The 44,674-nt window shown below is 73.5% G+C and carries 37 protein-coding genes; 14 read left to right on the top strand and 23 right to left on the bottom strand.

The genetic code is table 11. From position 1 onward, the window contains the following. Positions 1 to 308: 308 nt before the first annotated feature. The 4 genes from GV126_RS21485 to GV126_RS21470 form a co-directional block, all read right to left on the bottom strand. Complete coding sequence (locus GV126_RS21485; RefSeq protein WP_159669320.1) at positions 309 to 632, bottom strand: putative WhiB-interacting protein; 324 nt, start codon at positions 630 to 632, stop codon at positions 309 to 311. Then, on the bottom strand, positions 629 to 997 hold the full coding sequence (locus tag GV126_RS21480) for a WhiB family transcriptional regulator (RefSeq protein ID WP_028420407.1): 369 nt from the start codon (positions 995 to 997) through the stop codon (positions 629 to 631). The genes GV126_RS21485 and GV126_RS21480 overlap by 4 nt, the downstream gene beginning before the upstream one ends. Before the next feature lie 173 nt (positions 998 to 1,170). Further along, on the bottom strand, positions 1,171 to 1,491 hold the full coding sequence (locus GV126_RS21475; RefSeq protein ID WP_185948000.1) for a hypothetical protein: 321 nt from the start codon (positions 1,489 to 1,491) through the stop codon (positions 1,171 to 1,173). 166 nt (positions 1,492 to 1,657) lie between these two features. Next, a complete protein-coding gene (locus tag GV126_RS21470; protein ID WP_159673955.1) occupies positions 1,658 to 3,988 on the bottom strand; it encodes an ATP-dependent DNA helicase UvrD2 in 2,331 nt (776 codons plus the stop codon). Between the two features lie 109 nt (positions 3,989 to 4,097). Here GV126_RS21470 and GV126_RS21465 point away from each other — a divergent pair, with 109 nt between their 5' ends. After that, positions 4,098 to 4,340, top strand: coding sequence for a mycoredoxin (locus GV126_RS21465; protein WP_028420410.1), 243 nt, complete (start codon positions 4,098 to 4,100; stop codon positions 4,338 to 4,340). 81 nt (positions 4,341 to 4,421) lie between these two features. On the opposite strand, the gene nudC is transcribed toward GV126_RS21465, so the two are convergent. The 5 genes from nudC to GV126_RS21435 all read right to left on the bottom strand — a co-directional run bounded on the left by nudC (position 4,422) and on the right by GV126_RS21435 (position 14,989). Then, on the bottom strand, positions 4,422 to 5,366 hold the full coding sequence (gene nudC, locus GV126_RS21460; protein ID WP_159669315.1) for an NAD(+) diphosphatase: 945 nt from the start codon (positions 5,364 to 5,366) through the stop codon (positions 4,422 to 4,424). 152 nt (positions 5,367 to 5,518) lie between these two features. Next, the gene (locus tag GV126_RS21455; protein ID WP_159669313.1) at positions 5,519 to 6,922 is read right to left on the bottom strand and encodes a dipeptidase; all 1,404 of its coding nucleotides are present in this window, start codon (positions 6,920 to 6,922) and stop codon (positions 5,519 to 5,521) included. A 10-nt stretch (positions 6,923 to 6,932) separates the two neighbouring features. Then, entirely contained in the window at positions 6,933 to 10,415 is a 3,483-nt protein-coding gene (locus GV126_RS21450; protein WP_201299860.1) for an ATP-dependent helicase, read from the bottom strand. A 162-nt stretch (positions 10,416 to 10,577) separates the two neighbouring features. Further along, entirely contained in the window at positions 10,578 to 14,240 is a 3,663-nt protein-coding gene (locus GV126_RS21445) for an ATP-dependent helicase (RefSeq protein ID WP_236570061.1), read from the bottom strand. A 356-nt stretch (positions 14,241 to 14,596) separates the two neighbouring features. After that, a complete protein-coding gene (locus tag GV126_RS21435; protein WP_185948004.1) occupies positions 14,597 to 14,989 on the bottom strand; it encodes an MGMT family protein in 393 nt (130 codons plus the stop codon). Between the two features lie 185 nt (positions 14,990 to 15,174). Here GV126_RS21435 and GV126_RS21430 point away from each other — a divergent pair, with 185 nt between their 5' ends. Both GV126_RS21430 and GV126_RS21425 read left to right on the top strand, forming a co-directional pair. Next, entirely contained in the window at positions 15,175 to 18,183 is a 3,009-nt protein-coding gene (locus GV126_RS21430; protein ID WP_159669305.1) for a lysylphosphatidylglycerol synthase domain-containing protein, read from the top strand. 119 nt (positions 18,184 to 18,302) lie between these two features. Beyond that, complete coding sequence (locus tag GV126_RS21425; RefSeq protein WP_159669302.1) at positions 18,303 to 19,883, top strand: alpha/beta hydrolase; 1,581 nt, start codon at positions 18,303 to 18,305, stop codon at positions 19,881 to 19,883. A 70-nt stretch (positions 19,884 to 19,953) separates the two neighbouring features. On the opposite strand, the gene GV126_RS21420 is transcribed toward GV126_RS21425, so the two are convergent. The 7 genes from GV126_RS21420 to GV126_RS21390 all read right to left on the bottom strand — a co-directional run bounded on the left by GV126_RS21420 (position 19,954) and on the right by GV126_RS21390 (position 28,319). Beyond that, on the bottom strand, positions 19,954 to 20,154 hold the full coding sequence (locus GV126_RS21420; protein WP_159669300.1) for a hypothetical protein: 201 nt from the start codon (positions 20,152 to 20,154) through the stop codon (positions 19,954 to 19,956). Between the two features lie 191 nt (positions 20,155 to 20,345). Further along, positions 20,346 to 21,524, bottom strand: coding sequence for an adenylyltransferase/sulfurtransferase MoeZ (gene moeZ, locus GV126_RS21415; RefSeq protein WP_159669297.1), 1,179 nt, complete (start codon positions 21,522 to 21,524; stop codon positions 20,346 to 20,348). A gap of 63 nt (positions 21,525 to 21,587) precedes the next feature. Then, positions 21,588 to 22,349: a spherulation-specific family 4 protein gene (locus tag GV126_RS21410; RefSeq protein WP_159673949.1), complete on the bottom strand. Its 762-nt coding sequence runs from the start codon at positions 22,347 to 22,349 to the stop codon at positions 21,588 to 21,590. Positions 22,350 to 22,387: 38 nt separating this feature from the next. Next, complete coding sequence (locus GV126_RS21405) at positions 22,388 to 23,350, bottom strand: NAD-dependent epimerase/dehydratase family protein (RefSeq protein WP_159669295.1); 963 nt, start codon at positions 23,348 to 23,350, stop codon at positions 22,388 to 22,390. A 102-nt stretch (positions 23,351 to 23,452) separates the two neighbouring features. Beyond that, positions 23,453 to 25,246 carry a DUF3492 domain-containing protein gene (locus GV126_RS21400; RefSeq protein WP_159669292.1) on the bottom strand — a complete coding sequence of 598 codons (1,794 nt, stop codon included), beginning with the start codon at positions 25,244 to 25,246 and terminating at the stop codon, positions 23,453 to 23,455. Between the two features lie 281 nt (positions 25,247 to 25,527). After that, on the bottom strand, positions 25,528 to 26,604 hold the full coding sequence (locus GV126_RS37335) for a DUF3152 domain-containing protein (protein WP_328707345.1): 1,077 nt from the start codon (positions 26,602 to 26,604) through the stop codon (positions 25,528 to 25,530). A 716-nt stretch (positions 26,605 to 27,320) separates the two neighbouring features. Then, on the bottom strand, positions 27,321 to 28,319 hold the full coding sequence (locus tag GV126_RS21390; RefSeq protein WP_159669287.1) for an alpha/beta fold hydrolase: 999 nt from the start codon (positions 28,317 to 28,319) through the stop codon (positions 27,321 to 27,323). A 185-nt stretch (positions 28,320 to 28,504) separates the two neighbouring features. Between GV126_RS21390 and GV126_RS21385 the strand changes: the two genes are divergently transcribed. The 5 genes from GV126_RS21385 (at position 28,505) to GV126_RS21370 (ending at position 30,488) form a co-directional block, all read left to right on the top strand. Next, positions 28,505 to 28,735: an Rv3202a family protein gene (locus GV126_RS21385; protein ID WP_159669284.1), complete on the top strand. Its 231-nt coding sequence runs from the start codon at positions 28,505 to 28,507 to the stop codon at positions 28,733 to 28,735. 45 nt (positions 28,736 to 28,780) lie between these two features. Then, complete coding sequence (locus tag GV126_RS35870) at positions 28,781 to 28,936, top strand: hypothetical protein (RefSeq protein ID WP_185948007.1); 156 nt, start codon at positions 28,781 to 28,783, stop codon at positions 28,934 to 28,936. Continuing rightward, positions 28,933 to 29,580, top strand: a complete 648-nt coding sequence (locus tag GV126_RS21380) for a TetR/AcrR family transcriptional regulator (RefSeq protein ID WP_028420425.1) — start codon at positions 28,933 to 28,935, stop codon at positions 29,578 to 29,580. The genes GV126_RS35870 and GV126_RS21380 overlap by 4 nt, the downstream gene beginning before the upstream one ends. A gap of 158 nt (positions 29,581 to 29,738) precedes the next feature. Beyond that, positions 29,739 to 29,966: a DUF3107 domain-containing protein gene (locus tag GV126_RS21375; protein ID WP_028420426.1), complete on the top strand. Its 228-nt coding sequence runs from the start codon at positions 29,739 to 29,741 to the stop codon at positions 29,964 to 29,966. A 252-nt stretch (positions 29,967 to 30,218) separates the two neighbouring features. Next, positions 30,219 to 30,488 (top strand): hypothetical protein, encoded by a 270-nt coding sequence (locus GV126_RS21370; protein ID WP_159669279.1) that lies wholly within the window; start codon positions 30,219 to 30,221, stop codon positions 30,486 to 30,488. Between the two features lie 160 nt (positions 30,489 to 30,648). Here GV126_RS21370 and GV126_RS21365 read toward each other — a convergent pair whose 3' ends face one another. Continuing rightward, positions 30,649 to 31,395, bottom strand: coding sequence for a ferritin-like fold-containing protein (locus GV126_RS21365; RefSeq protein WP_159669277.1), 747 nt, complete (start codon positions 31,393 to 31,395; stop codon positions 30,649 to 30,651). Between the two features lie 395 nt (positions 31,396 to 31,790). On the opposite strand from GV126_RS21365, the gene GV126_RS21360 reads away from it, so the two are divergent. Next, a complete protein-coding gene (locus tag GV126_RS21360) occupies positions 31,791 to 34,133 on the top strand; it encodes a DEAD/DEAH box helicase (RefSeq protein WP_159669274.1) in 2,343 nt (780 codons plus the stop codon). Between the two features lie 131 nt (positions 34,134 to 34,264). Beyond that, positions 34,265 to 35,200, top strand: a complete 936-nt coding sequence (locus GV126_RS21355; RefSeq protein WP_159669272.1) for an alpha/beta fold hydrolase — start codon at positions 34,265 to 34,267, stop codon at positions 35,198 to 35,200. Between the two features lie 42 nt (positions 35,201 to 35,242). Here GV126_RS21355 and GV126_RS21350 read toward each other — a convergent pair whose 3' ends face one another. Then, positions 35,243 to 36,151, bottom strand: coding sequence for an NYN domain-containing protein (locus GV126_RS21350; RefSeq protein ID WP_419796075.1), 909 nt, complete (start codon positions 36,149 to 36,151; stop codon positions 35,243 to 35,245). A gap of 226 nt (positions 36,152 to 36,377) precedes the next feature. Between GV126_RS21350 and GV126_RS35865 the strand changes: the two genes are divergently transcribed. Beyond that, positions 36,378 to 36,530, top strand: coding sequence for a DUF8834 family protein (locus GV126_RS35865; protein ID WP_185948010.1), 153 nt, complete (start codon positions 36,378 to 36,380; stop codon positions 36,528 to 36,530). Between the two features lie 131 nt (positions 36,531 to 36,661). Here GV126_RS35865 and GV126_RS21345 read toward each other — a convergent pair whose 3' ends face one another. The 3 genes from GV126_RS21345 to GV126_RS21335 form a co-directional block, all read right to left on the bottom strand. Further along, positions 36,662 to 37,267, bottom strand: a complete 606-nt coding sequence (locus GV126_RS21345) for a MarC family protein (RefSeq protein ID WP_028420431.1) — start codon at positions 37,265 to 37,267, stop codon at positions 36,662 to 36,664. A gap of 224 nt (positions 37,268 to 37,491) precedes the next feature. Then, the gene (locus GV126_RS21340) at positions 37,492 to 38,349 is read right to left on the bottom strand and encodes a PHP domain-containing protein (RefSeq protein WP_159669269.1); all 858 of its coding nucleotides are present in this window, start codon (positions 38,347 to 38,349) and stop codon (positions 37,492 to 37,494) included. Between the two features lie 138 nt (positions 38,350 to 38,487). After that, on the bottom strand, positions 38,488 to 39,129 hold the full coding sequence (locus GV126_RS21335) for a DUF6758 family protein (protein ID WP_159669266.1): 642 nt from the start codon (positions 39,127 to 39,129) through the stop codon (positions 38,488 to 38,490). A 180-nt stretch (positions 39,130 to 39,309) separates the two neighbouring features. Between GV126_RS21335 and GV126_RS21330 the strand changes: the two genes are divergently transcribed. After that, a complete protein-coding gene (locus GV126_RS21330) occupies positions 39,310 to 40,539 on the top strand; it encodes an MFS transporter (RefSeq protein WP_159669264.1) in 1,230 nt (409 codons plus the stop codon). Positions 40,540 to 40,704: 165 nt separating this feature from the next. Here GV126_RS21330 and GV126_RS21325 read toward each other — a convergent pair whose 3' ends face one another. Beyond that, a complete protein-coding gene (locus tag GV126_RS21325) occupies positions 40,705 to 41,301 on the bottom strand; it encodes a suppressor of fused domain protein (protein ID WP_037752965.1) in 597 nt (198 codons plus the stop codon). 576 nt (positions 41,302 to 41,877) lie between these two features. On the opposite strand from GV126_RS21325, the gene GV126_RS21320 reads away from it, so the two are divergent. Together GV126_RS21320 and GV126_RS21315 are read left to right on the top strand one after the other, a co-directional pair. Beyond that, on the top strand, positions 41,878 to 42,993 hold the full coding sequence (locus GV126_RS21320; RefSeq protein WP_159669261.1) for a magnesium and cobalt transport protein CorA: 1,116 nt from the start codon (positions 41,878 to 41,880) through the stop codon (positions 42,991 to 42,993). 22 nt (positions 42,994 to 43,015) lie between these two features. Next, complete coding sequence (locus GV126_RS21315) at positions 43,016 to 43,531, top strand: hypothetical protein (protein ID WP_159669259.1); 516 nt, start codon at positions 43,016 to 43,018, stop codon at positions 43,529 to 43,531. A 107-nt stretch (positions 43,532 to 43,638) separates the two neighbouring features. Here GV126_RS21315 and GV126_RS21310 read toward each other — a convergent pair whose 3' ends face one another. Next, complete coding sequence (locus GV126_RS21310; protein WP_159669256.1) at positions 43,639 to 44,397, bottom strand: hypothetical protein; 759 nt, start codon at positions 44,395 to 44,397, stop codon at positions 43,639 to 43,641. Positions 44,398 to 44,674: the final 277 nt, after the last annotated feature.

The raw sequence follows: 44,674 nt of genomic DNA, 5'->3' as shown, positions 1-44,674 counted from the left end.
GTGGTGTCGCGGGCGGGGGCGCTCGGGGCATGGTCGCCGGAAAGACTCGTCACTCGCCGACGGTACCTCCGCCCCGCGCGCCCCGCCCGGTGCCACGCATCGCCGGGGGCCGTCCGTGAGGCGCCCGGGAATCGGGTGTGTGCCGCGCCGGCGGATCGGGGCATGCCGCGCCGAGGAAGCGGGGCCAGGACACGCCGAGGACTGGGCCGTGACGTGCCGCGGGGGCCGGTCCGTGCGGACGGACCGGCCCCCGCCGGAAGAGGTCGCCGGCCTCCCGTCGGGAGGCGGGCGTCGTGCGGTGCGGGCGGTTACTGCATGACCGCCATGGCGAGCGCCCGGCGGGCGCGCCGCGAGGCGCGCTCGGCCCGGCGCTGCATCCGGCGGGCGGTCGCCAGGCGCACGGCCGGGCGTTCCCGCTCCGCCTCCCGCAGTCGCTCGTGCATATGCGCACGAGCCATGGCCTCTGGGATGAGTTGCATCTCTCGGGTCCTGTTCTGGCGCGAGGCGTTCGCACCGGTGGTGATGACGTCTTCGGTCGCGGAGCCTGCGGGCTCACGGGTGGACGGCTTCATCGGGGCCTGCTTCTGGGGGTCGTGCGTGTGGGGGCGGTCGATCGTTCCGATGGTGTTCATGCTGTGACCGGGTTCTTGCGCGGGCGACCACGGGGCCGCTTCCGGGCGACGACGACACCCTGGACGAACAGCTCGCCACCCCAGACACCCCAGGGCTCGCGCCGCTCCTTGGCGCCGGCGAGGCAGGCCTCGATCAGCGGGCAGGTGCGGCAGAGGGACTTGGCGTACTCCACGTCCGCCGGCGACTCGGCGAAGAAGACCTCCGGGTCGTAGGAGCGGCAGGGGACGGGCACGCCGAGGTTCTCGATGGCGTCGTCGAGCGCGGTGAGCGCGGTGAGGGGGGTCAAGGCGGGGTCCTCCGTGAGACCGGGCTTGGGGATCGTGTCGGAAGGCGGTACGGACGGGGCGTGCGCTTCGAGTTGCACGGGTGTCTTCCTCGTCTGGTCGGTCCGGCCGGTCGGCCGGGTGTCGGCTGGGTACCGGGTTCTTTTGTTGTCCCGAGGCCCCTTCGCTCCGTCGTCCCGCTTGAGGGAAAACAGAAGGGCCGCGGATCCCGGATGGGGTTCCGCGGCCCTGAAGGCGCCGGCCTGATCGGCGATCAGGCTGGATCACTCCAGGGTTTTGGCCCACGGAAGGCCCACATCAGGTGGTGCTGCGTCGTCTGCTTCCGGATGCCGGCACCGGTCGCCGTAAAGGCATAGGCCTGCGCCTGTGCCGCTACCGCTTCCAGTGCCTCGGTCGGTCGCTCATTGCCCTCGCGGACGGTCAGGCCCGCGATGGGCAGGGTGGACTCCGGACGCATGCCACGCATGACGGACAGACCGGTGCCCTGGTCCGAGGCGCCGAGCATGCACAGGGAGACGACCGCGCGATCGGTCACTTTGGCGGTGCTGACGAAGCTGCTCTTGATGCTGATCACTGCAATCGCCTCCTCTCGGCGTCTTGGGGGACCGGGGTGATCCAGTCCGCGACGGATACGCAAGTACAGCACGGAATCAGGGCCTCAGGAAGGCCGCTGTCTCCGTGACCAAGAACCTATGGGGCTTCCCGGGGCGTGCGCAAACTATTTTTTCGACGAGTTGGCATCAGTCGGCCGCGCCGTCGCCACCGGGCTCGCGGCCTGCGCAGATGGCGAGAACGTCGGCGCCGTGGCGGCGCAGCTTGCGCATCGTGACCCCCGGGATGCGGGCCAGCTCCCGCTCGTCGTCCGGGACCGCCTCGGCGATCGCCATCAGGGTCCTGTCGGTGAAGACGCAGAACGCGGGCTGCCCGCTGCGCCGCGCCTGTTCCTGCCGCCACGCGCGCAGCCGCTCGTACAGGCCCTCGTCCATGTCGGAGGGGCAGTCGTCGCAGCGCATCAGCTTCATCTCGCCCGCGTCGGTCAGCGTGCGCCCGCACACCCGGCACCGGGCCGGGACGCGCCGGGTGCGCCGCGGCACGGCGTGCGGACCCGTGGCCGCTCCCCCGGTGCCCGCCACGGAGCCGTGTCCCCGCTCGACGCCGCCGGAGGCGCCCGCCGTGCCGCGGGCGGCGACGGCGGGCGAGCCGGGGCGCAGCCCGTCGAGGAAGCGGCTGGGGCGGCGGTTCGGCCGTCCGCCGGGCGAGCGGCACAGCGACCAGGAGACGTACAGCCGCTCGCGGGCACGGGTGACCCCGACGTACAGCAGGCGGCGCTCCTCCTCGATCTGTTCGTCCGTCCGGGCGTAGCTGATCGGGATCATGCCCTCGGCCACGCCGACCAGGAAGACCACGTCCCACTCCAGGCCCTTGGCCGAGTGCAGGGAGGCGAGGGTGACGCCCTGGACGGTGGGGGCGTGCTGGGCGCCGGCCCGCTCGTCCAGCTCGGCCACCAGGTCGCCGAGGGTGGCGCCCGGGTGGGCGGCGGCGAAGTCTTGCGCGAGGTTCACCAGCGCGGCCAGCGACTCCCAGCGTTCGCGCACGGCGCCCGAGCCGGCCGGGGGCTGCGGGGTCCAGCCCTTGCCGGAGAGCACGGCTCGCACCTGGGAGGGCAGGTCGGGGGCGTCGTCCAGGAGGGAGTCGTTGCCGCCGAAGCGGGCGGCGCCGCGCAGGGCGATCCCCGCCTCGCGCACCTCGGGGCGGTCGAAGAACCGCTCGGCGCCGCGCAGCTGGTAGGGCACGCCCGCGTCCGCGAGGGCCTGCTCGTAGGTCTCGGACTGGGAGTTGGTCCGGAACAGCACGGCGATCTCGCTCGCCGGGACGCCGGAGGCGATGAGGTCGTGGATGCGGCGGGCGGCGTCCTCGGCCTCGGCGACCTCGTCGGTGTGTTCGGTGAAGACGGGCTCCGGTCCGGCGGGGCGCTGGGAGACCAGTTCCAGCCGGTGGTCGGCGGCACGGCCGCGGGCCTGGGCGAGCAGGGCGTTGGCGAGGTGGACGACCTGCGGGGTGGAGCGGTAGTCGCGGACCAGCTTGACGACGGTGGCGCCGGGATGGCGGACACGGAAGTCGAGGAGGTGGTCGGGGGTTGCGCCCGTGAACGAGTAGATGGTCTGGCTGGCGTCGCCGACCACGCACAGGTTGTCCCGCTCGCCCAGCCACAGCTCCAGCAGGCGCTGCTGCAGCGGGCTGACGTCCTGGTACTCGTCGACCACGAAGTGCTGGTACTGGGCGCGGACCTGTTCGGCGATGTCACGGCGGTCCTGCAGGATGCCGACGGTCAGCAGCAGCACGTCCTCGAAGTCGATGACGGCCCGCTCCCGCTTGAGGTCCTCGTAGAGGGAGTAGACCTGGGCGACCTCGGCCGGGTCGCGCGGGGCCTCGCGGCCGGCCTTCGCGGCTGCGAGGGCGTAGTCGGCCGGGACGGTCTGGGTGACCTTGGCCCACTCGATCTCCGCGGTGACGTCCCGCAGCTCGCCCCGGTCCAGACGGATGCGGCAGGCGGCGGCCGCGTCCGCGACCAGCTGGATCTTGCGGTCGACCAGCCGGGGCATGGCACCGCCGATGGCTTTCGGCCAGAAGTACTGCAGCTGGCGCAGGGCGGCGGAGTGGAAGGTGCGGGCCTGCACGCCGTGCGCGCCGAGCTGGCGCAGCCGGCCGCGCATCTCCCCGGCGGCGCGGTTGGTGAAGGTGACGGCGAGCACGCTGGAGGGCTGCAGGATGCCGGCGCGCACCCCGTAGGCGATCCGGTGGGTGATCGCGCGGGTCTTGCCCGTGCCGGCGCCCGCCAGCACGCACACCGGACCGTGCAGCGCGGTCGCCACCTCGCGCTGCTCGGGGTCGAGCCCTTCGAGCACCGCGTCGGCAGAGTCCGGTACCTGCGGGAAGAGGGTGGAGTGCGTTGCTGCTGTCACACGGCCATGCTGCCAGGTCGCCGGAGACGGATGAGCCGGTTGTCCACAGGCGACCCCTTGCGGTCGTACTAATGCGACCGGCATCACGCCCCCTGGTGCGACAGGCATCACGCCCACCGGTGGCCGGCCGGTACCCCCCGCGGGAATGCCGCGCCGGTGTCGTGCGTTCACCCACTGCGACCATGACGTCCCGACCCGCCGAAGGAGCGCGAGAGACATGCCGGGCACTGTGACGATGTACAGCACCACGTGGTGCGGCTACTGCCGTCGGCTGAAGAGCCAGATGGACCGTGAGGGCATCGCGTACACCGAGATCAACATCGAGCAGGACCCGGAGTCCGCGGCCTTCGTCGAGAAGGCGAACGGCGGGAACCAGACCGTGCCGACCGTGCTGTTCGAGGACGGCACGACGCTGACGAACCCGTCGCTGGCGCAGGTCAAGCAGAAGATCGGCGCCTGACGCCGTCGAAGCGCTGAGCACGAGGGCGGCCCCCGAGGACATCTCGGGGGCCGCCCTCGTGTGCTGCCCGGAGCGCGTCGCTCACACGACGCTGCGCGTCGGCAGGGGCTTGCCGTACCAGAGCTCGATGAGCCGGGCCGCGATGGAGATGCCGTACGGCGGCAGCACCTCGCCGGAGTCGAAGGCGGCGCGCAGCTCGTCCCGGGAGAACCAGCGGGCGTCCTGGATCTCGTCGCCGTCGACATGGATGTCGGTGGTGGTGGCGCGGGCCATGAAGCCCAGCATGAGGCTGGAGGGGAACGGCCAGGGCTGGCTGGCGACGTACTCGACCTCGCCGATGGCGATGCCGACCTCCTCGTGCACCTCGCGGCGCACCGACTGCTCGATGGACTCGCCCGGCTCGACGAACCCGGCCAGCGTGGAGAAGCGGCCCTCGGGCCAGTGCACCTGACGGCCCAGGAGGATGCGGTCCTCCTCGTCGGTGACCGCCATGATCACCGCCGGGTCGGTGCGCGGGTAGTGCTCGGCGCCGCAGGCCGGGCAGCGGCGGATGTGGCCGGCCGCGGCGATCACGGTGCGCTCGCCGCAGCGGGAGCAGAAGCGGTGCAGCCGCTGCCAGTTCTCCAGGGCGACCGCGTGCACCATCAGGCCCGCGTCGCGGTCCGACAGCAGCAGTCCGGCCTCGCGCAGCCCCGCCGGGCGCGCGGACTGGTCCATGCGGCCGGGCAGGGAGTCCTTCTGCAGCGCGAAGTAGCTGACGCCGTCGGCGTCGGTGCCGAGGAAGTAGCGGTGCGCCTCGGTCAGCGGCGCCTCGAACGACGGGGTCATGACCAGCTCGGTGCGGCCGTCGGGTGTCTCGTCGATGAGCGCCTGCCCGCCGGAGACCACGAAGCAGCGGGTCGTGGGGTGGCTCCAGGCCGCGGCGAGCCAGGCCTCGTCGAGGCGGTGGTGGGCGGCACGGTCGATGCCGCTGGGCGCGGTGAGCGAGATGGGTCGGTCGGCGGTGTGGTCGGTCCAGGTGGTCACGTGTGCTTCCAACTCCCCCGGTGCAGGCGGTGATATCGGCGGCGGGTCAGCGGGGCGTACGGCGGGGGGCGGCCGGGTCCGGCGGGGCCTTGAGGTGCGGGGCGGTCCCTCCAGTGTGCCCCGGGCGCGACGGCGGCCCGGACGGGCGCGGGTCAGGGCGCATCGCGCCAGTGCCCGGCGAGGTCGTCCCACAGGTACGCGCTGGTCTCGACGCCTTTGAGGAGGAGGTCCAGCTCGACCTTCTCGTTCGGGGCGTGCCAGCCGTCGGAGGGGACGGAGATACCGAGGAAGAGGACGGGGGCGCCGAGGACCTCCTGCAGGTCGGCGGCCGGTCCGGAGCCGCCCTCGCGGGTGAAGCGGACCGGGGTGCCGAAGGCACGGCTCATGGAGCGGGCCAGGGACTGCAGCGCCGGGTGGTCCAGCGGGGTCAGGCAGGGGCGGGTGGCCGCGCCGAAGACGATCTCGTGCCGGATGCCGGCGGGCAGTTGATCGGCGGCCCAGGCCCGGACGGCCTTCTCCAGGTGGGCGGGGTCCTGCCCGGCGACCAGGCGGAAGGAGAGCTTCACCATCGCCGTGGACGGGATGATCGTCTTGCTGCCGGGGCCCTGGTAGCCGCCGCCGATGCCGTTGACCTCGGCGGTGGGGCGGGCCCAGATGCGCTCCAGGGTGGTGTAGCCGGCCTCGCCGTGCAGGGCGTGGGAGCGGGCGGTGCGCAGCCACTGCCGCTCGTCGAAGGGCAGCTCGGCGAAGAGTTCCCGCTCGCGGTCGGTGAGTTCCACGATCCCGTCGTAGAAGCCGGGGATCGCCACGCGCGCGTGCTCGTCGTGCAGCGCGGCCACCAGGCGGGCGGCGGCGGTCGCCGGGTTGGGGACGGCGCCGCCGAAGGAGCCGGAGTGGATGTCCTGGTCGGGGCCGTACAGCCGGATCTCGCACTCGGCCAGGCCGCGCATGCCGGTGCACACCGTGGGGGTGTCCTCCGACCACATGCCGGTGTCGGAGACGATCACCGCGTCGGCGGCGAGCCGGTCCGCGTGGTCCTCCACCAGCTGCCGGAAGTGCGGGGAGCCGGACTCCTCCTCGCCCTCGATCAGCAGCTTGAGGTGGACCGCGGGGCTGGTGCGGCCGGTGGCGGCGAGGTGGGCGCGCACGCCGAGGGTGTGGAAGAACACCTGGCCCTTGTCGTCGGCGGCCCCGCGCGCGTACAGCCGGCCGTCGCGGACGACCGGCTCGAAGGGCTCGCTGTCCCAGCCGTCCTCGCGGGCGGCGGGCTGCACGTCGTGGTGGCCGTAGACCAGGACCGTGGGGGCGTCGGGGTCGTCGCCGGGCCACTCGGCGAAGACGGCCGGGGCGCCCGGGGTCGGCCAGACCTCGGCGGTGGGGAAGCCGGTCTCCTTCAGCTTGGCGGCGAGCCAGTCGGCGCTGCGGCGTACGTCGGGCGCGTGGTCGGGCTGGGCCGACACGGAGGGGATGCGCAGCCACTCGGCGAGGTCGTCGAGGAAGGCGGTGCGGTGCTGCTCGATGTACGTACGGACGGCGCTGTCCGGGGTCTGGCTCATGCTTCCGAGCCTATCGGCCCGCGACGGCATCCCGTTCGGGCGGTTCGTCACACTGCGGCTCGCCGGGCGCCTCGCCGAGCAGCAGCCGCTCCAGCGCCGCCCGGTCGGGAAGGCCGCCGGGCCGTACGACCTCGCCGGTGCGCACGTACACGAACGCGGCCCGCACCCGCTCCAGGGGTATGCCGTGCTGTTCCGCCCAGGCCAGCCGGTAGACGGCGAGCTGGAGCGGGTCGGCATCGGGCGAGCGGTTGGTCTTCCAGTCCACGATCTCGTACGTCGCCTCGTCGCCGTCGCCGTCCTTGTAGACGGCGTCGATCCGGCCGCGGACGACCCGGCCGGCGATCTCCGTCTGGAACGGCGCCTCGACGCGGTGCGGCGTGCGGTGCGCGTACTCGGTGCGCTCGAACGCCTCTTTGAGCGCCTCCAGGTCGCGTTCGTCGGCGATCTCCGCGTCCGAGCCGGGCAGCTCCTCGGGTTCCAGCAGGGGCAGCGGCAGCTCCTCGAAGCGGCTCTCGATCCAGGCGTGGAAGCGGGTGCCACGGCGTGCGGCGGGTTGCGGGGGGCGCGGCATGGGGCGCGCGAGTTCCCGCGCGAACCCGTCCGGGTCGGCGGCCAGGTGCAGCAGCTGGGACGCGGTGAGGGTGGTCGGCAGGGGTACGTCGGTGACGCTCTGCCGGGCGCGGCGCAGCTCTCCGGTGAGCGCGTCGAGGTCGCGGTCCCAGGAGGCGACGAGGCGGGCCTCCTCGGAGGTGAGGGGGGCGGGCGTGTGCTCCTGCGGCGCCACCGTCTGGTGCGGGATCCGGGGACGCTCGGTGCTCCAGGAGTCCCAGTCGCCCGGATCGGCGGGATCACCGCCGTCACCGGGATCACCGGAAACGTCGTACGGTGGCTCGTCGTCCTCCGGTGGCGGGGGCCAGTCGGGGTCGTCGTAGGGGTCCGGGCCCAGGGCGGGCTCCGCCCGGTCGTCCGTGCGGCCGGTGAGGTCGTCCAGGTGGGCGCGGACGGTCGCGGCGGCCGCGCGGCGGCGGGCCAGGGCGGCCTCGTCCAGGGGCAGGGGCCAGACCTGGTCGGCGGCGGCCCGGTGCAGGGCCGGGTTCTCCTCGTCCTCGGCGGGTGGGTCGGCCCAGACCTCGATCTCCCCGTGTCCGGCGGCGCAGTGGTCGTGCAGGGCGAGCAGGAAGTCGGACGGCCCGCGGGGCTTCTTCTGGCTGGGTCCCCACCAGTGGCCGGAGCCGAGCAGCAGGGAGCGGGGGCGGGGGGAGGTGACGTAGCCCAGGCGCAGCTCCTCGGTGTGCTGGTGGTCCTTCATGGCCTCGTGGAAGGCCTTCAGGCCGCGCGCGTCCCAGCTGTCGACGTCGGGGAGGGTGTCGGCGTCGCCGCGCAGCGCGTGCGGCAGCACCTTGCCCTGGCTGGTCCACTTCTCGCGGCCCTGGCTGCTGGGGAAGGTGCCGGTGACCAGGCCGGGGACGGCGACGACGTCCCACTCCAGCCCCTTGGAGCGGTGCGCGGTGAGCACCTTGACGGTGTTCTCGCCGCCGGGCAGCGCGTTGTCCAGGCCCTTGTCGTACTGGGCGGCGGTGCGCAGGAAGCCGAGGAAGGCCAGCAAGGTGGCCTCGCTGTCGTCGGCGGCGAAGGAGGCGGCGACGTCCAGGAAGTTCGACAGGGTCTCGCGGCGGCGGGCGGCCAGGGCGTGCGGGGACGCCGACAGCTCCACTTCCAGGCCGGTGACGGCGAGGATCCGGTGCAGGACGTCCATGAGCGGGTCGGACAGGGAGCGCCGCAGGTCGCGCAGCTCGGCGGCGAGGCGCGCGAACCGCACCCGCGCCTCGGCGGAGAACGGCAGCCCGTCGTCGTCCCCGCGGCCGTCCAGGGGGGTCTCCAGGAACGTGTCGAGCGCGTCCGCCAGCGAGATCACCTCGGCGGGGTCGACGCCTTGGACGGCCTCGGCGAGCCGGCGGTCGGGGTCGTCGTCGCCGTCCACGCGCGCGTGCGCGACGAGCAGCCTCGCGCGCCGGCCGAGCAGCGCCAGGTCGCGGGGTCCGATCCGCCAGCGCGGGCCGGTCAGCAGCCTGACCAGGGCGGCGTTGGCGCCGGGGTCCTGGAGCACCTCGCAGACGGCGACGAGGTCGGCGACCTCGGGCAGGTGCAGCAGCCCGGACAGGCCGACCACCTCGACGGGGACGTCCCGGGCGACCAGGGCGCCCTGGATCTCCGCGAAGTCGCCGGCGGTACGGCACAGCACCGCGATCTCGCCCGGGGCCGTCCCCGTGCGCACCAGGTGGGCGATGGAGTCGGCGATCCAGGTGATCTCCTCGGCGTGGGTGCGCAGCAGGGCGCAGCGCACCAGGCCGTCGCGTTCGGCGCCGGGGGCGGGGCGCAGGGCCTCCACGCCCGCGTGCATCGCGCGCAGGGGTGCGGCCAGGCCGTTGGCGAGGTCGAGGAGGCGGCCGCCGCTGCGGCGGTTCTCGCTGAGCGCCTGGCGGGTGGCGGGGCGGCCGTCGGCGTGCGGGAAGTGCTCGGGGAAGTCGTCGAGGTTGGCCACGGAGGCGCCGCGCCAGCCGTAGATCGCCTGGCAGGGGTCGCCGACGGCGGTGACGGGGTGGCCGGTGCCGCCGCCGAAGAGGCCGGCCAGCAGGATGCGCTGGGCGACGGAGGTGTCCTGGTACTCGTCGAGGAGGACCACCCGGAACTCCTCGCGCAGGATGCGGCCGACCTCGGGGAGCCGGGCGAGGCGGGCCGCCAGGGCGATCTGGTCGCCGAAGTCGAGCAGGTCCCGCTCGCGCCTGGCGGCGCGGTAGCGCAGCACCAGCCCGGCCCGCCCCCGGCGGGCCGCGGCCGTCTCGGGGACCTTGCGCAGGTCGGCGTTGGACAGCTTGGCGCCCTCCAGGGTGCGCAGCAGACCGGTGTCCCAGGCGCGCAGGTCCTCGGGGCGTACGAGGTGTTCGGACAGCTCGGCGTCGAGGGCCAGCAGGTCGCCGACCAGGTCGGGGAAGGAGCGGGTGAGCGCCGGGTAGGGGCCGGGGGCCTCGCGCAGGACGCGCGCGGCCAGTTGGTAGCGGGTGGCGTCGGCGAGCAGGCGCGTGGTGGGCTCCAGCCCGATGCGCAGGCCGTGGTCGGTGAGCAGGCGGCCGGCGAAGGCGTGGTACGTGGAGACCACCGGTTCACCGGGCGGGTCGTCGGAGCCGAGGGCGTCAGGTCCCAGGGCGTCGGGGTCGGTGACGCCCGCCTTGACCAGCGCCGTGCGGACGCGTTCGGCCAGCTCGCCGGCGGCCTTGTTGGTGAAGGTCAGGCCGAGGACCTGCTCGGGGGCGACCTGTCCGGTGCCGACGAGCCAGACCACGCGGGCCGCCATCACCGTGGTCTTGCCGGACCCGGCGCCGGCCACGATCACCTGCGGGGCGGGCGGCGCGGTGATGCAGGCCGTCTGCTCCGGGGTGAACGGAATCCCGAGCAGCTCCTTGAGCTGTTCGGGATCGGTGATACGGGCGGGCACGTCGAAGAGGCTAGCCGCGAGGACTGACAGCCGAGGCCCGATCGCCTTCCGGCGCGGAAAGAAGCGCAGGTCAGCACGAGTGTCGGGGGCGTGGTGGTGGGGTACGTCACGCGACTTGCGGGACTCGAGCGGCTCACCTGCCCCGTGCGGGCCTCACCCGACTCACTCGACGACGTGCCGGCCCTCCGGGCGGGCGCTACAGGAGGACCGGAACGCGCAGTGCGTGCAGTGCTGCCCGGCCGTCGGCGTGAACCGCTCGTCGAGCACCTTCCCGGCGGCGGTGGCCAGCAGCTCGCCGACCCACTCCCCGTCGTCGCCGCCCAGCGGCTCCTGGGTCTGCACCTTGGGCAGGGCCTCGCCGCCGTCGCGCTTGGCCGCGCCCAGGCGCAGCTGGACCAGTTCGGCGCCGCCCGGCTCGGGCCGTACGCCGTCGAAGACACCGTCGACGGCGCCCTCGCGGACGGCCAGCTGGTAGACGGCGAGCTGCGGGTGGCGGGCCACCTCGGCGCCGGTGGGCGCCTGCTTGCCGGTCTTGAAGTCGACGACGTAGGCGCGCCCCTCACCGTCGGCCTCCACCCGGTCCATGGAACCTCGGACGCGCACCTCGTAGTCGCCCGCCTTCAGCGTCACGTCGAAGTCGTGCTCGCTGGCGACCGGGGTGCGTCCGCCGCGCTCCAGGACGTGCCAGCGCAGGAAGCGTTCGAGGGCCACGCGCGCGTGCTCCTTCTCCTGCGCCGACTTCCATGGCGCGTCGAAGGCGAGCGCGTTCCACACCGTCTCCAGGCGCTCCATGAGGACGGCCAGGTCGGCGGGGGTACGGCCGGAGGCGACCTCGTCGGCCAGGACGTGCACCACGTTGCCGAAGCCCTGGGCGGCGGTCGCCGGCGCGTCGGCCTTCACCTCCCGGCCGAGGAACCACTGCAGGGCGCAGGTGTTGGCGAGCTGGTCCAGGGCGCTGCCGGACAGCGCGACGGGCTGGTCGCGGTCGCGCAGCGGCACCTTGCTCTCGGTCGGCTCGGCCAGGCCCCACCAGCGGTCGGGGTGCGCCGCGGGCACCAGTGGGCGGCCCTCGTCGTCGGTGAGGGCGGCGAGCCGGGCCAGGCGGCGGGCGGCGGCCTGGCGCAGCGTGTCCGACACGCGCGGGTCGACGGTCGTGGCGCGCAGTTCGGCGACGAGCGCCGCCACGGACAGCGGGCGGCGGGGGCGTCCGGTGACGTCCTTGGGTGCGACACCCAGCTCGGCCAGGAAGCGGGAGGGCTGGTCGCCGTCGTCCGCGGGGGCCTTTACGGCGGTGACGACCAGGCGTTCACGCGCGCGCGTGGCGGCCACGTAGAACAGGCGGCGCTCCTCCGCCAGCAGCGCGCCGGGCGTGAGCGGCTCGGCCAGTCCGTCGCGGCCGATGCGGTCGGCCTCCAGCAGGGAGCCGCGGCGGCGCAGGTCCGGCCACAGCCCCTCCTGGACGCCCGCGACGACGACCAGGCGCCACTGCAGGCCCTTGGAGCGGTGCGCCGTCATCAGGCGTACCGCGTCGGGCCGCACGGCGCGCCGGGTGAGCGTGTCGGCGGCGATGTCCTGGGCCTCGATCTCCTCCAGGAAGTTCAGGGCGCCCCGGCCTCCGGTGCGCTCCTCCGCGCGCGCGGCGGTCGCGAACAGGGCGCACACGGCGTCCAGATCCCGGTCAGCGTTGCGGCCCGCGGCGCCGCCGCGCCGGGCGGCCCGCTCAAGGCGCGCGGGCCACGGCGTGCCCTGCCACAGGTCCCACAGCGCCTCCTCGGCGGTGCCGCCGGCGGCCAGGCGTTCCCGGGCCTTGCGGAGCAGCGCACCGAGGCGCTGGGCGCCGCGCGCGTACGTCGGGTCGTGCGCGACGAGGCGTTCCGGCTCGGCCAGGGCCCGGGCGAGCAACTGGTCCGAGGGCGGCGGCAGGGGGTTGCCCGCGGCCCGCTCCTCCTCGCGCAGCGCGCGGCCCAGGCGGCGCAGATCGGCGGCGTCCATGGCGGCGAGGGGCGAGGCGAGCAGGGTGAGGGCGGTGTCGGTGTCGAGCCAGCAGGCGTCCGGGGCTGCGTCCGGATCCCCATCGGGAGCCGGGCCGGAGTCCGTGTCGAGGTCCGTGCCGGAGTCGGTGGCGAGGTCCGGGCCGGAGTCCGCACCAGGTTCGGTGCCAGGGTCGGCAGCGGGTTCCGTGCCGGGCTCGGTGCCTGGGTCTCCATCGGGTTCCGGGCCGAGGTCGGTGCCGGGGTCGGTGCCGGGGTCGGTGTTGCCGCGTTCGGTGACGCAGGCACGGGTCCCGGCCGGCTCGGTCACGTCGCGCGTACGCGCTTCTCCGTCCGCGCCGGGCGTGCGCGCCTCGGGCGCTGGACCCTCGCCGGGGTGTGCGCCCGTCGCCTTCTCGCCGGGCCTCGGACGAGGGCCGTTCTCGGGGCGGCGGGCCGCCTCCGCGGTCGCCCCCGCGCGCAGGGCGGTCAGCAGCGGCGCCACCGCCGGGTCGTGGCGCAGGGGCACGTCGTCGCCGTCGACGTCCAGGGGCACGCCGGCCGTCGTCAGGGCGCGGCGCAGGGTCGGCAGGCTGCGCGCGCCGGCGCGCACCAGGACGGCCATCTCGCTCCACGGGACGCCGTCCTCCAGGTGCGCGCGGCGCAGGATGTCGGCGATGTTCTCCACCTCGGCGCCCGGCGTCGGATACGTGTACACCTCGACGCGGCCGCCGTCCCGCGCCGGGATCAGCTCCCGGTGGGCGCGGACCTGCTCGGCCGGGAGCCGGGTCAGCGGCATGCGCTGGGCCAGCAGGCGGGTCGCGGCCAGCAGCGCGGCGCCCGAGCGGCGGGAGGTGCGCAGCACCGCGACGGGGGCGGGGCGGCCGTCCGCGCGCGGGAAGGCCTGCGGGAACTGCAGGATGCCGTTGACGTCCGCGCCCCGGAACGCGTAGATCGACTGGTCGGGGTCGCCGAAGGCGACCAGGGTCCGGCCGTTGCCGGCCAGCGCCCGCAGCAGCCGCACCTGGGCCGGGTCGGTGTCCTGGTACTCGTCGACGTAGACCGCGTCGTACTGCGCGGCCAGCCGCGCGGCGACCTCGGGGCGCCGGGCGAGGAGCACGGCGCGGTGGACCAGCTCGGCGTAGTCGAGCACGCCCTGCAGGTCGAGGACGTCGAGGTACTCGGCGAGGAAGACGGAAGCGGCGTGCCAGTCGGGGCGGCCGATGCGGCGGGCGAAGGCCGCCAGCGCGCCGGGGCCCAGGCCCAGCTCGCGGCTGCGGGCGAGCACCGCGCGGACCTCGTCGGCGAAGCCGCGGGTGGTCAGGCAGGCGCGCAGCTCGTCCGGCCAGCGCACATGGGCCAGACCCAGCCGCTCCAGATCGACCTGGCCGGCCAGCAGCTCGCGCACGGTCACGTCCTGCTCGGGGCCGGACAGCAGCCGCAGCGGCTCCACGAACAGGCCGCTGTCCTGGTGGGCGCGGACCAGGGCGTAGCAGAACGAGTGGAAGGTGGTCGCCCGGGGGGCGCGGGCGGCGCCGGTGCGCAGGGCCATGCGGTCGCGCAGCTCGACGGCCGCCTTGCGGCTGAAGGTGAGCACCAGGATCCGCTCCGGGTCCTGGCCCCGGGCGATCCGCGCCGCCACGGACTCCACGAGCGTGGTGGTCTTGCCGGTGCCCGGGCCGGCCAGGACGAGCAGTGGACCGGCCTCGTGGTCAACCACGGCGCGCTGTGCCGCGTCCAGACGAGGGGGGTCGGGCCTGAGCGGCGGGGTACGGACCAGCCGGTAGGCGCCACGGTCCCCCTGCCGCGCCGGAGGGTGCGGCAGGTGCCTGGTGGTGGGAGAGGAGCTGCTCACGTGGTTCGCCGGTCCTGGTGGGTGTACGGAGGTCTGTCGGCGGCGCCGGGCGCCGTGGCCGAGGGGCCGGGCCACCGGACGGTCGGAACGGTGGCCCCGGGGTGAGGGGGACGCGTGCGGGCGACGTTACGCCGACGCCCGGCACGGAAGCAGGGCTTCCGCACAGCGCTCGCGCGACTCCCGGCAGGAGCACCGCTCGCGCAGGTCGGATCCGCCCCACGGTCCCCATCGGCCTCGTGAGCCTCGCCGGCCTCGTGGGTCCCTCGGCATACGAACGTACGACATGTCCTGGACGTGCCCCGATTCGCCCGTACGGGCGACGGGCTCCCCTCGGGCGGGCCGGATGGCGGAAGCTGTCAGGTGTGACCCTGCGCACGCTCGCCGCTGGGGCCGCCCCAGCGGGCGCGTCTCATGTCGAGGCGCGGCAGATGGCCCTCGGACGCCCTGGCCGCCTCCTTCAGGGGGGTGCCCTCGGCGCGGTAGTGGGCGAGCGCGCGCAGTTCGTGCCCGGGCAGCAGGATTCCGTCCGCGCGGACGACCCGCCACCAGGGCACCGCCCCGCCGTAGAGGGCCATGACGCGGCCCACCTGGCGGGGGCCCTTCTGCTCCAGCCATTCGGCGACGTCCCCGTAGGTCATGACGCGGCCCGGCGGGATCAGCTCGGCCACTTCGAGGACCCGCTCGGCGAACTCGGGCAGCGCCTCGCACGGGCCAGCGCCACCGTCGTCCGGAAGGCTCACTTCGCTCATCCGTCCCATCCTGCCCGATGCCACCGACACCGGGACCGGGCCGGGACCGGGCGCGCCCTCGCCCCCGGGCGGCGCTTCGGGCAGACTGTCGGCCCCCGCATATGCACCCTGATGTCCCCGTGTGTCGGTGGGGCATGCCACCATCGTGCGGGCGGTGACCGGTGATACGAGACCAAGAAGAGACCATGAAGCAGCAGGGTGCGCACCCCGACGGCGCGTCGGGCACCTCTGGCGCTTCGGCACGCCCGGACACCGGCCGGCCGCACGACACGAGGAAGACGGCGGAGCACAACGCGCCGGAGGAGACGCCGGCAGAACAGCAGGCCGAGCAGCACGAGGCCGAGCAGAAGGCGGTCGCCACGGAGAAGAAGACGACCGCCGCGCAGCAGCAGCCGGCGGAGAAGAAGCCCGCAGAGCCGGCAGCACAGACAGAGACGGCAGCAAGGACACAGAAGCCGGAGAAGGCCGAGAAGGCCGACAAGAAGCCGACCGAGAAGAAACCGGCTGACAAGAAACCGGCAGAGAAGAAACCGGCTGACAAGAAGCCGGACGAAGCCGCCGACGTCGCGCACATCGACGAGCTGGAGGGCGACGAACCGCTGCTCCCCGCGCGCGTGCACCGCCCCTCGGACCTGATGCGGCTGCTGGTGGGCGTGCTCGCGATCGCCGTCCTGCTGGCGATCGCCGCGTTCGCGCACGGCACCACCTCCGGCCTCGAACAGGACATCAACAAGGGCACCGGGCAGGCACCCGACCTGCTCATCAAGTTCGCCGGGCTGGCGTCCAGCATCGCGATCCTGCTGGTGCCGGTCGCCTTCGCGATCGAACGGCTGATCAAGCGGGACGGGCTGCGGATCGCCGACGGCGTGCTGGCGGCGGTGCTCGCCCACGGCGTGACGCTCACCACCGACCTGTGGGTGGCCAAGGCCGCCCCGGGCTCCATCCAGGAGGCGCTCACCCAGCCCTCCCCCGCCAACGTCCACGCGCTGACCGACCCCGTGCACGGCTACCTCGCCCCGGTCATCGCGTACATGACGGCGGTCGGCATGTCCCGCAGACCCCGCTGGCGCTCGGTGCTGTGGATCGTGCTGCTGCTCGACGCCTTCTCGATGCTGGTCACCGGCTACACGACACCGTTCTCGATCGTCCTGACGGTGCTCATCGGCTGGTCCATCGCCTACGGCACCCTGTACGCGGTCGGCTCGCCGAACGTCCGTCCCACGGGACGGACGCTGATGGCCGGGCTGCGCACGGTCGGGTTCCACCCCGTGAGCGCGGCCCGCGTGGAGGCGGCGGAGACGGCGGACAACGGCGACCGCGGCCGGCGCTACTTCGTCACCCTGGAGGACGGCCCGCCGCTGGACGTCACCGTCGTCGACCGTGAGCAGCAGGCGCAGGGCTTCTTCTACCGGCTGTGGCGCAACCTCACCCTGCGCGGCTTCGCCACCCGCTCCAGCCTGCAGTCGCTGCGCCAGGCCCTGGAGCAGGAGGCGCTGCTCGCCTACGCGGCCATCGCGGCCGGAGCCAACGCGCCCAAGCTGATCGCGACCTCCGAGCTGGGTCCCGACGCGGTGATGCTCGTCTACGAGCACACCGGCGGGCGCACCCTGGACGCGCTGGCGGACGAGGAGATCACCGACGAGCTGCTGCACCACGCCTGGCAGCAGGTGCGGGCGCTGCAGTCCCGGCGCATCGCGCACCGCAGGCTGGCGGGTGACGCGATCGTGGTGGATCGTTCCGGCGACGTGATCCTCACGGATCTGCGCGGCGGTGAGATCGCCGCCGGTGATCTGCTGCTGCGCATGGACGTCGCCCAGCTGGTGACGACGCTGGGCCTGCGCGTGGGCGCCGAGCGCGCCGTGGCCTCGGCGGTCGCCGTCCTCGGCCCCGACGCGGTCGCCGACTGCCTGCCCATGCTGCAGCCCATCGCCCTGACCCGCTCCACCCGCGCCACGCTGCGCAGGCTGGCCCGGGAGCGGGCGCAGCGGGAGCGCGAGGCGGTACTGGAGGCGTCGCGGCAGGCGAAGCTGGCACGGCTGGAGCAGGCGGCGCAGGACGGCGCACCGGCCGCGTCCGCGGCGTCCGACCGGTACGACAGGCCCGACAAACTGGCCAAGAAGGCCGAGCGGGCCGAGGCGCGGGCGGAGAAGCGGGCCATCGACGAGGCCATAGAGGAGGCCCGCGAGGAGGACCTGCTCACCCAGATCCGCCACCAGGTGCTGCGGATCCGGCCGCAGGCGCCGGTCGAGCCGGCCCGGCTGGAGCGGGTGCGGCCGCGCACGCTGATCAGTTTCATCGCGGGCGCCATCGGCGCGTACTACCTGCTGACGCAGTTGACGCACATCGAGTTCGGCACGCTCTTCGCGCACGCCCAGTGGGGCTGGCTGGCGGCGGCGGTGGCGTGCTCGGCGCTGAGCTACGTGGCCGCGGCGATGGCGCTGCTGGGGTTCGTGCCGGAGCGGGTGCCGTTCCCGCGGACCGTGGCCGCGCAGGTCGCCGGCTCGTTCGTGAAGATCGTGGCGCCGGCGGCGGTCGGCGGGGTGGCGCTGAACACGCGCTTCCTGCAGCGGGCGGGCGTACGGCCGGGGCTCGCGGTGGCGAGCGTCGGCGCCTCGCAGCTGTTCGGTCTGGGCTGCCACATCCTGATGCTGCTGTCCTTCGGCTATCTGACCGGCACGGAGAAGACGCCCTCGCTCACCCCGTCCCGGACGGTCATCGCGGGCCTGCTGACGGTGGCGGTCCTGGTGCTGGTGGTCACCTCGGTGCCGTTCCTGCGCAAGTTCGTCGTCACGCGCGTGCGGTCGCTGTTCGCGGGCGTGGTGCCGCGCATGCTGGACGTGCTCCAGCGGCCGCAGAAGCTCGTCACCGGCATCGGCGGCATGCTGCTGCTCACCGGCTGCTTCGTGATGTGCCTGGACGCCTCCATCCGGGCGTTCGGCGACGAGGGCACCTCGTTGAGCATCGCCAGCGTCGCCGTCGTCTTCCTCGCCGGCAACGCCCTCGGCTCCGCCGCCCCGACACCGGGCGGTGTGGGCGCCGTCGAGGCCACCTTGACGGTCGGCCTGATCGCCGTGGGCCTGCCGAAGGAGGTCGCCGCGCCCGCGGTGCTGATGTTCCGCCTGCTCACCCTGTGGCTGCCGGTGCTGCCGGGCTGGCTGGCCTTCAACCACCTGACCCGCAAGGGCGCCCTGTAGGGCTGGAGACCTGGAGACCACGGCTCCCCGCACCCGCCCCGGGCCGGCCGCCCCGCGGTCGTCCCCCGGACGGCTCGCGTCCCGCGCGACCGGCCGTGTGCGGCGCGAGGATGGGGGGCATGCAGAACCCGCGCGGGCTGCGCGCAGCCGCTGTGACGACGACCGCCCTGCTGGTGTCCGCCCTGCTGGCGGGCTGCGGCGGCGATGCCCCCGCCCCCGCGGATTCCGGGGCCGGAGTCCGCGGGGGCGGGAGCGTGGACCTGCCGGCCCAGAAACTGGACTGGAAGGACTGCCCCGCGCCCTCCGAGGCGGAAGGCGGCGGCGGCGCGCCGAGCCCGCTGCCGGGCGGCGCCCGGTGGCAGTGCGCCACCCTGCAGGCCCCGCTGGACTGGGCCAGGCCCACGGGTGACACGATCGGCATCGCGCTGATCCGGGCGAAGGCCGCCGGTCCCGGCAAGCGCATCGGCTCGCTGATCTTCAACTTCGGCGGCCCCGGCGGCTCGGGCGTCACCTCGCTGCCCGCCTTCGCCCAGGACTACGCGGCCCTGCGCACCCGTTTCGACCTGGTCAGCTTCGACCCGCGCGGGGTGGGTCGCAGCACGGGCGTGAAGTGCGAGAGCGACGCCCAGCTCGACCGGTTCTTCCAGCAGGACGCCACCCCCGACGACGCCGCCGAACGCGCCGCGTTTCTGAGGAACACCGAGCAGTTCAACGCGGCGTGCGAGAAGAACTCCGCGCGGATCCTGCCGCACGTCCGCACCACCGACGCGGCCCGCGACATGGACCTGATGCGCCAGGTCCTCGGCGACGACAAGCTGTACTACTTCGGCATCTCCTACGGCACCGAGCTGGGCGGTGTCTACGCCCACCTGTTCCCCCGGCACGTGGGCCGGGCCGTCCTCGACGGGGTCATCGATCCCACCCAGAACCCGGAGCAGACCGGGCTCGGCCAGGCCAAGGGCTTCCAGCTGGCACTCGACAACTTCGCGCGCGACTGCACCTCCAAGCCCGCCGAGTGCCCGATCGGCGCCACCGCGCAGGACGTCAAGGACCGGATCGCCAAGCTCCTGAAGGACCTCGACAGCAAGCCGATCCCGGGGCTCCCCCCGCGCGAGCTGACCCAGACGGCCGCGACGAACGGCATCGCGCAGTCCCTGTACTCCAAGGAGTTCTGGCCGTACCTCACCGAGGGCCTGGAGCAGGCCTACGACGGTGACGGCAGGATCCTGATGCTGTTGTCCGACGCGATGAACGGGCGCAACGAGGACGGGCACTACAGCAACCTGATCCCCGCCAACGTGGCCATCAACTGCGCCGACGAGAAACCCCGGTACACCACCGCCGACGTCGAACGCCGTCTCCCCGCCTTCCGGGCCGCCTCCCCGCTGTTCGGGGACTTCCTGGCCTGGGGCATGCTCAGCTGCGCCGACTGGCCGGTGCCCGGGGCCGCCGACCACCCCGACGTGAGCGCTCCGGGTTCGGCACCGATCCTCGTGGTGGGCAACACCGGCGACCCGGCCACGCCGTACGAGGGCGCGAAGAAGATGGTGAACGCGCTCGGCAAGGGCGTCGGCGTGGAGCTGACCTACAAGGGCCAGGGACACGGGGCCTACGACAGCAAGAACAAGTGCGTGCAGAGCACGGTGAACGCCTACCTGCTGAACGGCACGGTCCCCGAGCGCGGCAAGGTGTGCACGTGACGGCGCAGGACGCGGGCGGTGAACCCCACGGCAGCCGGCGAGCCGGATGCCACGGGCTCCGTCCGGGGCGCTACCACGAGTGAGAACGCGGTCGACCGCGACCGAGAAGCCTCCGGATCAGCAAGAACGCGCCCACGGCTATCAGGGCCGCTCCCATGAGGGTCAACATCGCACCGATGGCGACCAACAAGGCTCCCATGGCGGCCACAAGCGCTCCCAGCAGAACCAAGAGCGTCCCGATGACGAGCAGAAAGATCGCGAGGACGGTCACGGTAGGACCTCCTGTCCTCCCTCCCGCCCTGACTTCTTCCCCGCCCTCGGGTCGGCGATCCGCCCATCCGGTCCACGTCCGTGGAACTCCTCGCCCAAGACGGCCTCCAGCGGATCCGCGGAAGCCCACGGCCTCCGGACCGACCGGATGCCGTGGGCTTCCTCAGCCTCGCCGGTGGGCGAGAGCGGTGATCAGTAGACCGGCTTGTGCGGTTCGATCTGGTTGACCCAGCCGATCACGCCGCCGCCGACGTGGACGGCGTCCGCGAAGCCCGCGGACTTCAGGACGGCGAGGACTTCCGCACTGCGGACACCCGTCTTGCAATTCAAGACGATCTTCTTGTCCTGGGGCAGGGTCTCCAGGGCGGTGCCCATGAGGAACTCGTTCTTCGGGATCAGCCGGGCGCCCGGGATGGAGACGATCTCGAACTCGTTCGGCTCGCGGACGTCAATGATCTCGATGTTCTCGCCGTCGTCGATCCACTCCTTGAGCTGCTTGGGAGTGATCGTGGAGTCGGCGGCCGCCGCCTGGGCCTCCTCGGAGACGACGCCGCAGAAGGCCTCGTAGTCGATGAGTTCGGTGACGGTCGGGTTCTCGCCGCACACCGCGCAGTTCGGGTCCTTGCGGACCTTGACCTGGCGGTACTGCATCTCCAGGGCGTCGTAGATCATCAGCCGGCCCACCAGCGGCTCGCCGATGCCGGTGAGCAGCTTGATGGCCTCGTTGACCTGGATGGAGCCGATGGACGAGCACAGCACGCCCAGGACGCCGCCCTCGGCGCAGGAGGGGACCATGCCGGGGGGCGGGGGCTCCGGGTAGAGGCAGCGGTAGCAGGGGCCGTGCTCGGACCAGAAGACGGAGGCCTGGCCGTCGAAGCGGTAGATCGAGCCCCACACGTACGGCTTGTTCAGCAGCACGCACGCGTCGTTGACCAGGTAGCGGGTCGCGAAGTTGTCCGTGCCGTCGATGATCAGGTCGTACTGGCTGAAGATGTCCATCACGTTGTCGGCCTCGAGCCGCTCCTCGTGAAGGACCACGTTCACGTACGGGTTGATGCCCTGGATGGTGTCGCGCGCGGACTCGGCCTTGGAGCGGCCGATGTCGGACTGGCTGTGGATGATCTGGCGCTGCAGGTTCGACTCGTCGACCTCGTCGAACTCCACGATGCCGAGCGTGCCGACGCCCGCCGCGGCCAGGTACATCAGCGCGGGCGAGCCCAGGCCACCGGCGCCCACACACAGCACCTTGGCGTTCTTCAGCCGCTTCTGCCCGTCCATCCCGACATCCGGGATGATCAGGTGGCGGGAGTACCTGCGGACCTCGTCTACGGTGAGCTCATCAGCTGGCTCGACCAGGGGTGGCAGCGACACGGGGACTCCGTTGGTCGGTCAATCACTACGGTTGTTCTCCCCGTAACACTGCCACGGCCTTCTTCATTCCGAGACACCTGTTCCGACTCGCGAGACGATGTCGTCCCAGTAGCCGGGCAGGTCCTCGAAGGGGTCGGCGTGACCGCCGCGGTCCGTGCGGTCGGTGAGCCAGATCGTGGCCGCGCCCTGCCAGCGGGCGATGCGCAGCGCCTCGTCGAGATGGCCGTGCGGGACACCGTGCACGAAGTGGCAGAACCGCTCGGGCGGATGGTCGGCGGTCCACTCGGGGACCTGCGAGAAGCGGTAGCGGCTCCAGGGGCCGCTGAACGTCACCAGCTGGTCGGCGCTGTCCGCGTAGCCGGGGTGGGGATGGGTGCCGTGGCCGAGGACGAGGTGCGCGTCGGCGTGCAGGGCCCGCAGCGAGGTGATCGTGCGGCGGGTCTCCGGCAGCCCCGCGCGGTCGGCGGGACAGCGGTCCAGGACGAAGCCGTCGACCCGGTACCACTCCAGGTACCGGTGGGCGTCGGCGACCAGTTCGATACGGGGCCGCAGGCCGTGCGCGGCGTCGAGCCGGCCGAGGACGCGCACCCCCGCGTTGCGCAGCCGCCCGGCCGCGTCCAGGCAGTGCGGGTCGGGCTGCACGCCCGGGCCGCCGGCCACGTCCAGGACGACCCAGTGCAGGGGCGTCGCGGGGCGGGTGAGGGCGTGCCACACGCCCGGCGCGAGCAGGGGGTGCGCGCAGCCGGGGACGCCGAAGCCGGTCCGGGTGCCGGCACCGCCGCCGCTCCCGGCTCCGGCGCCCGAAACGCCCCGGGCTCCCCGCATGACCGGCGCGGCGTACGGCACAGGAGGCGGGGTGCGCGTCAGATGCGGCATGCCGCCTCCATCCAGATGTCGGCGAGGGACTCCTCCAGGCTGATCCGGGGCCGCCAGCCGAGCCGGTCGCGGGCGGTGCGCACGTCGGCCTGCTGCCAGCTGCCGCAGCCGTCCGGGTAGGGGAAGGCGACCGGGGCCGGGTGGTCGGGGTCGGTGCGCGGGTGCCCGATGGCGGGCCGGTGGTGGCCGCCGGGCGGGGCGTCGAGTTCGTGGAGGGCGCCGCCGTAGCCGGCGACGCGGGCGAGCACGGCGGCGGCGTCGCGCAGCCGGACGGCGCGGCCGGAGCCGATGTTGATGACCCCCTGGGCGGCCGACAGCGAGGCGGCGTGCACGGCCCGCGCGACGTCGCGGACGTCGACGAAGTCCCGCTGGACGCCCAGCCCGCCCAGCTTGAGCTCACCGTCGCCGGACTGCAGGGCGCGGCGCATGGCCTCGGCGAGCCGGCCGAGCGGGGATCCGGCCGGGGTGCCGGGCCCGGCGGGCGAGAACACGCGCAGGACGACGGCGTCCAGCCCGGAGCCGAGGACCAGTTCGGTGGCGGCGAGCTTGCTGACCCCGTACGGACCGCCGGGGCGGGGCACGGCGTCCTCGGCGGTGGAGGAGCCGGGCTGGCTGGGCCCGTACTCGGCGCTGCAGCCGATCTGCACCAGCCGGGCGCCGCAACCGCTGCGGCGCAGCGCCTCGCAGACGGTGGCGACGGCGACGGTGTTGTGCCGGGTCAGCTCGCGGGCGCCGCCCCGGGTGGCGCCCGCGCAGTTGATGACGACGCCGGGGTGGACCGCGTCGAGGAACCGGGTGAGCGCGCCCGGGCTGCCGGTGGCGAGGTCGAAGCGGACGTCGGCGTCGTCGCCGCGGCCGAGCGCGGTGAGCTGGACGGCCGGGTCGGCGAGCAGCCGGTCGGCGACGAAGCGGCCGAGGTATCCGTTGGCTCCGATCAGCAGAACCCTCATCGGGCGGCTCCCGGGGTGTGCGCTCCGGTGGCTCCGGATGCTCCGGACGCTCCGGATCGGACGGTGGTCATCTGGTCTTCTCCTTCAAGTCCTTCGGGTCCTTCAGGTCCCTCGAGTCCTTCGGTCCTTCAACGGGGTGGGCGCGGGTCCGTCGGGGGGCGACGACGGACCCGCGCCCACGCCCTTCGCCGCCCCCGCCGAGGCGGCACGGGCGGCCGGGCCGGTCCAGTGACCGGGGACCTGCGCCTCGGCGGGGGCGGCGAAGGGCAGCGGTGCGCCGGCCGCGTCCAGCAGGACGCGCCGGACCGGGCAGCGCGCGACGATGTCGAGGTACATGCCGTGGAACGCCTCGATGTTCTGCTCGACCGTGAACAGCTCCAGCGCGCGGGCGCGGGCGGCCGCGCCCAGGCGCGCACGGCGCTCGGGGTCGCGCAGCAGCGTCATGCACGCCTCGGCGAGCGCCCGCGGGTTGCGCGGGGGCACGACCAGTCCGGTGCCGCCGATGACCTCGACGACCGCGCCCACGTCCGTGGAGACGGTGGCGCTGCCGCAGAACATGGCCTCCACCAGGCCGACCGGGGAGCCCTCGACGACGCTCGACAGGACGACCACGGCACCCGCCGCGTACGCCTCGGCGAGGGTCGGCGCCTCGGGCCCGCCGACCTCCTCGAAGGAGACGGGGTTGTCCCCGACGGTGGGCGGCCCGTCGGCCTCGTCCGGGAAGAGCTGGGCGGCCAGCGCCCGGCAGTGGCCCAGATAGGCGGGCGCGTCGGGGCCGTGGGCCGTGCTCAGGATCCGCAGCCGCGTCTGCGGTCGCATCCGGTGCACCGCCGCGAAGGCGTGCAGCAGGGACACCAGGTCCTTGGCGGGCTCGACCCGGCCCACCCACACCAGCGTGTCGGGGTCGGCGGCCTGCGGCGCCTCGCCGACCTCGGCGAACGGGCCGGCGTCCATGCCCGGGTGGACGGTGCGCAGCCGGGCGCGGTCCGCGCCGCAGCGCTCCTGCCAGCGGCGGGGGTGCGCGTTGCCGTGGGTGCCGACGGCCGCCTGCCGGTAGATCTCGCCGGCGAGCCGGCCGTGGAAGGCGCCGAGCAGGGCGCGTACGGCCGGGGCGGTGCCGTCGGCGCCGGTGGCCAGGTAGTGCGCGCGCAGCGGCACGCCGTACTCGGTGACGAGCAGGGGGACGCCGCAGAAGTGGCGGGCGAGGAGACCGGGCAGGGCCGCGGTGCCGCCGGCCGTCGCGTGGGTGAGGTCGGCCGCGCCGAGACCGTCGGCCTCGTGCCAGTCGAGCGAGAGGGGGCGCAGGGCGCGCTCCAGATGCCCGGCGACCGCGAGCAGATCCGGCACGCGCGCCTCGCGCGCCTCACGCAGCGCGCCGGGCGCACGACAGGCGCGTTCCCATGTGCGTACGGCGCTCTCCGAGCGGAGCGCGTTCGCCAGGCCGCCCTCCTCACGGGCGAGTTCGGCCAGGCCGTACAGGGCGTTGGCGAAACGGTCCGCCTGAGCATCCGCCCCGCGCCCGCCCGGGCCGTCCTGGCCGCCCTGCCCGTCGTGGTGATCCAGGTGATCCGGGTGATCCAGGTCGTGGCCGCCGTCCCGGTCCCCCGCCCCGGTCAGCACCGCCGCCAGCTCCCCGTAAGCCTCGGTGAAGCGCCGGCGCGCACGCCGGCCGTACCGCACGCCGTCGTCCTCGGCCGTCCACAGCGGTGCCGTACGGACCCGGGCGACCTGGTCCGGCAGCGGCACCCAGCCCTCGTCCTCCTGCTGCCGGCTGCGGCTGAGCGCGTAGAGGTCGAACTCGTGCTGTCCGAGCCCGCGCACGAGCCGTTCGCACCAGAGTCCGGCGTCACCGCTCACATACGGGTAGCCACCCTCCGTCACCAACCCGATGCGCACGTGTGCACCTCCGCTCCCTCTCGCCTCTGCGTCGTGTGGGGAGCCGCCGTCGCGCCGGCGGCTCACAGCGGGACGAACGTATGCGGACATGCCGGTGGTGCGACGGACGGTTGTCCATCGCACCACCAAAAGGGGTGAACGGTCGTGACTTTCCCGTGCGGCGCGCGTTCGGACGCGCTAGCAGATCACCGTGCGCACGCACCGGCGGACACCGGCGCAGACCGGCGCGCGCACCGGCGCCCGGCGCGGAGGCCGACGCGGGGGCCGGCGCGGGCGGCCGGTCAACTCTCCGGGTACGGCCAGGGATTGGGCAGGCAGTGGATCCCGTCGTGGTCGAGGAACTTCGTCTGCTGCTGCATGACGGGCGCCAACGCGCCGTCCTTCTGGCACATGACGTGGTTGTGGCCGAGCCGGTGCCCCACCTCGTGGTTGATGAGCATCTGCCGGTAGGCGTAGATCCTGTCGCCGTACGTCTTCGAACCCTGCGCCCACCGGTAGGCGTTGATCATCACGCGCGGCGTGGCCGCCGAGTCGCAGGAGACGTTGTCCTCGGTGGTGTCCAGGCCGGACTTGGCGCACCAGGCGGCGGTGGTGCCCGGACTGGCCAGCGTGATCACGAAGTCGGGCGTGCCGGTGGAGACGCGCTCGAAGGTGCGGGCACCGTCGTGCGCCCAACTGCGGTCGTCGTTGAGGGTCTTCTGCACGGCGTCGGCGAAGAGCTGCCCGTCGAGACCGAGCCCGAGTTCGACGTCGACGCGGTAGGTGTACTTCCGCCCCGTGCCGGGCGCCTTCGCGGAGCCGGGGACCACCTCGAACCTGCCCGAGCCCTTGAACGTGGGACTCATGGCGTACTTGGTGCTCATCTTCTGGGCGTACGTCAGCTTCGGCGCGGCCTGCGCGGACGCGAGCGCACCGGCATCCGCGCCCTTCGCGCCGTCCGCGGCCCGGGCGTCCCGGGCCTGGTCGGTGGCCGTCTGCGCGTGCGCGTCGGAGCGGTCGTCGGCGACCTGGCCGGCGACGATGACGGCGAGCACGGTGGTGACGGCGGCGGCCGCGATACCGGTGAACGTGCGCCCCTTGCTGCTCCTGCCCGGTGCGGGTGCCCCGGCGGCCGGGGCACCTCCCTCGGCACCCTCACCACCGCCGCGCCGGCCGTCCGGGGAGACCGCCGGTGCGGCGGGTGCGGCGCCCGGGGGGACCTGGGAGGCGGAAGACGTCGAAGAGGCCGGGGAGACCGCGGGTGCGGGGTGCGCGGCGCCGCGGGAGCGGGGTGCGAAGACGCCCTCGTCGCCGTCGAAGGCGTCGAGGTAGTCCTGTCGCGGTCCACCGGCGGGCGGCGCCTGCCGCTGCCGGGGCATGGACGGCGCACCGGATCCGGCGGCGGAACGGGGGCCACCGGGCCCCACCGGCCCCCAGCCGCCGCCTGGTTCACGCTGCTCGGGATGCCCGCCCCGGGCCTGCGGCACCCCACCGGCGGGAGTGCCCTCCGGCACCCGGGGACCACCGTGCGCCCGGGGGCTGTCCCCCGCCCGCGGAACACCGCGCGCCGGAGTCCCGTCCGGAAGGCGAGGCACCCCCCCGCCCGCCGTCCCGTCGGGAAGGCGAGGCGCCCCCTGAGCCGGAGTCCCGTCAGGCAGGCGCCGAACACCGCGCGAGGGCGTTCCGCCAGGCACCCGCGGAACACCGTGCGCCGGGGTGCTGTCCGCCGCCCGCGGAACACCGCGCGCCGGAGTCCCATCAGGCAGACGAGGCACTCCCTGAGCCGGAGTCCCGTCCGGAAGGCGAGGCACCCCCCGGCCCGCAGTCCCGTCGGCAAGGCGAGGGATCCCGTGCGCGGGTGTTCCCCCGGGCAGGCGCGGGGCTCCCTGAGCCGGGCCCGCGCCCGGCCGTCCTTCGCCGTCCGGCCGCCCTTCGCCGTCCGGCCACCCATCGAGTGCCGTGGCGTCCCGGGGCTCGCGGGGGCCCCTGCGGCCCCGGCCGTCCCCTCCCGCAGCTGTCTCAGCTGATTCGGTTGTCTGCGCGGTCTCGCCCTTCGGGGCGGGGCCACGGCGGCTGTGGCGTCCCACGCGCCCTCTCAGCCCCCCATGCTCTCGTCGGTGTCCCCGTCTTCGGCCCGCGGGCCCGCCGTCTCCGCCAGCAGTTCCCGGAAGGCGGTGGCCACCGTCTCCGGGTACTCCATCATCGCCACGTGTCCCGCGTCCGGCAGGGTCAGCAGGCGCGAGTCACGGAAGGCGCGGGCCGCCCGCTGGGCCATGCGGAAGCCCACGAGCCGGTCCCGGCCGCCGTAGATCAGCAGCGTGGGCGCGAGGACCCGTTCGGCCTGGCGCCACAGCCCGTGCTGGCCGCCCAAGGTGTACGCGTCCACGATCCCGCGCGCCGAACGCGCCATCGCGTCCCAGAAGTATGGCAGTTGCAGCCGCCGTTCCATCTCCTGGACCGCGTTGCGGAATCCCTCGGGCGTGACCCGCGACGGGTCTCCGTAGCACAGGGCCATCATGCCGCGCACGCGCTGCTCGGCCGTCCACTCCCGGGTGAGCCGGGTGAACAGGGTGACCACGCCGGGCAGGGCGAGCAGCGCGGTCGGCACCGCCGTGCGCTGCACGCGCAGTTCGGGCAGCGCGGGCGAGACCAGCGTCAGCGTCCGTACGAGGTCCGGGCGCAGCGCGGCGACCCGCGTGGAGACGGCACCGCCGAGGGAGTTGCCCACCAGGTGGACCGGGCCCTGGCCGCAGGCGTCCAGATAGCGGATCACCGCGCGCGCGTGCGCGGTGACCGAGTAGTTGCCGTCGTCCGGAGGCGGGGAGTCACCGAAACCCGGCAGGTCGACCGCCTCGCCGTCGACGGTGTCCGCCAGCTGCGCCATCAGCGCGGACCAGTTCTGCGAGGAGCCGCCGAGCCCGTGCACGTACAGCGCGCGGGGCAGGCCCTCGCGCGCCGGCGGCCGGGAGCGCACGGCCAGGGTGATCCCCGGCAGCCGGACCGAGCGCAGTCGCTCCCCCTCCTCGACCCCGACGGGCGCCACCCTGGGAAGAACGTTGGCGGGCGGCACGGAAGGCAGCTCGGTCGAAGACATGCGGCAATGTTACGAGACGATCACGCAGTGGTTCATGTGTTCGCCATCACACGTTGCGTCCGCGGGTTGTGGCGTCCACATCGGGTGTCTCCTACGCTCGTACAGAGGGCACCCGATGTAGCCCCTGCTCCTCCAGGGACATCACAAGGACGTGCGCAGGGACGTGCACAGGAAGGGAGCCCAGCATGGAATTCGACCCCACCGATCCGGAGACGTTCGAGGGCGAGGCGCCGGAGAGCGGGAACGCCGCGGAGATCGCCGTCGAGGCCCCGGAGGGCGACGCCGCCGAGCAGCACGCGGACATCGCGCCGGAACACGACGACCCCTTGACGGATGTGGACCCGGCCCGCGGGAACGAGGCCGATCTCGTCGAACAGGCCCGCGTGGTGTCCCTCGACGAGGACGACTACCGGTGACGGGCGGCTCGCGGGACCGCCGCTGAGCAGCGACGGAGCGCTCGTATGCCCGGTCTGGACCCGTTCGAAACCTTGAGCAACGGTTTTTTCACCGTCCGGTACGTGAAATTCTGCGCTCGCACCGCGCACAGTACGGTTACCGAAAAGTACGATGGCGGCGCGGCGCACACCGCACAGGGACGACTTTGGGAGGCGGCGTGACAGCCATCGAGCAGACAGAGGCGGCACGCCCGCGAGGTACGCGCCTGCCGCGCCGTGCCCGGCGGAACCAGCTGCTGGGCGCCGCCCAGGAAGTCTTCGTGGCGCAGGGCTACCACGCGGCCGCGATGGACGACATCGCCGAGCGCGCCGGCGTCAGCAAGCCGGTGCTCTACCAGCACTTCCCGGGCAAGCTCGACCTCTACCTCGCGCTGCTGGACCAGCACTGCGAGGCGCTCATCCAGTCCGTGCGCAGCGCGCTGGCGTCGACCACCGACAACAAGCAGCGGGTGCGGGCCACCATGGACGCCTACTTCGCGTACGTCGAGGACGACGGCGGCGCGTTCCGGCTGGTCTTCGAGTCGGACCTGACGAACGAGCCCGCGGTGCGCGAGCGCGTCGACAAGGTCACGAACGAGTGCGCCGAGGCGATCTGCGACGTCATCGCCGAGGACACCGGCCTGTCCCGGGCGGAGTCCATGCTGCTCGCCTCCGGGCTCGGCGGCCTCGCCCAGGTGGTGGCCCGCTCCTGGCTGCACAGCGACCGCAGTGTCCCGCGCGACCAGGCGGTGCAGCTGCTGACCTCCCTGGCGTGGCGCGGCATCGCGGGCTTCCCGCTGCACGGCAGCGAGCAGCAGCACCACTGAGTTCTCCCACCCGGTGGTCCCTTCCCGCGGGCCGTTCCCGTGCGCTGTTCGCTCCTGGCGTGGGGCGGCGCGGCGTACGGGTCGCCTCACCGGACTAATGTGTGCTGGGTACGGCGCGGAAGGCCGCGCACTTCACTGACCGTCGGAGGGACATAGCCGTGGAGGTCAAGATCGGCGTGCAGCACGCGCCCCGCGAGATCGTTCTGGAGAGCGGTCAGAGCCCCGAGGAGGTCGAGCGGGCGGTGGCCGAGGCGCTGACCGGCTCGACCAAGCTGCTGACCCTCGTGGACGAGCACGGCCGCAAGGTGCTGGTCCCGGCCGAGCGTCTCGCCTACGTCGAGCTGGGCGAGCCCGCCCCGCGCAAGGTGGGCTTCGGCGCGCTGTAGTCCGCGCCGCGGTACGAGTGACGGGCGGGGTTCCGCCGGCGGTGGCCGGTGGGGCCCCGCCCGTCGTGTGCCCGGGGCCGTCCTGCGCCCAGGCCCCTCGTGCGCCCAGGCCCGCCGTCGCCGGTCGCCCGGACCCGCCGCGTGTCACAGGCGGCGCACGAACAGCCCACAGGGGAGGGTTGCATTCCGCAGGTCAGGGGTAATGACGGGCTACGACCGTCCGGCACCGGCCGACCGCCTGGGAGGGACCTCATGTTCTTGGAAACGTCCGGCTCCGCCGTGCTCGGTCTGCTGCTCGGCTGGGCCGCGTTCCACCGCCTGTCCCATCGGCTGCCCTCCCGCCTGCTGGTGCTGTCGACGGCCGTCGCGGGCGCCCTCTTCGGCGGGTTCGTCACGCACAGCGCGCTGGACCCCGCCGGCCTGCTGCCCAGCCTGCTGGGCGCGGCGGTGGTGTCGGCCGCGTCCCTGTCGCTGCTGCTGCGCCCCGCGCGGCGGCTGCGCAGGCACTCCGCGCCGGCCTGATCCGCGGCGCGGACAGCCGCGAACACCGTGCGGCACAGCGAACACCGTGCGGCGACAGCGGACACCGCAGCGCCGTAGACGCTCCGGCTCCGGCCGGGACCGGCCGGGCCACCCCCGACCGGACCGGCCCTTGCTCGGTTCGTCGTGGCAGGCGGCAGGACTACGCCGCCAGCCCCAGCGCCGCCATCCGCTTGGTGTGCGCCTCGGTGATCCGGGAGAACATCTTGCCGACCTCGGCGAGGTCGAAGCCGTCCGCGACGCCGCCGACGAGCATCGTGGACAGCGCGTCCCGGTCGGCCACGACCCGCTGCGACTGCGACAGCGCCTCGCCCATCAGCCGCCGCGCCCACAGCGCGAGCCGGCCGCCCACCCGCGGGTCGGCCTCGATGGCGGCGCGCACCTTCTCCACCGCGAAGTCGGCGTGCCCGGTGTCGGCGAGGACGGCGAGGACCAGCTCGCGCGTGTCGGAGTCCAGGCGGACGGCGACCTCCCGGTAGAAGTCGCTGGCGATCGAGTCGCCGACGTACGCCTTGACGAGCCCTTCCAGCCAGTCGGAGGGCGCCGTCTGCTTGTGGAAGCCGTCGAGCGCGGCGACGAACGGGTCCATCGCCGCGGTCGGCTCCGCGCCGATCTCCGTGAGCCGGTCCCGCAACTGCTCGAAGTGGTGGAACTCCGCCGACGCCATCTTCGCCAGCTCCGCCTTGTCCGCGAGGGTGGGCGCCAGCTTGGCGTCCTCCGCGAGCCGTTCGAACGCCGCCAGCTCGCCGTACGCGAGCGCGCCGAGCAGGTCCACGACAGCGGCCCGGTACTGCGGGTCCGCGGCGGCACTCGCCCAGTCCTGGGCGGCGATCTGGGTGCGTGCGGCGGGGGCGTCGGGGGCGTTCTCAGGCGTGTCAGGGCTCGTCATGCAGCGCACAATAGCCCGCCCGTGGCACCCGGGACGTACCTGCTCAACCAGTGTGACGACGACTACGTGACCAAATCGGCCATCGCGTGTGCACCGATCCGGGGTATGGTGGTAATGCGCCTGCTGGGTACGCCGACGTATATCGACGTCCCCTGACAGGGCGCACGCATGAGGATGCCCGGTCGGTGGCCCGATCGGCTCCGACCCGACAGCCCTCCCTGGCCGTACGTCAGTGTACGTACGACGACCGGAGGGACACCCTCAGCGGTACGAGCGCTAGAGCGTCGGCTGTGGTCCCGTGCCACACGGCCCGCCCGCGTGGGCGGCCCACGTCCCCGGCACGGTCACGCGACACGACCCCCGCGCTCGCCTCGCGCCGCGCACACAGAAGAGGCATGACCCTGACTACCACGTTCCGAGACCTGGGGATCCTCCCCGAGACCGCCGAGGCCCTGGAAGCCGTCGGCATCACCACACCCTTCCCGATCCAGGAGATGACGCTGCCCGTGGCCCTGTCGGGCACGGACGTCATCGGCCAGGCCAAGACCGGCACCGGCAAGACGCTCGGCTTCGGCCTTCCGCTGCTGGAGCGCGTCACCGTCCCCGCCGACGTCGAGGCCGGACGCGCCACCCCCGAGGCCCTGACCGACGCCCCGCAGGCGCTGGTCGTCGTCCCCACCCGCGAGCTGTGCGTGCAGGTCACCAACGACCTGCTGACCGCCGGCAAGGTGCGCAACGTGCGGGTCACCGCGATCTACGGCGGCCGGGCCTACGAGCCCCAGGTCGAGGCGCTGCAGAAGGGCGTCGACGTGGTCGTCGGCACCCCGGGCCGCCTGCTGGACCTGGCCGGGCAGAAGAAGCTGGACCTCAAGCACGTCAAGTGCCTGGTCCTCGACGAGGCCGACGAGATGCTCGACCTGGGCTTCCTGCCCGACGTCGAGAAGATCATCGACATGCTGCCGGCCAAGCGGCAGACCATGCTGTTCTCGGCCACCATGCCGGGCGCGGTGATCGGTCTGGCCCGCCGCTACATGTCCCGGCCCACGCACATCCGCGCCACCGCGCCGGACGACGAGGGCGCGACGGTGGCGAACATCAAGCAGTTCGTCTACCGGGCGCACTCCCTCGACAAGCCCGAGATGATCGCCCGCATCCTGCAGGCCGACGGCCGCGGCCTGGCGATGATCTTCTGCCGGACCAAGCGCACCGCCGCCGACATCGCCGAGCAGCTCCAGCGCCGCGGGTTCGCGGCCGGCGCGGTCCACGGCGACCTCGGCCAGGGCGCCCGTGAGCAGGCGCTGCGCGCCTTCCGCAACGGCAAGGTCGACGTGCTCGTGTGCACCGACGTCGCCGCACGCGGCATCGACGTCGAGGGCGTCACCCACGTCATCAACTACCAGTCCCCCGAGGACGAGAAGACCTACCTGCACCGCGTCGGCCGCACCGGCCGCGCGGGCGCCAAGGGCACGGCGATCACGCTCGTCGACTGGGACGACATCCCGCGCTGGCAGCTGATCAACAAGGCGCTGGACCTGGACTTCAACGACCCGGTGGAGACGTACTCCAGCTCCCCGCACCTCTTCACCGACCTCGGCATCCCCGAGGGCACGAAGGGCGTCCTGCCCCGCTCGGAGCGCACCCGCGCCGGGCTGGACGCGGAGGAACTGGAGGACCTCGGCGAGACCGGTGGCCGCGGTGGCCGCGGGCGCGCCGGCCGGGGCGGGCGCGGTGAGACGCGGCCGGCCGACCGGGACCGCGACCGCGACCGCGACCGCGACCGCGAGCGGGAACGCTCGGCACGCACGCCGCGCCGTCGCCGGCGTACGCGCGGCGGCGCGCCGGTGGACGCCGGCCCGGCGGCGGGTACGACCGCGAGTACGGCCACGGAGGCCGTGCCGGCCGAGTCCCCGTCCACCGAGGAGCAGGCCCCCACCCGCACCCTGCGCCGGCGGCGCCGCACCCGCAACGGTGTGCCGACCGCGTCGGCCGCACCGGCGGCACCGGTGGCGGAGCCCCAGCAGGCCGCGCCCGTGACGTCGGCGGAGCCCGCCGCGCAGTCCGCTGAGCCCGCGGCGTCCGCCGCGGTCGTGGCGGAGGCGCCGGCCCCCGAAGCCGCACCGGAGGCCCCGGCGAAGCCGCGCCGCCGCACCCGCAAGGCAGCGGCGGCCACCGAGACCCCCGAGGTCCCGACCCAGGCACCGGCACCGGAAGCGACCGCACAGGCCGCCACCGACACGGCCGAGGTCGCCGAGGCCAAGCCGAAGCGCACCACCCGCAAGAAGGCCGCCGCGGCAGCGGAGGCACCTGCGGACACCGCGCCCGAGGCCGCCGAAGCAGCCGAGGCCAAGCCCAAGCGCACCCGCAAGAAGGCCGCCGCCACCCCGCCGGCGGAAACCACCGCCGTCGAGGAGACCGAGACCAAGCCCAAGCGGACCCGCAAGAAGGCCACCGCCACCGCACCCGAGGCCCCGGCCACCACCGAGGACACCGCGGAGGCCAAGCCCAAGCGCACCACCCGCAAGAAGGCCGCCGCGGCAGCGGAGGCACCCGCGGACACCGCGCCCGAGGCCGCCGAAGCAGCCGAGGCCAAGCCGCGGCGCCGTACGCGCAAGGCCGTCGCACCGGCCGCCGGGGCGGAGATTCCCGCGCAGGCCACCGGTGAGGCGGAGGCCGAGGCGAAGCCGAGGGCGCGTCGCACCCGGAAGACGGCGGTCGCGGTGGAGTCCGCGGACGCCTGATCGACGCCACGCGCACGCCGCCGGCCCGGTCCACCCTCGTGGGGGACCGGGCCGGCGGCGTTCCGGCGCGTGCGGTGTCGTACCCCCTGCGCCGCTCGGCGCGCCCCCGGCGCGCCCGATAGCCTCACCGCATGAGCAGGCCCCCGACCTTCGTCCCGCCCCCCGGCGCCCGCGCCTACCGGCTGCGCACCGCACGCGGTGAGTTCGCCGTCGTGGACGCGCCCGTGGCGCCCGGCGCCGAGCCGCGCGGCACCGCGCTGCTGTTGCCGGGGTTCACCGGCAGCAAGGAGGACTTCAACCCGCTGCACGCCCCGCTGGCGGCCCGCGGCTACCGGACCGTGGCGGTGGACGGCCGGGGGCAGTTCGAGTCGGACGGGCCGGCGGACGACGAGTCGGCGTACGCGCAGGAGGAACTCGCCCGGGACGTCCTCGCCCAGGTCGAGGCGCTGGGCACCCGAGTGCACCTGGTGGGCCACTCCCTGGGCGGGCAGATCGCCCGCGCGGCCGTGCTCCTGGACCACTCCCCCTTCCGCTCGCTCACCCTGATGGCCTCAGGCCCGGGGCAGATCTCCGGCTCGCAGCAGCAGCGCGTGAAGCTGCTGCGGGACGCGCTGAAGGTGATGACGATGGCCCAGGTGTGGGACGTCATCCAGGCCACGGAGCCGCCCGAGGACGCCGACACGGGCTCCGGGCCGGACAGCGCCGCGCAGGCCGGGGGCACGCTCGATCCCGGGCTGACGAACGCGGAGGACCTGCGCCGCCGCTGGCTGGGCAACAAGCCCGCACAACTCCTCGCCACCGGACGCCAGTTGTGCACCGAGCCGGACCGGGTCGCGGAACTGGCCGCACTGGCGCTGCCGTTCCACGTGCTGTCGGGGGTGCGGGACGACACCTGGCCGGTGCCGCTGCTGGACGACATGGCCGTACGGCTCGGGGCCCGGCGCACGGTCGTCGACGGCGCCGAGCACTCCCCCAACTGCGACCAGCCGCTCGCCACCGCCCGCGCCCTGGCCGACTTCTGGGACGACACGGCAGGGTCGGACCCCGGGGCCGGCCCTGGGGCCTAGCTCCCGCCCCGGGTCCAGGTCACGCCCTCGTCCCCGTACTGCCTAGTACTGCGCCTGCAGGTGGTCCCAGAAGCCGTCGCGCAGGGCGCGGCGCAGGTCCGCCTGGCCGCGCAGCGAGTACTGCAGCACGCCCTCGGCCTCCACCAGCAGGTCCTGGTCCACCGAGCCGGGCAGGTAGGGATGGCCGGGCAGGAGTTCGACCACGGTGTCCCGGCCGCGCTCGGCCAGCCACTTCGCGGCGATCTGCGCGCCCACGAACCGCACGTCGTCGCGGGTCGGCCGGGCGGTGCCGGCCGGGGCGTAGGTCGCCGCGGTGCGCCGGGAGACGTACGGCTTGAAGAAGTCCAGGTCGAGGGTGCGCTGGCTGTCGACCTCCCACAGCAGCGGCTCGGCCTGGTTGCGGCCCTCGGGGGCCTCGATGCCCCACAGGTGGACGCGGGCGCCGTAGCCCTGGGCGGCCTCCACCGCGGAGACCAGGTCCTCGTCACCGCCGAGCAGGGCCGCGTCGCTGATCGCGCGGTGCCGGGCCAGCGACTCCAGGTCGCTGCGGATGAGGGAGTCCACGCCCTTCTGCTGGTTGTTGGCGTTGAGGTTGCCGAGGCGGACCTTGACGTCGGGCAGCTCGGCGATGGACTGCTGCTCGGCGGTGTGGATGCGGCGGCGAGCGCCGTCGTACCAGTACACGCGCAGCAGCCGGCTGTCGGCGAAGGCCGTGCAGGCGCGGTCGATGAGCGCGGCGATCAGACCCTCGGCGTCCAGATCGATGGCGCGGCGGTCCTCCGTCCCGGCGACGAGCCGGCCCACGGCGGCGTACAGGTACCCGGCGTCGACGAAGATCGCATGGGTCGAGGGTGTCTTGGCCACCTCGGCGAGCATGCGTTCCAGCAGCTCGTTCGTGCGGTCGATGCGGGCGGCCAGCGCCGCGTGGTCCTCGTGCATGCCCTCGTTCATCTCCTCCATTGTCCCGGCGGTCACGCTGTGAACACAACCGGTCTCGATCGGTCGAACCGAGGTCACTGAGCGGCCACTGGTTAGCCGTTCGAAAAATTTCTTTAGCGTAGGGAATGTTTCAGGTCCATAGTGGGTTGATCCCTGTGGAACGCGGGACACGGAAGCCCCGCGTTCCCCATCACCAGTAATTCTCCGCAGGAGGATGACCAGACGAAGGGAGAAGCCTGTGCGCTTCGAGATCATGCGACTCGACCACGTCAACGGCACGACCGTGGACAGCACCGTCGTGGACGCCGCCTCCGTCAACCAGATCGTCCAGCAGGCCGCCGCGATCGGACAGCGGCTCTGGATCCGGCCGGCCGACACCCCCGCCTCATAAGCGACGGGCTCCGCCTCAGCAAAGCTTCGAAGCCCCCGTACGGCGCTCGCGTCGTACGGGGGCTTCGTGCCTGCGGGGGGGGTTCGTACCTGCGGGGACTTCCTGCCTGCGGCCGTGAGGCCCTCACGACCTCACGCGCCGTGGATCACCTGCGTGACACCGTTGATGATCTGCTGCACGGCGATCGCGGAGAGCATCATGCCCGCCAGCCGCGTCACCAGCACCACGCCGCCGTCCTTGATGACCCGGATGATCAGCAGCGAGTAGCGCATCACCAGCCACAGCACCACGTGGATGGCGAGGATCGCCGACCACACGGATATCTGCGCGGTGACGCTGTCGGCCTTCTGCACGGCGAGGATGACCGACACGATCGCGCCGGGTCCGGCCAGCAGCGGCATGCCCAGCGGGACCAGCGCCACGTTGACGTCCTTGGTCGCCTTGGGCTCCTCGTTCTTGCCGGTGAGCAGGTCGAGCGCGATCAGCAGCAGGAGCAGCCCGCCCGCGATCATCAGCGCCGGGACGGAGACGTGCAGATAGCCGAGGATCTGGTGGCCGAGGACGCCGAACACGGCGATGACTCCGCCGGCCACGCAGACGGCCTGGAAGGCCATGCGCCGCTGCACCTTGCCGGGGCGCCCGGCGGTCAGCGCGAGGAAGATCGGTGTGATCCCCGGGGGATCCATGATGACAAAAAGGGTGACGAACAGGGAGCCGAAGACGGCGACGTCGAACATGCGCGTGGAACAGCCTTGCGGAAGAACGTGCGGAAGGGGGGTGGTGAGGAAGGGCGTCCGCGGCCGCCGTCACCGTGCCGGCCGGCCGTACGGCCGCACGGGAGCGTGCGCACCGTACGCAGGTGCCTGCCGGTCAGCGGGCGGGGCGGGCGGACGGCACCGCGCGGGAGCCGCACGCCTGGCGGCGGACCGGTGGCGTGCGCGGGGACGCGCGGGGTGCGCGGTCAGGCTCCGCCGGTGCCCGGGACCGGGAACGCGCCGGTCGCGCGGCGGGTGATCTCCCCGTAGACCTCGGGGTCCGTGGTGAACGCGCCGAGCGAGACGGTCTTGCGGCTGCCGTGGTAGTCGCTGGAGCCGGTGACCAGCAGCCCGAGGTCCTTCGCCAGGCCGCGCAGGCGCGCCCGGGTGTCGGGGTCGTGGTCCATGTGGTCGACCTCGATGCCGTCGAGTCCGGCGGCGGCCATCTCCGCGATCGCGGACTCCGGCACCGTGCGGCCCCGCTTGGCGGCGGCCGGGTGGGCGAAGACGCACACGCCGCCGGCGCCCTTGACCAGCCGGATCGCCTCGAAGGGATCCGTCTCGTGCTTCTCGACGTACGCCCGGCCGCCGTCGGCCAGCCACTGGTCGGTGAAGGCGTCGCTCACGGTGGGGACGACACCGAGTTCCACCAGCGCGGAGGCCACGTGCGGGCGGCCGACCGAGCCGTCCCCGGCGATCCGGGCGACCTGCTCCCAGGTGACCGGGACGCCCAGCGCGTTCAGCTTGGCGATCATGGCCTTGGCGCGCGGGACGCGGTCGTCGCGGACCAGTTCGCGCTCGGCCAGCAGCGCGGGCTCGGTGGGGTCGAAGAGGTAGGCCAGCAGGTGCATGCTGACGCCGTCGAGCCGGCAGGACAGCTCCGCGCCGGTGACCAGGGTGAGTCCGGCGGGCAGCGCGGCCCGGGCCTCGTCATGGCCGCGGGTGGTGTCGTGGTCGGTCAGCGCGACCACGTCCAGACCGGCCGCGGCGGCGTTGCGCACCAGCTCGGCCGGGGTGTCCGTGCCGTCGGAGGCGGTGGAGTGAGTGTGCAGGTCGATGCGCACGAAACTGACTCCAGGCGGTGACGGGACGGACGGTGACACCCAAGGATAACGGCCGGCAGGGCATGCCCTGTCACAGCCGGACCCGGCCCGCACCCCCTACAGGAGGCGCGGCCCGACGTCCCTCGCCCGCAGGTCGCCTCAGGGGTGCAGCAGCCGCGGCGACAGCGCTCCGCAGGGCACCAGCTCCACCTCGGCGCCCGCCTCCCGCAGGTCGGCCAGCACCAGCTCGTCGTAGAGCAGCAGCCCCGACTGCTCGGGCCAGACCACCGCCCACAGCCACAGCCCGCAGGCCTCGCCGACGAAGACCGCGCGGTCGGCCGGCGTGCCGGACACGAGCCACAGCGGGGTCGGGCGGCCACCGGCGAGCACCTTGGCGTCCGGCGGTTTCTCCACGTCCAGGGAGGACCCCGGGTCGGGGCCGTCGATGCCGGCGTAGCGGGCGCCGAGGCCCACGCCGAGTTCCTCGGCGACCAGGATCAGCTCGCCCATGCCGCCGAGCGGCCCGGGACCGGAGCAGGCCACCGCGGTGGCCCGGCCGCCGCCGCGGTCGTCACCGGCGTAGGCGACCCCCGTGAACAGCCAGCCCACCGGCAGCGGCCAGGGCATCCACACGGGCACCTGCGTGCGGTGCACGACGACGTTGAGGGCCTCGACGCTGGGCGGGATCACGGGCTGCAGCGGATGCACCGTCCCATGCACATCGCACTGCCAGGAGTCGCTGAAGAGTCCGGGAGCCCTGACCCGGCCACCGCACTTCGGGCAACTCGGTTCGCCCCTCATAGGGCCCCACGGTCCTACCCGGACCGCGCCGCGTCAAGGACGATCACCCGTCCGGACGGAACGCCGGGGCGGAGCACCGACCGGGAAACTAGATGCGCCTTGCATTAATTAGCTGGCCTAACTTACTATGTGCATAAGCCAACCATTACAAGGTGCATCTCACCTGGATTGGAGCACAGCATGGGCGCCGACCCCCTCGACGCGGGAGCGGGCAGCATCCTGCGGCAGCCCAAGGCGGTCTGGGCGACGGCGGGCGCGTCCGTCGTCGCCTTCATGGGCATCGGTCTCGTCGACCCGATCCTGCCGTCCATCGCCAAGGGCCTGAACGCCACCCCCAGCCAGGTCTCCCTGCTGTTCACCTCCTACTTCCTGATCACCGCGATCGCCATGCTGGTGACCGGCTTCGTCTCCAGCCGCATCGGCGGCCGCAAGACCCTGCTGCTCGGCCTCGCCTTCGTCGTGGTCTTCGCCGCGCTCGCCGGCACCTCCGGCTCGGTCGGCCAGCTGGTCGGCTACCGGGCCGGCTGGGGCCTGGGCAACGCGCTGTTCGTCTCCACCGCGCTCGCGGTGATCGTCGGCGCGGCGGCCGGCGGCAGCGCGGCGGCGATCCTGCTGTACGAGTCCGCGCTGGGCCTGGGCATGGCGTGCGGCCCACTGGTGGGCGCGCTGCTCGGCAACGCCAGCTGGCGCTACCCGTTCTTCGGCACGGCGTTCCTGATGGCCGTCGGCTTCCTGTGCATCACGGCGTTCCTGAAGGAGCAGCCCAAGCCCGCCCGCAAGACCTCGCTGCTGGACCCGGTCAAGGCCCTCGGCCACGGCGGTCTGGCCTCCGCGGCGATCTCGGCGTTCTTCTACAACTACACGTTCTTCACGGTGCTGGCCTTCACGCCGTTCGTGCTGAACATGACGCCGTACAAGTCCGGCGCGGTGTTCTTCGCCTGGGGCGTGCTGCTCGCGATCTTCTCGGTGCTCGTGGCCCCGCGGATGCAGGAACGCTTCGGCTCGCTGAAGGTGCTCGGCGGCTCGCTGGTGCTGCTCGCCGCGGACGTGGTGATCCTCGGCTACGGCGACCACACCACGGCGGTCGTGTGCACCGTCCTGTCCGGCGCGTTCATCGGCGTGAACAACACCGTCTACACCGAGCTGGCCCTCGGCGTCTCCGACGCGCCGCGCCCGGTGGCCAGCGCCGGCTACAACTTCGTGCGCTGGTTCGCGGCGGCCGCCGCCCCCTACCTGGCGCCGAAGATCGAGGAGTGGAGCGACATCCACATGCCGTTCGTGATCGCGGGCGCCACCGCGGTCGTGGGCGCGCTGGTGGTCCTGGTGCGGCGGCGGGCGCTGCGGCACGAGGCCGAGGAACTCCAGCCGCAGCACACCACCGAGGACGGCGTCTCGGTCTTCGCCAACTGACGCGCCGTCGGGCCGCCGCCGGTGACATCGGTCACCCGCGGCGGTCCCGGCAGGCGGCCGTTCGAAGCGGTCGGCGTTGCCGGGGGACGGCAGGCGGCCGTCGGAAGCGGTCGCCCGAGGTCGGTCGGTGGCCGTCCTCAGCGGTCGGCGATCGGCCGTCGGCGGTCAGTCGAGCGGCACGGACCTGCGGGCAGGATCCCGCAGGTCCGTGCCGTGCGTCAGCCAGCGCTCCTGCAGCACCTGCGCCCCGTGCACGCGCTTGAACGCCGCCTCGTTCGGGGTCATCGGCAGCAGCGGCAGGAACCGCACGGGATCCAGCGGCTCGTCCAGCTCCAGGTCCTCCACCAGCCCGCCCGGCTCGGCCACCAGCACCGAGGTGAACGGGGCGCCCGGCCACAGCGGCTCGCCCACGTCGAGCGACGCGCCCGGCGCCACCACCACGCCCTCCACTTGCGGGGACGCCCCGAGCACCGCCAGCGGGCGCAGCACCTTGTCGGTGTCGGCGCGGCCGTGACGCACCGACAGGACCAGCTCGGCGCGCGGCCCCTTCACGGGGTCGGCGACCAGCGCCGTGGGGTCGGTCATGGGGTGGGCCGACATGCCGAGGGTGGCGTAGCGGACGATCTCCCCCTCCTGGTCCTCGTCCCGGAAGCGCAACACCTCGATGCGGTCCGTGCCGAGGAAGGTGACCGCCGCGCGCGCGTCCGGCTCGCCCAGCGCGGAACGCAACCGGGCCTCGACCAGAGGAAGAACATCAACCATGCGGCGAGCATAGAACTCGTCAGCAGCGGGCAAAGCGGCACCTTGACACACCGGGCGGCTGATACTCTTACCCGGTGGTTCGGGGCGGCATGCAGAAGCATCGCGATCAGGCCCCGACGCCGAAGGAACTCCCTTACGAGGGACCGGCCGGAGGAGGTGGGGCTGTCATGGATCGAAGTCGACCGTGCAGTAGCACCCGCTCTTCCCGCCGCTGATGTAGCTGTCCTGGCTCCGGCTGACCGCCACCTCTCATCTGCGTGCCCCTGCGCGCGTCGAACGGAAGAGCACGTCGTCCGCCTGGTCGTCCGAACCGGTCGATCCGGCCGGCGCCTTAGGTCTGTCTGATCCGAATCAGTGACGAAGACCGTCACCGCGACGGTGCGGTGCTCCCCGCTTTGTGGACGTGCGAAACATCCTTCTTCCGCCGTCACCGGCAGAAGACCTTCCGCCCCGGGGGGCGGAAGACCTTCCGGCCCGCGTGCCCGCGGGTGGAAGACCCTGCAGGACGTCCTCATTCCGGGCAGTTCCAGCCGCCGCGCGGCGCCTCTTCGTCGCTCGTCGCGAAGGAGCCCTGCCATGTCCATGATCCGTGATCTGCGTGCCGTGGTCCGCCCGTCCCGCCCTGCGCCGCGCAAGGACAACGGCACCTACGACACCACCCGCGACCCGGCCACGCCCTCCGCCGTCGTCGACTGCGCCGTCTACCGCGACGGCGTGCGCGTGCAGACGGCCGCGCCGCTGTCGCCGCAGGAGGCCATGCGCGAGGTGCGGCGCGACGGCGGCTTCGTGTGGATCGGGCTGCACGAGCCGACGGAGGCCGAGTTCGCGGGGATCGCCACCGAGTTCGGGCTGCACCCGCTGGCCGTCGAGGACGCCGTCCAGGCCCACCAGCGGCCCAAGCTGGAGCGCTACGACGACTCCCTGTTCACCGTCTTCAAGACCATCCACTACGTCGACCACGACCAGCTCACCGCCAACAGCGAGGTCGTCGAGACCGGCGAGGTGATGTGCTTCACCGGACGGGACTTCTTCATCACCGTCCGGCACGGCGGCCAGGGCTCGCTGCGCGCGCTGCGCCACCGCCTCCAGGACGAGCCCGAGCTGCTGGCCAAGGGCCCCTCGGCGGTGCTGCACGCCATCGCCGACCACGTCGTCGACGGCTACATCGCGGTCGCCGCCTCGCTGCAGGACGACGTGGACGAGGTGGAGACCGAGGTGTTCTCCCCGGGCCGCGGCGGCACCCCGCGCGGCACCGACGCCGGCCGGATCTACCAGCTCAAGCGCGAGGTGATGGAGTTCAAGCGGGCGGTCTCGCCGCTGCTGCGGCCCATGCAGCTGCTGAGCGAGCGCCCGATGCGGCTGATCGACCCGGACATCCAGAAGTACTTCCGGGACGTGGCCGACCACCTGGCCCGCGTGCAGGAGCAGGTCATGGGCTTCGACGAACTGCTCAACTCCATCCTCCAGGCCAACCTCGCGCAGGCCTCCGTGGCGCAGAACGAGGACATGCGCAAGATCACCGCCTGGGCCGCGATCATCGCCGTGCCGACGATGGTGTGCGGGGTGTACGGCATGAACTTCAAGTACATGCCGGAGCTGCACTGGAAGTACGGCTACCCGGTGATCATGGCGATCACGGCCACGATCTGTCTCGGCATCCACCGCACACTCAAGCGCAACGGCTGGCTGTGAGCGGCCTCGTTACCCTTCTGCCATGACTAGCGAGCTGCTCGACCTGGCCCTCGTCGAGGAGGCCACCAAGAAGTCCGGCCTCATCTGGGTCGCGGCCCCGGGTGTCCCGGCCCGGCCCCTGTGGCACGTCTGGCACGCGGGCGCGGCCTGCCTGGTCGGCGACGGGCCCGGCGAGCAGCCGCTGACGCACCTGACCGACGGGGCCACGGCCGAGGTGACCGTGCGCAGCAAGGACAAGGGCGGCCGACTGGTCACCTGGACCGCGACGGTCGTGGAGCAGGCCCCGGGGTCCGAGGCGTGGCAGGAGACGGTGGCCGAGCTGAAGGGCAAGCGCCTGAACGCTCCCGACGGCGAGGCCGTCACCGAGCGCTGGGCCCGCGAGTGCCGCGTGGTGCGCCTGGAACCCACCGGGAGCACCGCGCCGCTGCCGGACGGCTCCCTGGCCGCGGCGCCGCTGCCCACGCCGGTGACGACCCGCCGGCCGGTGCCGGCCGGGCTGCCCCGGCTGCTGCTGAAGAAGCGCAAGCGGCGCGGATGAGCCGCTGCGTCTGACGGGCGGCGGGGCCTCGGGCGACGGCAGTCCCACGCGGCCGGGCCGACAAGTCGGCAGGGCGACGGAGCTACGGCGCGTCCCGCACCGCCCGGTCAGGAAGCCGGCAGCTGCTTGCCGTAGTCGACCGTCCGGCTCTTGTCCGGCTCGGCCAGCGGGACGCTCTTGTCCCACTCCGAGAAGGTCAGCGTGCCCGCGTCGCCCGCGCGCACCAGGCGCAGCGGGTAGGGCGTGCCCTTCAGGGAGACGTCCAGGGTGCCGCCGGTGCCGCCCGAGCCGGTGATGCGGATCGTGCGGACGCCCGCCTGCTCGTGGTGGCCGTCCTTGGCCAGCGTGCCGTGCAGCGTCAGCAGGCCGCCGAGCAGCACCTTCTTGTCGGTGAAGCCGCTGAACCGCTGGTAGGAGGGGTCGCCCTGCGGCACCTTGACGTACTTGCCGTCGAGCTTCTCGGCCGCCCCGGAGTCCTTGCCGTCTCCCTTCCCGCCGTCGGCGCGGCTCCAGAACGCGGCGTCCGCCTTCAGGTACAGCTGCTCGCCCACCCGCAGCAGGTCGAAGGTCGCCCCCTGCGAGGTGACCGACCCGGTGCCGCCGTCGGAGGACAGCCTCATGTCCAGCCGGTAGGTGCGGCCGTTGCTGACCACGTTCCCCGCCAGGCGGACGGAACGGGCCGCGTCCGCCGCCGCCCGGGTCCGGCTCTGGATCTGTCCGGCGGACAGCTTCCCCACCCCGTTGGTGCCCGCGTCCGGGTCCTGCCCCGAGCATCCCGCGAGCCCCGCGCCGGTGACGGCGGCCAGCGCGCACAGCGCGCCCCTCAGCGCGGCCCGGCGGATACGGCCCTGGGGAATCGCAGTCACAGGTGGCGCTGCCTTTCTGACGTGGGTCCGACGAGTCCGACGTGGGTCTGCCGGGCGTGAGCGACGTGGGCGACGCGGGCGAAAGGTGCGTCGGGTGCGACGGAGGACGCCCGATGCGGCGTACGGCAGCGTACCGGGGTCGGGGCAGCCCGTCGGAACCAGTCCGCCCGGGCGGCCGCCGGTCCGGACGGACCGCTCACCAGGGCGTACCGGAACGGAACGGACTAGCCTGAAGCGCACGTGAGTGGGCAAGCGGGAAAAGAAACCCATCCCACCC

The sequence above is a fragment of the Streptomyces mexicanus genome (assembly GCF_902506575.1).
Lineage (GTDB): Bacteria > Actinomycetota > Actinomycetes > Streptomycetales > Streptomycetaceae > Streptomyces > Streptomyces mexicanus.
The sequence above is the reverse complement of the archived record's forward strand: the minus strand, read 5'-3'. Positions and strand labels throughout refer to the sequence as shown.

What these genes read in the sequence shown, in the direction of transcription:
- GV126_RS21485 (WP_159669320.1), bottom strand. Translation starts at nt 632, where the DNA reads ATGAACACCATCGGAACGATCGACCGCCCCCACACGCACGACCCCCAG.
- GV126_RS21470 (WP_159673955.1), bottom strand. Translation starts at nt 3,988, where the DNA reads ATGCCTGTCGCACCAGGGGGCGTGATGCCGGTCGCATTAGTACGACCG.
- GV126_RS21465 (WP_028420410.1), top strand. Translation starts at nt 4,098, where the DNA reads ATGCCGGGCACTGTGACGATGTACAGCACCACGTGGTGCGGCTACTGC.
- GV126_RS21455 (WP_159669313.1), bottom strand. Translation starts at nt 6,922, where the DNA reads ATGAGCCAGACCCCGGACAGCGCCGTCCGTACGTACATCGAGCAGCAC.
- GV126_RS21435 (WP_185948004.1), bottom strand. Translation starts at nt 14,989, where the DNA reads ATGAGCGAAGTGAGCCTTCCGGACGACGGTGGCGCTGGCCCGTGCGAG.
- GV126_RS21430 (WP_159669305.1), top strand. Translation starts at nt 15,175, where the DNA reads ATGAAGCAGCAGGGTGCGCACCCCGACGGCGCGTCGGGCACCTCTGGC.
- GV126_RS21425 (WP_159669302.1), top strand. Translation starts at nt 18,303, where the DNA reads ATGCAGAACCCGCGCGGGCTGCGCGCAGCCGCTGTGACGACGACCGCC.
- GV126_RS21410 (WP_159673949.1), bottom strand. Translation starts at nt 22,349, where the DNA reads ATGCGGGGAGCCCGGGGCGTTTCGGGCGCCGGAGCCGGGAGCGGCGGC.
- GV126_RS21405 (WP_159669295.1), bottom strand. Translation starts at nt 23,350, where the DNA reads ATGAGGGTTCTGCTGATCGGAGCCAACGGATACCTCGGCCGCTTCGTC.
- GV126_RS37335 (WP_328707345.1), bottom strand. Translation starts at nt 26,604, where the DNA reads ATGCCCCGGCAGCGGCAGGCGCCGCCCGCCGGTGGACCGCGACAGGAC.
- GV126_RS21390 (WP_159669287.1), bottom strand. Translation starts at nt 28,319, where the DNA reads ATGTCTTCGACCGAGCTGCCTTCCGTGCCGCCCGCCAACGTTCTTCCC.
- GV126_RS21385 (WP_159669284.1), top strand. Translation starts at nt 28,505, where the DNA reads ATGGAATTCGACCCCACCGATCCGGAGACGTTCGAGGGCGAGGCGCCG.
- GV126_RS35870 (WP_185948007.1), top strand. Translation starts at nt 28,781, where the DNA reads ATGCCCGGTCTGGACCCGTTCGAAACCTTGAGCAACGGTTTTTTCACC.
- GV126_RS21370 (WP_159669279.1), top strand. Translation starts at nt 30,219, where the DNA reads ATGTTCTTGGAAACGTCCGGCTCCGCCGTGCTCGGTCTGCTGCTCGGC.
- GV126_RS21365 (WP_159669277.1), bottom strand. Translation starts at nt 31,395, where the DNA reads ATGACGAGCCCTGACACGCCTGAGAACGCCCCCGACGCCCCCGCCGCA.
- GV126_RS21360 (WP_159669274.1), top strand. Translation starts at nt 31,791, where the DNA reads ATGACCCTGACTACCACGTTCCGAGACCTGGGGATCCTCCCCGAGACC.
- GV126_RS21355 (WP_159669272.1), top strand. Translation starts at nt 34,265, where the DNA reads ATGAGCAGGCCCCCGACCTTCGTCCCGCCCCCCGGCGCCCGCGCCTAC.
- GV126_RS21350 (WP_419796075.1), bottom strand. Translation starts at nt 36,151, where the DNA reads ATGAACGAGGGCATGCACGAGGACCACGCGGCGCTGGCCGCCCGCATC.
- GV126_RS21345 (WP_028420431.1), bottom strand. Translation starts at nt 37,267, where the DNA reads ATGTTCGACGTCGCCGTCTTCGGCTCCCTGTTCGTCACCCTTTTTGTC.
- GV126_RS21335 (WP_159669266.1), bottom strand. Translation starts at nt 39,129, where the DNA reads ATGAGGGGCGAACCGAGTTGCCCGAAGTGCGGTGGCCGGGTCAGGGCT.
- GV126_RS21330 (WP_159669264.1), top strand. Translation starts at nt 39,310, where the DNA reads ATGGGCGCCGACCCCCTCGACGCGGGAGCGGGCAGCATCCTGCGGCAG.
- GV126_RS21325 (WP_037752965.1), bottom strand. Translation starts at nt 41,301, where the DNA reads ATGGTTGATGTTCTTCCTCTGGTCGAGGCCCGGTTGCGTTCCGCGCTG.
- GV126_RS21320 (WP_159669261.1), top strand. Translation starts at nt 41,878, where the DNA reads ATGTCCATGATCCGTGATCTGCGTGCCGTGGTCCGCCCGTCCCGCCCT.
- GV126_RS21315 (WP_159669259.1), top strand. Translation starts at nt 43,016, where the DNA reads ATGACTAGCGAGCTGCTCGACCTGGCCCTCGTCGAGGAGGCCACCAAG.